The following is a 56,984-nucleotide window of genomic DNA, read 5'->3' as shown; positions in this document are numbered from 1 at the left end:
GAATAGCCGAGTGCGTAGGCAATGTCGCCGAGCGAAAGCCGGGTATCGCGCAACAACTGCCGCGCGAGGTCATAGCGCGCCAGGGCGAGCAGCTCGGCGAAGGTGACACCCTCTTCGCGCAGTCGGCGATTGAGCGTTCGCGGGTGGATCGCAAACAGTTGCGCGACCTCCGCGCGGCCTGGACCTGGCCGACCGCTGCACGGCCCGGAGACCAAAATCCGCAGGATCACGCGACGGACTTTATCCAAAAAACCGAGGCCACAGAGGCTGCCAAGCGACTCGAGATCGGACTTGGCCTTGGCGTATAGAACCCCATCGGCGCTGGGGCAAGGACGCTTCAGATCGGAGGTAGCAAAGAGGATTGCCGCCTGCTGCTCCGCAAACCGCAGCGGCGCCTTAAAATGCTCCTGGAATGCAGCGATTTCCGTGGGTTCTTTGCGAAAAAAACGCACCTTGGTGGCGCGCCAGTCAGGACCGCAAAGCTCCGAGATCATGTTGCTGGCGATCGCCAGTGCTCCGTCATAGATGTGGTCCGTCCCAACCACGTCAGAGCACCACAGGGTATAGCCAAACATGGCCTGATGCCCATCGACGCAGAGGTAAGGAACAGCGCCCCGATCATGCAGGTGCAAGTAAAGCATCAGCAGTCGCAGCGCCGCCCCGACCGTCGGCGCCAACCGAGTGGCGCGGCCAACAGGGCCGGCGACATCCAGCCCCGCGTGCCGGCCCAGCGCAAGACCGGGGTAAGCGCACCCGGTCGTGGCCGCGACATGCTCCAGCAAGCGCCCTATGGAGCGAAACTCAATGGTGTTGTCTGCATCGTCGAACAGTTCCGGATTGCAACCAAGCGCGCGGATGACAGCGTCGGGGTCCAGCCCTTCACTGGCCATCAGGCGGGGCAAGTCCCGCACCACGGCCATGCGCACCATGCCCTCGGCCGGCAGACCGAGCGCCGCCAACCGACAGGGTGGGGAAAGCTCTCGTCTCGACATCTTGTTCATTCAAATCTTGCGCGGTTATGTTCGGTCATGCCTTACCAGGTCTCGCTTCAACTTGATGAGGAGTATCAAATCCCGCCATCAAGCGAGGTAATCGGTTAGAGTGGCGTGCAACCTGCTGCTGTCCAATTCGTCGAGCCTGCTTTCTCACCTTCCCGAACGACCCACCTGTGAGCCCAGGTAAGCCCGGGTTGCTCGCCAGATGAGCGCTCGGTGTAGCCAGCCGCCGCCACTCGATCCAGCATGTCCATCGTTACCGCCAAGGCCTTCCGCCAGCAGATCATGAAACCGGCCGAGGGCCTGTTTCTGTTTCATGCACGTGCCATCGAGCGCCTGATCGAGGGCCAACTCGGCGAGCGATTGGCGGGCGGCTCGATCCCCGACCTACCGTATTATCTGATGCCGCGCGCGGATTTTCTGCTCGGCCTCGAGACCGAAAACGCCGAGGCGCTGTCGGTGATCGAGGGGCTGCGGTTGCCCGAGCATGTCATCTTGCTCCCGAGTCCTCCGAATCAACGCTTGGAGCAACGCAGCTTCACGCGCCTGAGCTACGACTATTGGGCGCGCTCGTTCGAGGCGGAGGTCGCGCGCGCCTGGCAGACCGCGCGCGATGGCGACGCCCCGGGCGCAGCGCTCGATGCGGATTCGCTGCGCGCGTTGATCGGGCAGTACGCCTTCGCCGAGGTGCGCGAGGTGCTGACCCACGATGGCTTGATCCTTCCGGTGTGGGATGATGAACTCATCTGTCGCGGGTTCGTCGCCTTCGTCGTCAGGCTGCGCTACTTCGCGCCGGGCGCGCGTGGGTTCTACTTTCCCGCCATCCAGGTCTGGCCCCAGGTCGATCGCTGGCTGGCGGCCGCAGGGCTCGATCTGCCGCAGCCGTTGGTCGAGGAGCGCCTGCCGCGCTTGCTGGTCAAGAGTCGGCCAGGCAGTGGCGCACGCTTGCGCGACGAGGTGCCCTTGCTGCCGACCGCGCTGCCCTATGGGCACAGCGATCCGGACCTCGTGGAAGTGATCGCGCGCATGGAGCGCGCGAGTGCGTTGACGCACCTGGCGCCGGTCGTTCAGCTGAGCCAGGACCATGCGCGCGCGCAGGATTGCCTCGAGCAACGGCTGCTGGAGGCCTTCGCCCACGGCTCCCGGCTGGACCTGCAGCCGGACTGGATCGAGCGCATCGGCGATCAACTCGGCATCTGGTGGACCCGGCTGCTGGGAGTCTTGCGCTGGGTGCCGCCAGTGCTGCCCTGGCGGCTGTTCGGGCGCCGAAGTCGGGGGGCGAGCGGCGGCGGGCGTTTGCAGCAGGAGGCCGAACGGCGGGCCGATATCGCCTTGTTCGAGCAGACCGTGTCGGCGGCCATCCGCGCGCAGCGTGGTGGCTATCTGGCGTTGGCATTGCGTCGCTTGGCGGCGGCGCGGCGCTTGGCGCGACGCTTGATGTCCGAGGCGCGCGCCTTGCCGCTCGCGCTCGAGCAGGTGGTCGCGAGACGCGAGGCGTTGGTCGAGCGTCATTTCACCGATGGCTTGGCCGATCGGTGGTCGGTGGATGCGCACAGCCGCGCCGAGCTGCGGGTGTTGATCCATCGCCTAGCCACGGATGACCGGGCGCGCGACGGCTCGCCTGCGGCTCAGGGGCTGCTGGGCTGCCTTGAGCAGTTGATGCGCGAAGGCCCGACCGATTATTACCGGCTTCGCGTCGGGCGCTGGCTGCTGCACATGGGCCGCACCCGGATCCGCGAGCTGTTGCCGTTCCAACCCATGCTCAAGGCTCTGCGCGCCCTCGAGATCAGTCGTGTTCGGCTCGAAGAGCAGCCCTGGCCGATCGCTGATCTGGAGCGCTTCTCGACCCTGTTGCGCACCCTGAACCGCTCCATCACCGACCGGCTCGATACCGAGCTGACCCCCCGCCTCAAGCAGGCGATGCGGGAAGCCGATTTCATCCCGCGCAATCACCGCGAGATCGTCGCCGCGCACAAGATGAAGCTCGAGCTGCTCGATGTGATCAAACATCGGCGCCATCTCAAATTCACTGATGTCCGCGATATCGTCGCGCGCAACATCCTGCGCCTGCCGGACCCCACTTGGGGCGAATTCTTTCGCGGCGACCGGCTGCGGCGCTTCGATCGCACCGCCGAGCGCGCCCTCCCCGGCGTCTATCGTCCCGGTGAGATCTACATCAAGGGTTTGCAGCAGTTGGGGGCGCCGCTGTTCGGGACTCCGCTCGGGCGCGACCTCCTGCGCTATCTGCTGCTGCCCTTTGGCGGCGCCTATCTGATGCTGAAGAGCCTGGATTTGTTGATCGCGATGATGCCGTTCGTCGAGACGGGGTTTCATCTCACCGAGCCGACCTCCGTCATCCTCAGTGGCAGCCTGATCACCCTCATCGCCTATACCGGCATCGGCCGCCATCTGGCCGAGGCGGTCATCTTCGGGGGCTGGCGTATTCTGCGCTTCCTGGCTTGGGATGGACCGCGCGCGCTGATTCGCTGGTGGCCCATCGCGGGTTTATTGAGCACCGGCCTGATGCGCGGGCTCGGACGTAACCTGATCCAGCCGCTGCTGATCGGCATCCTGCCGCTGGTGCCGATCATCGCCCTGGCGGTGCTGGTGGAAGAGGTGCCCATCGAACCGGGATTCTGGTTATTCGGGCTGGCCTTCGCGCTCGGCACCCTGGCGCGCAATACGCCGGCTGGGCGCCGCTTCCTGGATAATCTGAGCACGCACATCGCGACCTACCTGCAGCGCATTAATCAGACGCTGTTCATCGGACTGATCCAGCAACTGTTGTTCTTCTTCAAGGAGGTGACGCGCCGTTTCTCGCAGGTGTTGCACCGCGTCGACGAGGGGCTCACGCATCATCTCAGCGAGCGCTGGAGCAGTCTCGCCCTCAAGGCCCTGCTGGCGCCGCTCTGGCGCCTCTCCGAGGCCCTGATCCAGTTCTATGTCACGGTGCTGGTGGAGCCGCAGGTCAATCCGGTCAAGCACTTCCCGATCGTGACCATCGGCCACAAGCTGCTGCTGCCGTTCCTGCCCGCCATTACCACGACCTTCGTCGAGGTCACCGAGTCGGTCTTGCCCAAGGTGGTCGCCTATCCGCTGGTGACGCTGACCATCGTGTTGCTGCCCGGCTTATTCGGCTTCCTAGTCTGGGAGCTGAAGGAGAACTGGAAGCTCTACGAGGCCAACCATCGCGAGCCGTTGCGTGCCTCACCCGAGGCCGATCAGACGCCCGCGATCGCGGTCGAACCGGCCATTGTTGGTGCGCATGCCGAGACCATGCGCCGGCTCATGTGTCGCGGCTTCCATAGCGGCACCTTGCCGAAGGGATTCGACCGCCTGCGCAAGGTCATCCGCGAGCAATTGCGCGATGATGCGGCCTATCCGAAGCGCCTGCGCCGCTGTCAGCGCCAGCTCGAGGAACTCGAGCACGCGATCGGCGTATTCGTCGATCGCGAGTTCTCGTTTGCGTTGCGCGAACGCTGCCGCAACCCGGATTGCACGCTGACGCGCGTCGAGACCAATACCCCGCGCCTGGCCACCGAGCTGGTTGAGATCAGTGTCGCCATCCATCCGCGCTCAGCCGACGGCGAGGCGGATTCGGATACTCAAGGGGGGGGCGATCCCCATCCGGTCATGCTCGGCATTCGCATCGCCTTTGATGGGCGCCGGATGCGCTTCGAGACCGAACTCAGCGGCGCGCCGGAGCGGATCGGGCCGCGCTGTTGGGCGATGGTGAGCGAAGATCTCCGACTTTTCGCCAGGCGTGCCGGTGCCGACCTGCGCGCATTGGAGATCGAGCTGTCCGTCGGCTTGTAATAATCTCATGCTACTATCCGCGCCCATGTTGACCTATCCCGCCATCGACCCCGTCGCCTTCGCCCTGGGCCCGCTCAAGGTCCACTGGTATGGGCTCATGTATCTGATCGGCTTTGCCGCCGCCTGGCTGCTCGGGCGTTGGCGGGCGTCACGACCGGGTTCGGGCTGGAGCGCCGAACTGGTCGACGATGTGGCCTTCTACTGCGTGATTGGCGTCATCGCCGGTGGTCGCCTCGGCTACATGCTGTTCTATGGCTTCGACCAGATCCTGGCCAATCCGCTCAACCTGCTCAAGGTCTGGGAGGGCGGGATGTCCTTCCACGGCGGGTTGATCGGCGTCATCCTGGCGATCTGGCTGTTCGCGCGCAAGCACGGGATGCGCGTGTTTGCGGTCGGTGACTTTATCGCCCCGCTGGTGCCGATCGGCCTGTTGACCGGGCGCATCGGTAACTTCATCAATGGCGAGCTGTGGGGGCATGCGACCAATCTGCCCTGGGGGATGCGCCTGCCCTGCGAGCGTTTCCCAGCGTACTGCGCCGGGCTGCCGCTCGATGCCGAATGGAGCCTGCCGGTGCATGCCTCGCAACTCTACGAGGCCGGTCTCGAAGGCCTGGTATTGTTCATCGTCCTGTGGTGGTTCTCGCGCCGGCCACGGCCGATGATGGCGGTCGCGGGGCTCTTCCTGCTGCTCTATGGCCTGTTCCGTTTCAGCGTCGAGTTCGTGCGCCTGCCCGATGCCCATATCGGCTATCTGGCGTTCGACTGGTTGACCATGGGTCAGCTGCTGAGCCTGCCCATGCTCCTCGGCGGCGCGTTGCTACTCGCCCTTGCCTACGGGCGGCCGCGTCAAGACGTTCCGTAAACGGACGCAGACGCGCGCGCTGCCGTCCTGCTACCGTGTCCCGCTACCGCTCAATGAGCGATAGGCGTGGCGTCGGTTGCTCGTAGTGCGGTCACGGAACCGAAACCGAGCACTGGCTCCGGGTCGAGCTGCAGCGCGTGCAGGACGCGCCAGGCCAGTTCGTCCGGCGAGCGGCTGATGACCTCGGCCGGGATCTCCTGCTTGCCGTGCAGCCGCTCGAAGTCCTCGAAACCGTAGGAGACCATGAACGGGTGCATGCCGGAGTTGATCGCGGCGCGAAAGTCCTTGGCCTCGTCGCCGCAGGCAAAGGCGCGGGCCGGGTTGATGTTGAACCGCTCGCGGGTCTGGCGGAAGTAGCCGAGCTTGTCCTCGCTCAGGGGCAGATGCACCAAGAAGTCGAGCAGATCCGGCTCGATGCCGTGTCGATCGAAGAGTTTGGTCAGGGTGACCACCGGGTCATTGGTGATGTTGCGGGTGACGATCCCGACGCGCACATCATCGGCCGCCGCAAGCCGATGCACCAGGGCCTCGATGCCATCGAACATGCAGGCCTCCTCGCGGTAGACCTCGGTCAGGGTGTCGATCAGCTTGGTGCGCCGTCCCGGGCCGATCTGGCGCCTGAGGTTTTGCGGCATCTCCTTGAAGCCGCCGATGTATTTGAACAGGTTGCGCCGCTTCTGAAAGCGCTCGAGCGGGCCGATGTCCATGCCGAGATGGGTAAAGGCCTTCTCGATGGCGCGAAAGGCGTCGATGGTGGTGCCATCGGCGTCGAGGATCACAAGGCGTTCGTTGCTAAACATTGCGTACAGTTGGCTCGGCAATGATGGTGTCGAAGGGCCTTGCGGTGCGCCTGTCTCGGTGCGTCTGTCGCGATCATCCCGCGCGGCGGCGTGATTCTCGCACATTGGGAGTGGCGGTGGCGTCGGCCGGATTGCCGTTGATCAAGGGAGGGGACGCTGGGCGGTGTGATGGCTTGCAACCTGTACAATCGGTCGTTGTTAGCGTTCAATCCTTGCCGTTTCCTTTAGCTGCATCGAGGTGATCATGCCGTTGACGATTCGATCGAGCGCGTTCGCGGAGGGCGGGGCGATCCCGGTCAAATACAGCTGCGATGGCGAGGATCGCTCGCCGCCGCTGGAGTGGGACGGCGTGCCCGAGGGCACGCAGAGTCTGGCTCTGATCGTCGATGACCCGGACGCGCCCGACCCGGCGGCGCCGCAGCGCACCTATGTGCATTGGGTGCTCTACAATCTGCCGCCGACGCTCACCCATTTGCCCGAGGCCTTCGAGCCGGCGACGCTCGCGATCGCCATTGGCGAGGGCATCAACGACTGGCGCCGCACTGCCTATGGGGGGCCCTGTCCGCCGGTTGGGCGCCACCGCTATGTCCACAAGCTCTATGCGCTCGATATGATGCTGCAAGGCCTGCTGCGGCCGACCAAGGCTGATCTCGAGCGCGCGATGCGCGGGCATATCATCGAGCAGGCAACCTTGATCGGCACCTATCAGCGATGAATCTAAAGCTGCCAAAGACCTACAAGCTGCTGCTTGCCCTCTGCGTGGTCGCCGGTCCCTTCATCTGGCTGGTGCTGACCGAGGACGGCAAGCGCCGCAGCGATCTCTTCCTGCTGCACCTGTTTGGCCATCAGCCGTTCAATCTGGCCGTCGCTAAGCTCCGTCCCGGGCTCGACGAGGACGTCCTGCTCGGTCAGTTCCCGCGCGTGGCGTTCAACTGCGCCGATGTATCGACCGCGCTCGGTGAGCGCCATTGCGAGGCGCAGATCGGCTCGTTCAACGGCATTCCGGCGCGGCAGGCGCAGCTCGACTGGAAGGATGACGCGCTCGCTGCGGTGCGCATCGATTATCGGGGCCGCTGGCATGAGATCTTGGTTGCGGAGCTGACCACGCGGCTCGGAGCGCCGCGCCGTGACCGCGTCGACGAGCGCACCATCCTCGCCTGGCGGCTCGATCACGGCATGCTCCTCGCGCCCGAGCAGTTGATCGACGCCGAGCCGCCGGTTCTGATTTGGATCGCCCAGCAAGGTTAAGCCAGTAGGAGCGAGCTTCAGCCGCGCGGGTGCGCCTTTGGCGTCTCGATGCGCCGCCATTGGCGCCCATCGCGCTTGATCATGTCGCCGGCAGCGGTCGGACCCCAGGTACCAGCCACATAGTTTGGGAACTCGCGCGGCGGCAGCGCGGCCCAGACGTCGATCACCGACTGTACGATCTCCCAGCCCTTTTCGACCGTGTCCGCATGTTTGAACAGGGTCGCATCGCCCTTCATGCAATCGTAGATCAGGGTCTCGTAACCGGTGGCCGGTTTGTTGCCGAAGTAGTCCTCGTAGCAAAAGTCCATGTTCACGGTGCCGATCTTCATCGTTGGCCCCGGCACCTTGGCGCCGAAACTCATCTGGATGCCTTCGTTGGGCTGGATGCGTAGCACCAGCTTGTCGGCCTCGAGTTCGTCGACATCGGTATCCTGGAACATGATGGTCGGCGCCTTCTTGAAGTGGATCGCCACATCGGTGTATTGCGCGGTGAGCCGCTTGCCGGTGCGCAGATAGAAGGGCACCCCAGCCCAGCGCCAGTTATCCATGGTCAGCTTGAGCGCGGCGAAGGTCTCGGTGTGCGAGTTGGGCTTGACCCCGGGCGATGTACGGTAAGCCTTCACCTGCTCGCCATCGGGCATGGTGCCGGCGCTGTATTGGCCGCGCACCGCATGGGTGAGCACCTGTTCCGGCGTCAGCGGCTGGATCGCATCCAGCACCTTGTTCACCTCGTCGCGGATCGCCTTGGCATCGAACGAGTTCGGCGGTTCCATCGCCAGGAAGCCGAGCAGCACCAGCAGGTGGTTCGGCATCATGTCGCGCAGCGCGCCGGCTTCTTCGTAGTAGGCACCGCGATGCTCGACGCCGACCGACTCGGCCACGGTGATCTGCACATGGTCGATGTGATTGCGGTTCCAGAGCGGCTCGATGAAGCTGTTGGCGAAGCGGAACACCATGATGTTCTGCACCGTTTCCTTGCCCAGATAGTGGTCGATCCGATAGATCTGCTCCTCGTCCAGGTGCCGGTGCAGATCCTCATTGAGGGCAATCGCCGAGTCGAGATCGCGTCCGAACGGCTTTTCGATGATCAACCGTCGCCAGTCGTCCTCGGTCTCGTGCAACAGCCCGACCTCGCCGAGATGATCCGTCACCGCGCCGAACATGCTCGGCGGGATGGCGAGATAGAACAGATAATTGCCCTCGGTGCCGCGTTCGGCATCGATGCGGCTCAGGTTCTCGCACAGACGCTCATACTCCGAGCCCTCGAGCATGTCGATCTTCATGTAGTGGATGCGTTCTTCGACCTGCGCCCAGATCTCGGGTTTGAACGCCTCGCCCGAGGTCTCGTGCAGGTGCTCCGACATCAGGTCGCGGAAGCTCGCGTCGTCGAGGTCGAGACGGTCGAGGCCAAGCATGACGAAGCTCTCTGGCAGCAGCGCAGCGGACCAGAGGTGGTAGAGCGAGGGGATCAGCTTGCGCTTGGTGAGATCGCCGCCGGCGCCGAAGATGATCATCACGTTGGGCGGTGCCGGTGGCGCGGAGTTGAAACCGGTGTGGTTCAACGACATGGTTTGCGGTTCCATCAGGCCTCCGGCTTCTCGTGGTGACCACCGAACTGGAAGCGCAGGGCCGAGAGCAACTGATTGGCGAACTCGGCCTCGCCGCGCGAGGTGAAGCGCTCATAGAGCGCGGCGGTGAGCACCGGCGCCGGGGCGCCGGTCTCGATGGCGGCGATGCTGGTCCAGCGGCCCTCGCCGGAGTCCGAGACGCGACCACCGAAGGTCTCCAGCTGCGGGTCGTCATGGAGGGCGTTGGCGGTGAGATCGAGCAGCCAGGACGAGACCACCGAGCCGCGCCGCCAGACCTCGGCGATGCGCGGCAGGTCCATCTGGTACTGGTAGAACTCCGGATTGGGGAGCGGCGCAGTCTCGGCGTCGACGGCGTGATCGGCGCGGCCGGCGCCGGCATGCTTGAGGATGTTAAAGCCCTCGGCATAGGCGGCCATGAGCCCGTATTCGATGCCGTTGTGGACCATCTTGACGAAATGACCGGCGCCGTTCGGTCCGCAGTGCAGATAGCCGAGTTCGGCGCGATCATAGTCGCCGCTGCGGCCCTCGGTGCGCTCAATCGCCCCGGCGCCGGGGGCCAGCGCGGCGAAGATCGGATCGAGGTGCTCGACCGCCTGGGTGTCGCCGCCGATCATCAGGCAGTAGCCACGCTCGAGTCCAAACACGCCGCCACTGGTGCCGCAGTCGACGAACTGGACGCCCTTGGCCTGCATGCGCTTGGCGTGGCGGATATCGTCCTGGTAATAGGAATTGCCGCCGTCGATGATCATGTCGCCGGCCTCTAAATGCGGTTCGAGCTGGTCGATAATCTTGTCGACCACAGCCGCTGGGACCATGACCCAAGCTGCGCGCGGCTTGCTGAGCTTGGCGCAGAAGTCGGCGATATCGGTGCTGCCGGTCGCGCCTTCTTTCTCAAGTTCCGCAACAGCGTTGGGGTCGGTGTCGTAGACGACGCACTCATGGCCTGCGCGCATCAATCGTTGCACCATGTTGGCGCCCATGCGCCCGAGGCCGATCATTCCGAGTTGCATGCTGGCATCTCCTCTCTCTAGCGTGATTGTCGCAAGGATTTGGGGTGGACCGACGCCCGGTCCCATGGCTTGAGACCGGTTGGCGCACATCTGGCTCAGCGTGCCTCGAGCACCACGAGGCTGCGAGTGCCGACGCGCAGGCTCTCGCGATCCAACGGCGCTTGATCGTGCAGTGACCAGAGATAAGGCGCCCGTGCCGTATCGATGGCGCGGTGCCAGCGGCGGCCAGGCACCGGCGGCAATGCGAATTCCATTGCCTCTTTCCACATGTTCATCATCACATGCAGGTGGGGCTCATCGGGCTCGAGCCCGGCCAAGGTAAAGGCCAGTACTCGGGCATCGGGGTCGCCCCAGCGCGGGTTGTCGAGCTTGACGCCGTGCCAGCGGATATCCGGGATGCCGCCTGCATGCGTTGGCTTGCCGGTGAGGAAATGGTTGCGCCGCAGCGTCGCATGCCGCTGCCGGAAGGCGACCATGGCGCGGGTGAAGTCGAGCATGGCGCGGTTCTCGTCGGCCAAGCGCCAGTCGATCCAGGACAGCTCGTTGTTCTGACAATAGGTGTTGTTGTTGCCCTGTTTGGTGCGCAGCAACTCGTCACCGGCGAGCAGCATGGGCACGCCCTGGCTCAGTAGCAGCAGCGCGATGAAGTTGCGCGCCTGTTGGCTGCGCAGCGCCAGGATGTTGGGGTCGTCGGTGGGCCCCTCGACGCCGCCGTTCCAGCTCAGATTGTGATCATGGCCATCGCGGTTGTCCTCGCCATTGGCCTGGTTGTGCTTCTCGTTGTAGCTGACCAGATCGTGGAGCGAAAAGCCATCGTGACAGGTAATCAGGTTGATCGTGTTCGCCGGCCGTCGACCGCGACTCTCGTAGAGATCGCTGGAGCCGGCGATGCGGGTGGCGACATCGCCGATGAGGCCGCCATCGCCGCGCACGAAGGCGCGTATCACATCGCGATAATGGCCATTCCATTCCGCCCAGCGAAAGCCGGGGAAGTCGCCGACCTGATAGAGCCCGGCCGCATCCCAGGCCTCGGCGATGATGTGCGCGCGCCCGAGTTCGGGCGAGAGTTCGACCGACCAGAGCACCGGCGCGTGGTATTCCGGGGTGCCGTCCTCGCCGCGCGCCATGGCGCTGGCGAGGTCGAAGCGGAAGCCATCGACGTGCATATCGCGCGCCCAATAGTGCAGCGAGTCGATCAGGAAGCGTGTGACCAGCGGATGGTTGCAGTTCACCGTGTTGCCGCAGCCAGTGTAATCGCGATACTGGCTCAGGTCATCGAAATCGAGGTGGTAGAAGACCTCGTTGCCCATGCCCTTGAAATGGATGATCGGGCCGTCGGCGCCGCCCTCGGCGGTGTGGTTGTAGACCACGTCGAGAATGACGCCGATGCCGGCGCGATGCAACGCCTTGACCATATCTCGGAACTCATCGCGCGCGTGGCGTGGGTCGCAGGCATAGTGCGGATGCGGCGCGAAGAAGCTGTGCGTGCTGTAGCCCCAGACGTTCTCCAGGCCCAGTTGCGCGGTCTTCGGTGGCACGTCCTGTAGATCGAAGGCCATCACCGGCAGCAGCTCGACATGGGTGATGCCCAGCTCGGTGAGATAGGGGATCTTCTCGATGATGGCGCGGAAGGTGCCTGGGTATTGGGTATCCGCCGAGGGATGGCGACTGAAGCCGCCAACATGCAGCTCATAGATCACCGCCTCGGTGAGCGGCACATGCAGATGCTGATCGCCTTCCCAGTCGTACTCATCGCGCATCAGCACCGAGCGCATCGCGGTGGCGAGATTGCTGCCCGGGCGACAGGCGGCCGCGCGATCCCAGAGCCGATCGCTCACCGTCGTACACCAGGGGTCGAGCAGGAGCTTGTCCGGATCATGCCGGCAACCGCTCTCGCGCGTATCGCTCGGGCCATCGATGCGCCAGCCGTAGCAGATCCCATCCGGCAGATCCTCGACCAGCACATGCCAGAAGAAGAAGGTGTGGTTCTCGCGCGGATCGAGTTCGATGATCTGGATCGGCTCGCGGCTGTCCTCGTGCTCGAACAGCAGCAGCTCGACCTTGGTGGCATGCCGCGAGAAGCAACAGAAGTTGACGCCGTTGTCGGCGAAGGTGGCGCCGGAGAGGCCCCAGTCGCCGGCTTGAGTACGATAATGCGGTGCTGCCATGGAGCGAAGGTTCCTAATCGGTCGAAGACGTCGTCGGATGTGGTGCGCGCGGGCTGGTGCCGATGCCAATGCCAATGCCGGTGCGCCGACACTCCCATGGTAATGGCTCGCGGGCGCGGCGGATATGTCAGCCTCATCACGCGCGCGGAGTCTTGGCGCGCAAGGGCGTAGAATCGCCGTCTGATCCGTTTGTTTGAGTGTCACTGATGCGATATTGCAGTCAATGTGGGGCGGGCGTCACCCTGCGGGTGCCCGAGGGCGACAACATGCCGCGGCACGTCTGTGTCGAGTGCGGCATCATCCATTACCAAAATCCGAAGGTCGTGGTCGGCTGTCTTCCAGAATGGGAGGACCAACTGCTGCTGTGCAAGCGTGCCATCGAGCCGCGTTATGGGCTCTGGACCCTGCCGGCGGGGTTCATGGAGAACGGCGAGACGGTGCAGCAGGGCGCGGCGCGCGAGACGCTGGAAGAGGCCGAGGCGCGGGTCGAGGTCGGCGCCCTCTATGCGCTGTTCAACCTGCCGCACATCAATCAGGTCTACATGCTGTTTCGCGCGCGCCTGCTCGCGCCCGAGTTCGGGCCGGGCAGCGAAAGTCTGGAGACCGAACTGATGCGCGAGTCCGAGATCCCCTGGGACGAGATCGCCTTCCCGGTGATCTATGAGTCCCTGCGGCTCTACTTCCGCGATCGCGCCGCCGGGCACTTCCCGCTGCGTGCCGGAACCATTCGCCGCATCGAGGGTCCCGAGCGTCGCTATACGTTCAACCTGGAAGGCGAACCTCAGCCGGAATTGCGCGATGGGTAGCCCTCGTGTAACGAAGGATTCGCGCATCGATCGAACGGGCGATCAAGTTTTCCCTCTGACGACCGATATGCTCAGAAGTCAATAGGCTCCCTTCCATCGCCTTGCAGCGTTCGAGGTCACCATCATGAGCATCGTCAGCAGCGAATTGTCTCTGGCATCCAGTCACAGCTATAGCCGAGTTGAAACCAGCAGCGAACGCTTGCGGATCAGTATCCGCGAGCGCGTCGCACCGATCGAGTCAGCGCCAGACCGGGGCCGGGAGGCAACCGGTCGCGTACTGATCTCGCTCCAGGGACAGGCGCGCGCGGCGGCGGAGAGGGCGGCGCTCAGCGCCGAGGACCGAGCCGCCGGTGATGCGGCCAATGGTGAGACCAGCGGTGAGACCTGCGCCGACTGCCTGGAAACCGCGATGGATGAGGCGCGCAAAGACCCGGCCAACCAGTTGCTGATCGCCTTGGTCGAGTATCTGAGCGGCCGCTCGCTCAGCCTGTTCCGGCTCGAAACGGCGGCGCCCGAAACGCCGCCGCAGGAGCTGGCCAAGGAGCCGGTCGCCATTGACGGTCAGCGCGTCCGGCTGTCGATTCGCGAGCCGGAGCCGGCATTTTCGCTGGACTACACCCGGACCCATTCGCTCGAAGAGCACGAAGCCACCACCTTCTCCGCGCGCGGCGTGATTCGCACGGCGGACGGCGCCACAGTCCGCTTCGACCTGCAACTCGAGATGCAGCGCTCCTATCGCGAGGTCAGCCATACGCAGATCCGCATGGGCGCCGCCCAGCGCGAAGACCCCTTGGTGATCAATTTTTCCGGGACCGCCGCCCAACTGCGCGATCAACGCTTCCAATTCGACCTCAATGCCGATGGCGAGCTGAATACGCTACCGCTGCTTACCGGCGGCAGCGGCTATCTGGCGTTTGATCGCAACGGCGACGGGCGCGTGAATGACGGCTCGGAGCTGTTCGGCGCCCTCAGCGGTGACGGCTACGCCGACCTGAAGGCGCTCGATGAGGATGGCAACGGCTGGATCGACGCCGCCGACAAGGCCAGTGAGCAACTCTACCTGTGGCTGCCCGAGGCCGGCGGCGACGGCAAGCTGCTGACGCTTGAGGAAGCCGGCATCGCGGCAATCTCCACCGCCCACATTGCGACCCCGTTCGAGCTGCGTGGGCAGCAAAACGCCGACCTTGGCGCCGTGCGTGCGACGGGTCTGTATCTGAGCACGGACCATACCGTGGGCACCACGCAGCAGATCGATCTGAGTGTGTGAGCCCCGCAACTCAAGCGCGGCGCACACGGCTTTGGCACGGCCTTGGCGTTCGGCACTGAATCTGGGCGAAATCGCTTTGGCCCGTCTTCCTTGGCGCGCTTAGACTACGTATGTTCCCTCATGGGAACGCAGGGAGGCCTTGGCGATCGGGCATCAGTGACCCTGCGCATTCGCTTAGATGATGTTTGGTTAATTTTTTTGGAGCAGAGACGACCATGTCCAACGTATCACAGATTTACGCGAACGCCGTCATGCAGGAGCTTGCTGGCGAAGGGGGTCGAGCTTAACACCAGCTTGCGGGACATCTTTGGGCGCATTCTCAGCCGCCAAGTCACCGTGAAAGACGATGGCACGCTAGACGTCACCAACGCCTTCAATACGCTTGTGCAAGTGTTCACCTTTGTCGCGACGCCGCCCGAGAATCGGGGCGGTATCGCCAGCCCCTTTGACTATCAAGCGCTCCTGGAGGCCGCGAAAACCCCTGTGCTGCGCGGCGAGGATGGCGCCCACCTCGAGCTGGACATGAAGGTCTTAGTCGAGACCTTTCGATCTGTGCGCGGAGACGGCGACCTGACCCTTAACGTACCCGAAGGCATGGCCCTGAGCGCCGCGAGAAAGCTCGATCTGGACCTAGGTGGCGATCTGACGGTCAACTTCCAGGGCGAGGATCAGGTGCTGACGCTCTCTGCGGACAGTTCGCTCCAGCTCAACGGCGGCACGCTGGGCGTGCGCAACGGCACGCTCAACCTCTCGCAGGTCGCCGATAGTGCCTTTGCTGGCGTCGGCGCCATCGACATTGCCTCCAAGGTGATTCTCACCGTACCGCAGTTGCGGGCCCCCGGCAGCAGCCCGAGTAACCCTGGACAGACGTCGGACCTAAACTTTAGTGATTGACTTTGGAACAGTGAGCATGACTCAACCGACCATCTACGAGCAATTCATGCTCGAGCTGATCAATCGTGCCCGGACCCAACCGCTCGCTGAAGCGGCCCGGTATGGGATTGATCTGAGCCAGGGACTGGACCCCGGCACCCTGTCTGGCATGTCCATGCAGCCTGTATTCAGCAATCCGCTGCTGATCGACGCCGCGCGTGATCACAGCGACTGGATGCTGGAAACCAATACCTTCAGTCACACGGGCAAGGACGACTCCGATCCAGGAGACCGGATGGGGGATGCCGGCTATGAGTTCACCCCACCCTGGAGTTGGGGAGAGAATGTTTCCTGGATGGGCACGACGGGAACCTTACCGGACGATCTCACCGAGTATACTCTTGATCAGCATGAGGGTCTGTTTCTCAGTTCGGGGCATCGGAAAAACCTCCTGAACGAAGAATTTCGAGAGATCGGCATCGGTCAGTCATTAGGTGAGTTCTCATATAACCAAACGACTTACCAAGCCTCCATGATCACCCAGAGCTTTGCGACCTCGGGCGATGAGGTCTTCTTAGGCGGTGTGGCTTATGACGATTTGAATCAGGATCGCTTCTACACGCCCGGCGAGGGTTTAGGAGGTATCACCGTCAGCCTGCCGGAGTTGGATCTGGAGACTCAAACCTCGGCGGCGGGCGGCTATCAGCTCGCCGTTCCAGCGGGGACGCATGAGGTCGTGTTCTCGGGCGATGCCTTGGAGGAACCCGTGACCGAGATGGTCACCATCGGCACCATGAACGAGAAGCTCGATCTGGTGCTAGGGGATGAGTTGCTACCGACCCTCGACCCCGTCGACTATGCGACCCGCTTCATGCAGACGCTTGCCGATGCGCACGCCGACGAGACCGTGACCTTGAATGCGGCGCTCACGCCCATTTTTGCACGGATACTGAGTCGGCAATTGGAGCCGGATAACGAGGAGGGAGGTCTCACCCCGAGCGGCGCTTTTGATACCCTGGCGCCGGTGTTTACTTTCGTCGCAACCGAAGACGCCTCGAAGAAACCGAACGGCCCGATGGGCTATTCGAGTGCGGAGAAGGACGCGGCACACGCCGCAGCCCGATTTGAAGCGGCCGAGGCTGGGATGCAAGGCGTCCTTGCCGCCGAGCCACTGGAGGATTGGGAGACCGATGGTGTCCTCTTGTCCGGAGCCTTTGAGCCAGCATCCGAGTCTTCCCTGGATGAGGCGCCGGGGCCGGACCTTCCCGCTGACGACTCGGGACCCGCAGCCAGCCTCGCGGCCTATGCCGATTGGGCCTTGATCTAATCTATAAGTGCAGACGCTAGCAGACCGTTACTCAAGGTCAGTAACAGAGAGCACTTCGACGACTGCCGCCGTCAACCGCCGCAGCTCGTCATCGCTGATCACGAACGGCGGCATCAGATACACCAACCGCCCGAACGGGCGCACCCAGACGCCGCGCTCGACGAAACGGCGCTGGATGTCACGCATCGCCACCGGCTGTTCCAGCTCGACGACCCCAATCGCACCGAGCACCCGCACCTCGGCGACACCGGGCAGCTCGCGGCAGGGGGCCAAACCCGCCGCGAGGGCGCGATCGATGCGCGCGATATTGGCTTGCCAGCCTTGGCCGTCGGAATTTGCGTCCGAGCCCGAGCCCGAGCCCGAGCCCGAGCCCGAGCCCGAACCGGAACCAAGCAACAGATCGATGCTCGCATTGGCGATAGCGCACGCGAGCGGATTGCCCATGAAGGTCGGGCCGTGCATGAAGACGCCGGGCGCGGCGCTGGAGATGGCCTGCGCGACCGGGTCGGTCGCCAAGGTCGCCGCCGAGGTCAGATAGCCGCCGGTGAGCGCCTTGCCGAGCGTCATGATGTCCGGGCTGATGCCGGCGTGCTCGCAGGCGAACAGCCGGCCGGTACGGCCGAAGCCGGTGGCGATCTCGTCGGCGATCAACAGCACGCCATGGGCGTCGCAGAGCGCGCGGACGCGCTGCAGGTAGTCGGCCGAGTAGAAGCGCATGCCGCCGGCGCCCTGGACGATGGGTTCGAGGATCACCGCCGCAATCTCGTCGCGATGCGTCTCGATCAGGCGCTGAAAGTCGGCGATGTCGGCATCGCTGCAAGGTTCGCCGAAGCGCGGCGCCGGCGCCGGGGCGAAGAACTGCTGCGGCAGCACCTGATTGAACAGTTGGTGCATGCCGGTGACCGGGTCGCACACCGACATCGCGTGGAAGGTGTCGCCATGGTAGCCGGAGCGCAGGGTCAGGAAGCGCACGCGCCTGTGCTCGCCGATGGCCTGCTGGTATTGCAGCGCCATCTTCATCGCGACCTCGACCGCAACCGAGCCGGAATCGCAGAGAAACACCTGCTGCAACGGCGCGGGCGTGATCCGCACCAGCCGCTCGACCAGCCCGGCCGCCGGCGCATGGGTGAGACCGCCGAACATCACATGCGCCATCCGATCGAGTTGCTCGCGCGCGGCCTGGTTCAGCAGCGGATGGTTGTAGCCGTGGATCACGCACCACCAGGAGGCCATGCCGTCGATCAGCCGGCGGCCATCCATCAGCTCCAGCTCGCAGCCCTGCGCGGCGCGCACCGGATAGACCGGATCGCGGTCGATGGTGGAGGTGTACGGATGCCAGGCGTGGGCGCGATCGAGCGCGAGCAGGTGCTCGACGGCGGTCGAGTGACCTTCAGCGTTCATCGCGGTTCAGCGCCCGTCGCGACCACCACCGATGCCCTGCTCTCGGGCGAAGTCGAGCATGCGCTGGATCGGCTGCACCGCGCGTTGGCGGATCACTGCGTCGATGTGGATCTCCTGGTCGCCGCGCTCGAGGACGACGGCGAGGTTCTGCAAGGCATTCATCGCCATCCAGGGGCAGTGCGCGCAGCTCTCGCAGGTGGCGCCTTCGCCGGCGGTGGGCGCGGCGATGAGCTGCTTGTCGGGCGCGAGCTGGTGCATCTTCCAGAAGATGCCCTCGTCGGTGGCGACGATGAAGGCGCGATTCGGCAGATCGCGCACGGCCTTGATGAGCTGAGTGGTCGAGCCGACCACATCGGCCTGGTCGATGACCTCGGTCGGCGACTCCGGATGCACCAGTACGGCGGCATCGGGGTGCAGCCGGCGCACGCGCTCGAGCGCGAAGCCCTTGAACTCCTCGTGCACCACGCAGGCGCTGTCCCAGAGTCGCATCTCAGCGCCGGTCATGCGCTGCACATAGCGCCCGAGGTGTTTGTCCGGTGCCCAGAGGATCTTCTCGCCGCGCGCGTGCAGATGCTGGACGATCGGTAGCGCGATGCTGGAGGTGACGACCCAGTCCGAGCGCGCCTTGACCTCGGCGCTGGTGTTGGCATAGACGACCACGGTGTGGTCCGGATGGGCATCGCAAAAGGCGCTGAAGGCCTCGGCCGGGCAGCCCTCGTCGAGCGAGCAGGTGGCCGCGAGCGTCGGCATCAGCACGCGCTTCTCGGGATTGAGGATCTTGGCCGTCTCGCCCATGAAACGCACGCCGCAGACGACCAGGGTCTTGGCATCGCTCTCGGCACCGAAGCGGGCCATCTCGAGCGAGTCGGCGACCAGGCCGCCGGTCTCCTCGGCCAGCGCCTGGAGGTCGCCGTCGACATAGTAATGCGCGACCAGCACCGCCTCCTGCTCGGCGAGCAGACGCTTGATGCGGTCTTTGAGCGCGCGCTTGGCGTCATTGTCGAGCGCCGGCCAGGTCGGCTGGGGCGGAACTTCGATGCGGTCGCGGATGAGGGGGTCGGCGTTGGCGGTGTTCATACGCTCATGTCAAAGGCAGTGATCCGATCGTCTATGGACGTTGCGTTTGTCGATCTCGGCATCAAGCAGGCTCTCGTAGACGCGTTGCAGCTCGCCGAGGGTGAAGGTCTCGGGCAGGAGTTGAAAGGCGAGAATGGAGTCATCCAGTTTTTCGAGCAGGCGCCGTCGGGCGGCATCGATGATCTCGGCATGATCGAAGGCCAGTGCCGGCAGCGCCTCGAGCGGGAACCAGGCTGCGGCGGCGGCGTCATCGCCGGCCCGCACCGACGACAGCCGCTCTTGCGGCGCCAGCGCCAGGTAGGCGACGCTGAGGATGCGCTCGCGCGGGTCGCGCCCCGGTGTGCCGAAGAGGCCGAACTGTGCGAGAGGGAGATCGGTGACACCGGTCTCCTCGGCCAGCTCGCGGGCGGCGCCGGCGTCGAGATCCTCGTCGATGTCGAGGAAGCCGCCCGGCAGTGCCCAGTGGCCCTTGAACGGTGCCTGGCCGCGCTCGATCAGCAGCAACTGCAGGCGCTCTTCACGCAGCGTGAAGAGCACGACATCGGTGGTGACCGCTGGATGCGGGTACTCATAGCAGTAGGGCTTGGCGCTGTTTGCGGAGGGGTTTGCGGACGAATCGGCCATCGCGGGCTCAGGTGTTCTGGTAATGAGGTCGGGCGCGGATGAAAGCCCGAATGGCTGCGGATACTATACGCTTTGCTTCAAGTTGAGGTAGTGTGCGCGCGACCGTCGGGGTGGCCTTGGCCTCTGCTGACAAAGCTGGCGGCGTCAACGGCTTAGGCGTGCTCAGGGGGCGTTCGTAGGCGCTTGCAAGAGCGTCCCTTACAACTTACCTAAGGGGCTGATTTTTTTGGCCTAAATAGCCGCTTGGCTTGATATCGCGTGGCATTTTCAGGATACTTCGCGGTTTGGCTCATGATGCCGTCGACGATCACCATCAAGGCTGTTATGGGAATTCTCATTATGCGCATGCTCTCGATAGGCCTCATCGTGGTGATGAGCGCCGTGACGCCAGTGTCGGCCCAGACGATCGAAGATATCTATGTGGTCAAGCAGGCGGAAGGGCTGCCGACCGTCTCGGTGGGCGGCACCGTCGTGCCCTATAAAGAAGTGACACTGGCCGCGCAGTTGCCGGGGCGGGTCAAGTATCTGGCCGGTATCGAAGGCGATGCGTTCGAGAGCGAGGAGCTGCTGGTCTCGCTCGATGCGAGCGAACTCGAAGCCAAGCGCCATGCGCTGCTTGCGCGGTTGGCGAACGCCGATGCGCAGATCCGCAATGCCAGCGTGCAATACGGGCGCGAGCTGCGCTCGCCGCGCGCGCGCAACGCGCCCGGTGGCATGGGCATGCCGAACCTGTTCGATCAATTCTTCACGCGCCCGATGGAAGATTTCGTCGGCGATCGGGATCAGGATGCCGAACTGTCCGCTGACTTGTTCGCCTCGGGCACGCAGATCCAAGAGGCGCGCCACTCGATGATGCAGTTGCAGGCCGAGCTGCGCGCGCTCGATGCCAAGCTGCGCGATGCGCGCTCCATCGCGCCGTTCGATGGGATGATCGTGGGCAAATTCATCGAGGTCGGCGATACGGTGCAGCCAGGGCAACCCATGCTGGCCTTTGCCGATGTCGAATACCTGCAGGTCGAGGTCGATGTGCCGGCGCGTCTGCGCCCTGGGTTGCGCGAGGGGGCCATGCTGCGCGCCGAGCTGGATGTGCCGGTGCGCGCGGGTAGCGATCATGGGAACGAGTCTGGGGATGTGCCGGTGCGTATCGCGCAGGTCTATCCGATGGCCGACCCGCAGCGACATACGGTGAAGGTCAAGTTCGATCTGCCCAAGGGGGTTGCCGAGCCCGGCATGTACGCCAAGGTGCTGGTGCCGGACTTCAACGCGCCGGCGCGCGTCAATCCGGTGGTGCCGAGAACGGCGATCCGCTACAACGGCAGTCTGCCCGGGGTTTATGTGCTCGACGAGGACGGCAATCCGCATCTGCGCCTGATCCGCGTCGGCGAGCCGACGCCGCGCGGCGGGGTCACGGTGCTCAGTGGCTTGCGCGCCGGTGAGCGCATCCTCAGCAATCCCGGCCCTGGCATTGCCACGGGCTGGTCCCAGGGCGATCGCCCAAGCCGCTGAGCCCCTCTCGCCGAGATGCTCTCCGATCCGCTCCTGACGTAAGAAACCCATGCTATGAGCCAGGACGACAGCCCTCGCACGCCCGCGCCGGAAGACGCTCGCACCCTCGCTTCGATGGATGGCGACAGTCTCGGACTCGCCGGTCGCACCGCCCGCTTCTTCATCCGCTCACCGCTCTCGCCGCTGCTCTATGTGGCCATGCTGATGATGGGGCTCCTTGGCCTTATCGCGACGCCGCGCCAGGAAGACCCGCAGATCTCGGTGCCCATGATCGACATCATGGTCCAGTACCCGGGCGCTGCCGCAGAACAGGTGTCGAGTCTCGCCATGCAGCCGCTCGAGCGCATCATGAGCGAGATCGCAGGCGTCAAGCATGTCTACTCCGCCGCACAGCGCGGGCAGGGCCTGGTCACGGTCGAGTTCGAGGTGGGCGAGCAAGTCGGACCGTCCTTGGTCAAGGTGAACGACAAGCTCGCGTCCAACATGGACAAGATCCCGCCCGGGGTGATGCCGCCGCTGGTCAAGACCAAGGGCATCGATGACGTGCCCATCGTGACTCTGACGCTCTGGTCGAAGGACGTCGACGGTAATGGCCGCCCGGACGTCGATGACGGACAGTTGCGGTTGTTGGCGCAGGATGTGCTGCAGTCGCTCAAGGAAGTGCAGGACACCGGCAATAGCTTCATCGTCGGCGGGCGGCGCGAGCAGATCACCGTCGATGCCTATCCAGAGCGCCTGTCGGGCTATCGCATCGGTCTCGACGAGGTCGCGAGTACGATTCGCGCGGCCAACGCCGAGACCAGTGCCGGCGGTGTCGAGTCCAGCGGTTCACACTTCTCGGTGGTCTCCGGCTCGTTCCTCGAAGGCGCCGAGGATATCGAGCGCTTGGTGGTCGGCACCCACAACGAGGTCCCGGTCTATGTGCGCGACATCGCCAGCGTGCGCCAGGGGCCCCAGGATGCCGAGCAGTTGGTGGCCTATTACAGCGGGCCAGCGGCCGAGGGTGACGCGCGGGCCGATGGCGCGCCGGCGGTGACCATCGCGGTGGCGAAGAAGGAACTCACCAATGGCGTCACGGTGGCCAATGCGATCCTCGCCAAGGTCGAGGAGATCAAGGGCGATCGGATCCCGAACAATGTCGAGGTCAGCGTCACCCGCAACTACGGCGAGTCGGCGGACGAGAAGGTCTCGGAGCTGATCTTCAAGCTGTTCATCGCGACCTTCTTCGTGTTCCTGTTGGTGCTCGCCGCCTTTCGCGCGCTCAAGCCGGCGATCGTGGTCATGCTGGTGATCCCGGTGGTCCTGCTGATGACCATCTTCATGGCCTGGATCACCGACTACACCATCGACCGCGTGAGCCTGTTCGCACTGATCTTCTCGATCGGCATCCTGGTCGATGACGCCATCGTGGTGATCGAGAATATCTATCGGCGCTGGCTCGAGGAGGGCCGCACTGATGAGTACACCGCCGTCGATGCGGTGCGCGAGGTCGGCAATCCGACCATCCTCGCGACCTTCACGGTCATCGCCGCGCTGCTGCCGATGGGCTTTGTCAGCGGTATGATGGGCCCGTACATGGAGCCGATCCCGGCCCTAGGCTCGGTGGCGATGCTGATCTCGTTGTTCGCGGCCTTCGTGTTCACGCCCTATCTGGCGATCTCGAAGTGGCTGCGGCCCTCGATGCGCTACTTGGAGGTGGCCGAGAAGCGCGAGCACCGGGAGGCGAAGAGCCTCGAGCGGCTTTATGTCCGCATTCTGACCCCGCTGATCGAGTACAAGCGCAAGCGCCTGATCTTCAAGCTGGTGCTCTGGGGCACCTTCCTCTTCACGCTGAGCTTCTTCTACTTCAAGTGGGTGCCGGTGAAGATGCTGCCGCTGGACAACAAGCCGGAGTTCTCGGTGGTGTTGGACATGCCGGAGGGCACGGCGCTCCCCGTGACCGCGAATCTGGCCCATCAGATGGCCGGCAAGCTTCGCGACATGCCCGAGGTGACCGCGATCCAGCTCTACGCGGGCACCGCGCGGCCCTTCGACTTCAACGGCATGGTGCGTCACTACTATCTGCGCTCCGATCCCTGGCAGGGCGAGCTGCAGGTGCAGCTGACCAATAAGCACGACCGCAGCCGCAGCAGTCACGAGATCGCGGTCGAGGCGCGCGAGATGTTGCAGCCACTGGCGGATGCCAGCGGCGCGCGCATCGCCGTGGTCGAGATGCCGCCGGGGCCGCCGGTGCTGCAGTCGGTGGTGGCCGAGGTGCATGGGCCGAGCGCCGAGGTGCGCCGCGCCTTTGCCCAGGAGCTGACCGACATCTTCGCCCAAGCCGAGAGCGCGCGCGATGTCGACAACTATCTGCGCGAGTCCTTCGACTATTGGCGCTTCGATGTCGATACCGAGAAGGCGGTGCGCCGGGGTGTCTCGGTGGACGCGATCAATCGCAATCTGACCATGGCGCTTGGGGGCGCCGAGATCGGCGATGTGAAGATGCGCGCCGGGCATGAGCCGGTGAATATCGTGGTGCAGGTGCCGCTGGCCGAGCGCTCGCAGATCCAGAGCCTAGGCGATTTGCCGATCCGCACCAACTCCGGCTCGACCATTCCGCTGCGCGAGTTGGGCAGCTTCGAGCGCGTGCCCGAGGAGGCGATCGTGTACCGCAAGGATCTGCGCGCGGTCGAGTATGTGGTCGCCGATGTCGGCGGCACGCTCGCAGCCCCGGTCTACGCGATGCTACAGATCCAGAACCGGATTGACGAGATGGGCTATGTGGCACCGGATGGCGCCACCCCAACGGCCTATTGGCTGGGACCGCCTCCCTCCGACCAGGTCTCGGGCTTCGAATGGGCCGGCGAGTGGACCGTCACCTACGAGACCTTCCGCGATATGGGCGCGGCCTTTGGGGTGGCGTTGGTGCTGATCTACATCCTGGTAGTCTGGGAGTTCGGTAACTTCCGCATCCCCTTGGTGATCATGGCGCCGATCCCGTTGACGCTGCTGGGCATCATTCCCGCGCACTGGGCGGCGTTCGAACTCGGCTTGGGGGGCGAGTTCACTGCTACCTCGATGATCGGCTGGATCGCGCTCGCCGGTATCATCGTGCGCAACTCGATCTTGCTGGTCGATTTCTCGATCCATGAGGTGCAGAAGGGCGTGCCGGTGGCCGAGGCCGTGATCCGCGCTTGCACCACGCGCACGCGACCGATCGTGATCACCGCGCTGGCGCTGGTCGCCGGCTCTAGCGTGATCTTCACCGATCCGATCTTTCAGGGCATGGCGATCTCGTTGTCGTCTGGCGTGCTCGTCTCCACGCTCTTGACCTTGATCGTGATTCCGCTGGGCTGCGTTGCCGCGAGCAAGGATCTCTGCGAGGTCGCGGTGGCCAGCGCGCCGCCTGGGACAGTGGTGCCTTGTGGCGAGGAATGGCACCGCGAGGAACCATATCGCGCTGTCAGTTCAAGCGCGACTCGGCGCCAGAGCAAGCGCGGTAGTGTCCTGGCCAAGATCGGCAGTGTGTTGATGCTGATCCTCTATGCCATCCGCGGGCTGTTCCTGCTGCTGTTCGATTGGATCAAGGGAATGATCAAAAAACGCCGCAAACCCGGCTCTGGTCCCGGAGCCGGTCCGGGGAAGCCTGGACCAGCCGGGGGAACCGGGTCATCGGGGCCACTGCCTAATGCATTAAGACGTTCTGAAATAGACGCTGATGCTGAAGACAGCGCGCCAGCATCATCGGCTGCGACAGATGCGCCCGAACAGACGACAGCAAAGGGCGAGGCGTCCGCTGAGGTGCCAGCACCGACCCGGCGCAAGAAGACGCCGGCCAAGAAAGCGGCGACGAAAAAAGCCACCACGAAGAAGACCGCGACAAAGAAAGCGACGCCGAAACCGACGTCGAAGAAAACCGCAGCCAAGCCGCAGCAGAAGACAGCGCGGCGCGGCATTCGGTTGAAGACCGACGATAGCGACAGTTCTGAAAACGGTTAACGCAAACAGCGACAACACTCATGATGGGATGGCAATCAAGACCCTTGGCTCAAGTGCGCTCACAAGTAAGACGCGGGCCTCGGGGTGCCCGGGCTCGAGTGCCTCTGATGGTGCTGGTGTTTGGGATGCTTGCCAGTCCGGCGGGGTGGGCCTGGAATCCCTACGATACCGACAGCGGTTGGTCGGCCCCCGCGCCTGCTGACTGGTCGGCGCCCGATCGCTGGCGCGATGACTCGCGCGATAGCGCGGAGGGCGTTGATCGAACATGGCGCCAACCAGACCGGGGGCGTGCGCGCTTCGCGGGATCGGAGTCATTGGAAACCAGGGGCTATGAGTTCCGGCATGATCCAAAACTCGATGCCCAACCCGCCGACCAGCGCAACGGATGGCAGTTTCGACCCCGCTCCGAGCGCGAACAGGCGCGCTCGGTTGCCGAGAATCATCGCTATCCACGCCTTGATGAGCGTGAGTATCGTCCGCGCGGACCCTGGCACAGCTACCAGGACGAAGGCACCGCATTCGGTTACCATGCCGAGGATCCATGGTCGGACGGTTCGACACAGTCATGGCCGCGTTAGCCGTCCCGCGCAGTATGCAGTCACTCAGAACGAGCGTTTCATAAGTGGATGATCACAGTCATCGGTTCTTTGAAGGGCGGCTCCGGTAAAAGCACCCTCACGTTCAATCTCGGGGTTTGGCTCTCGATGGCCGAGGTCGATGTCCAATTGCTCGATGCCGACCCTCAGGGCACCTTGACCGATGTCGCCGAGGTGCGGCAAGAAGAGGGGTTCGAGCCGGTGCTCGAGATCAAGGGTCGGGGGGCGCTCGATGCCGAGACGCTCGGCGAGCACGCCGAGGTGGTCATTGATGTCGGCACCGCCGATATGGAGGCGCTGCGGCAGGCAATCAGCCTCTGCGACCGCGTGGTCGTCCCGGTGCCGCCGTCGCAGGCCGATATCTGGTCGATGCAGCGCTTCATCCAATTGGTCAAATCCGTCGAGCGCGAACGCCCGCCGCAGATCCTCGGCTTCATCAACCGTGGCGATACCCATCATGCCGTGCGCGAGACCAACGAGACGGCTGCGGCCTTGGTGTCGCTGCCGGATATCCGGTTTCTGAAGTCGCGCCTATCGCAACGCACCGTTTTTCGTCGCTCGTTCAGCGAGGGGCTCGCCGTGTTTGAACTCGAGCCTCGTGGTAAAGGCGCGAAAGAGTTCTATGCGTTGGCGGCGGGCCTATTCCCTCAGCTCTTGAGTTAGAGGCATACGGCTGAAGTCCCCCCGGCTGCGGACCGAAAGACGCCACGCTGATGGTTGCAGTGGTACGAGAGAGGTCGTGATTTCTTATGACAGTCAAGAGTCCGCGCGAGCAAGATCCTCCCCGAGAGACCAAGACACCGGCTGCGGAGACGGGTGGGGGTGATCCTGCGGCCAGCCAGTTCGCGATGGATCGGCTGTCTCAGGCCTTCGAGACCAGCGCGCGGCGGTGGGAGTTGATCGTCTATCCGAGCCTGTTCGCCTTTATCATCCTCGCCGCCTATGGGTTCTATCTGGTGTTCAGTCTGGCCAAGGATGTGCATTACTTGGCGATCAGCGTCGACTCGAACATGACGGTGCTCGCGAGCAACATGCAGTCGATGTCGGACAACATGGGCCAAATCAGCGCCAATGTCCGCGCCATGACCGTTGGCGTCGAGTCGATGGCGCGGGATGTGAAGACCCTGGAGCCGATGCTATCCTCGATCGAGGCGATGAATCATTCGATGCAGTCGATGACCTTCACCACCGCGAACATGCGTGATGATCTCGGGGCGATGAACCGCAACATCGGTCGTCCGATGCACTTCATGAATTCGTTCATCCCTTGGTAGGTCGGGGCGCAGGCTGTTCTATCGGCGACAGAGCCACACCATGAAGGACGCGGGAGAGGGCATAGAGACTGGCTCTGAGACCAGCTTGGGAGCTGGCTCAGACGCCAGTCTGGAAACGGGTCTGGAAACCGAGCCGAGGACGCGAGCGGGCGCCGACGAACAGGCAGACGCCCCCAGGATTCGGCTGATCGTTGCCATCTCCTCGCGCGCGCTGTTCGATCTCTCCGAGTCGCATCGGGTCTTCGAGGAGCAAGGCGTCGAGGCCTATCACGCCTATCAGGTCGCGCATGAAACCGAGATCCTGGCCCCTGGCGTGGCCTTTTCGCTGGCGCGCAAGCTGCTGGCGCTGAACGAACGGCTCGGCGATCGCGGACGGGTCGAGGTGATCCTGCTCTCGCGCAATAGCAGCGATACCGGGTTGCGCGTCTTCAACTCGATCCGTCACCACGGGCTCGCGATTCGTTGTGCCGCCTTCACCAGTGGCGCCAGTCCTTACCGCTATGTCTCCGCGTTTGGCGCCCATCTGTTCTTGTCCGCCGACCGCGACGATGTGCGCCAGGCACTGGACGCAGGCTGCGCGGCCGCGACCATCCTGCCGGCGCCAGCACGCGCGGCGGCGGAGGATGACGAGGAATTGCGCATCGCCTTCGACGGGGATGCGGTGCTGTTCTCCGACGAGTCCGAACGCATCTTTCGCGCCGAGGGCTTGGCCGCCTTCACCGCGAACGAGGTCGCGGCCGCCCAACAACCGCTCTCCGATGGGCCGTTCAAAGGCTTCCTGGTCGCTCTGCGGCGCATTCAGGCGCTGTTCCCGATCGATCAGGCGCCGCTGCGCACCGCGCTGATCACCGCGCGCGGCGCCCCGACCCATGAACGGGTGGTGCGAACGCTGCGCGCCTGGAATATCCGTATCGATGAATCGCTGTTCCTCGATGGGCTGGGCAAGGGGCCCTTCCTGGCCGCGTTCGATGCCGATATCTTCTTCGATGATCAGGAACACCACTGCCGCGACACCCAAGGGCATGTGACCACCGGGCATGTGCCGCATGGCATTGCGAATCTGGATGAGCCCTGAGACAGGGCGCTAGCCTCGGACGAGGGTCTCGGAAGCTGTCTGGAAATGCGGCATTGGGCACCCCAGAAGCCGTTCAAGCACGGAACTCTGCTTCCGCGATTGGGATTTCAGACAGCTGCTCAGAGCAACACCGTCTTCGCGGCCTCGCCCGGGCGTTCACGGACTAAGCGCGGCACCAGATAGCCGGGGAGGCGCTGGCGCAGCTCGGTCACCAGCGCGCGCGCCTCGGCCTCTGGGACATCGAAATGCGCGGCGCCACTGACCGGGTCGAGCAGGTGCAGATAGTAGGGCAGTACGCAGCTGGCGAACAGGGCCTCGGAGAGTTCGGCGAGTGACGTCACGGCGTCGTTGACGCCACGCAAGAGGACACTCTGATTCAGGAGGGGCGCGCCGATCTCGCTCAGCTCGAGCAGGGCGCGCTGGGCCTCGGGGCCGAGTTCGGTCGTGTGATTGATATGGGCGACGATCACCAGCCGCAGGCGACTGCCGGCGAGGAGGGCACAGAGCCGCTCGGTGATCCGACTCGGTAGGATCGTCGGCAGCCGGGTGTGCAAGCGCAACCGCTTCAGGTGGGGGAGGCGGTCCAGTACCTCGATCAGCCAGGCCAGGGTTGCGTCATCGAGCATCAGCGGATCACCGCCACTCAGGATGACCTCCTCGATATCCTCGGCGTGCTGGAGCGCCACGAGGGCTGCGGCGAAGCGATCCCGCCGCGCGCCATCCTCGCCATAGGGGAAGTGGCGGCGAAAGCAGTAGCGGCAATGCACCGCGCAGGCGCCGGTGGCGATCAGCAGTGCGCGTCCCCGGTACTTCTGCAACAGCCCCGGCGCGCGGCGCGCGGCGCTGTCTCCAACCGGATCGGCGACGAAGCCAGCGCGCGCCTGAGCCTCGTCGGCGAGCGGTAAGACCTGTCGCAGCAGCGGGTCATGCGGATCGCCACGGCGCATCAAGGCCGCGAAGCCGCGCGGTACCAGCAGCGGAAACCGCTCGGGCCGCAGCAGCGGCACGGGCAACTGCGCCGGGGTCAGCTCGAGCGCGGTCAGCAGCGCGATGGGATCGGTGAAGGCGGCGGCCAGCTCCTGTTTCCAAGTTGGTTTGCGGCCAGTCTCAGCGCTGGTTTCGACGACCATTTCCCCACCAAGGTCTGCCATCGCTGTTGGGTTCGCGCTACTATATCAGGTTAATTTTCTATCCGGCTGCGGCGCCCAGCGGCTCGACGTTGCCGGATTTCCATCGTCTTGATGGCAAGATGCACTGCAAGGGGACCTGATGGCAAATTACAAGACCAATGAATTCAAGGGCGGGCTGAAGATCATGCTCGACGGCGATCCATATACGATCGTCGAAAACGAGTTCGTCAAGCCGGGCAAGGGCCAGGCATTCAGCCGCGTGAAGGTGCGCAACCTCAAGACCGGTCGGGTGGTGGAGCGCACCTTCAAGTCCGGCGACTCGGTCGAGGCCGCTGATGTGCATGAAACCGACCTCCAGTTCCTCTACTACGACGGCGAACTCTGGCACTTCATGGACCCGAGCAGTTTCGAGCAGTTGACCGCCGATGAGGCGGTCCTTGGCGAGGCGTCGAAATGGATCAAGGAGCAGGATCTCTGCAGCGTGACGCTCTACAACGGCCAACCGATCAGTGTCGAGGCGCCGAGCTTCGTGGTGCTCGAGATCACCGAGACCGATCCCGGCCTCAAGGGCGATACCTCGGGCGGTGGCGGTAAGCCCGCAACGCTCGAGACCGGCGCGGTGGTCAACGTGCCCCTGTTCGTGCAGACCGGCGAGATGATCAAGGTCGACACGCGCTCCGGCTCCTACGTCTCGCGCGCCAAGGACGAGTGAGTCCGCACTGGCGCCCGACGGCGTCGCTCGACACCTTACGCGCCCGCGCCCGCCTGCTCGAACAGGTGCGCGGGTTTTTTGCCGCACGCGGCGTGCTGGAGGTTGAAACCCCGCTGCTCTCGGCGGCGGCAGCGAGCGATCCGGCGCTGGCGTCGTTCAGCACCCATTGGGCTGGCTCGGATCAGCCGGCGGCACAACGGCTCTATCTGCACACCTCGCCCGAATTGCCAATGAAGCGCCTGCTCGCGGCAGGTAGCGGGCCGATCTATCAGGTCTGCAAGGTCTTTCGCGATGGCGAGCGCGGGCGCCGACATCATCCCGAGTTCAGCCTGCTGGAATGGTATCGGCCCGGCTGGACTCTGCGCGCGCTGATCGATGAGGTCGCCGAGCTGGTGCGGCTGTTGCTCGATCGGCCCGAGCTTGCGATCGAGGTCATTCGTTACCGAGACCTGTTTCAGGAGCGCCTTGGCGTCGATCCTTGGTCGGCGGATGACGCGACGCTGCAAGCGGCCGCCACGGCGGCTGGGCTCAGCGGTTGCGATGGCCTCGCGTTGGATCGCGATGGCTGGCTGGACCTGCTGATGAGCCAGTGTCTGGAGCCCATGCTGGGGCGCGGCGGTCTGACCTTCGTGCGTGATTATCCACCGAGCCAGGCCGCGCTTGCCCGACTGCGTCTGGGCAGCCCGACCGTTGCCGAACGTTTCGAACTCTATCTCGACGGCATGGAGCTGGCGAATGGCTTCGATGAGCTGACCGACGCCGCTGAGCAGCGTGCGCGCTTCAACGCCAACCTGAGCGCGCGCCGAGCCGCAGGTCAACCCGAGCCACCGCTCGACGCGGCCTTCCTGGCCGCGCTCGAGGGCGGGATGCCGGCGAGCGCCGGCGTTGCATTGGGATTGGATCGGCTCTTAATGTGCGCGCTCGGAGCGGATCATATCGATGCCGTGCTGGCGTTTCCGGTTGAGCGCGCTTGAGACGTCGGTGGGCGGCTATAACCGTCCGACCTGATCGCCGGACACTCGACCGATGTGTTCGCCGCAACGCACCACCGTGCCGGATATCAGCGACGGCTCCCAGCGCGCCGCGCCGGCTGGAAACAGCAGGATCACCGTCGAGCCCATGTTGAAGCGGCCAAGCTCGTCGCCTCGGGCTAAGCGGGGGCCGTTCGCACCGGCATCCCTGACGCTGACCGCGCGCGCGCGTGGTGGCGTGAGGCGCCCGGCCCAGACCGTTTCGATGCTGCCGACGAAGATCGCCCCGACCAGGATCACAGCCATGTCTCCAACGCTGGTCTCGAACAGGCAAATAACACGCTCATTGCGCGCGAACAGCCCCGGCACCCTGGCAACCGTGGTCGGGTTGACGCTGAACAGGCGGCCCGGCACCTGGATGGTTGCGCTCAGCCGGCCCGCGAGCGGCAGATGGATGCGGTGATAGTCGCGCGGCGAGAGATAGAGGGTGGCGAACAGACCGCCCCGGAACCTGGTCGCAAGGTCGTGGTTGCCGCCGAGCAGGGCGGCGAGCGGGTAGTCAACGCCCTTGGCTTGGATCAGCCGGTCGTCGTCGATCAGCCCGACCTGGCTGACGCGCCCATCGACGGGACAGCCGATGGCATCGGTCGCAGCCGGCCAGGGGCGAGTGCCTGGCTTCAGGGCGCGTGTAAAGAAGGCATTGAAGCTCGCATAGGTGCGCGGGTCAGGCTCGGCGGCCTCGCTCAGGTCGACGTGGAAGATCCGCGCATAGAGTCGGATGATCCAATGGACCACCACCGGCCAGCGCCGCTGGGTCAGCCAGAACATCGCGTTCGACAGCGCATGCTGCGGCAGCAGGTATTGCAGGCCGACAAACAGGCGCGCGCCGAGACCTTGGGCATTAGGTTGGCGCATCGCTGGCTTCCGATTCGTTCGTGACTGATTCGCGTGGATTAGGCTCGCCTAGGGCTGGTTCGTTCGGGGCTGATTCACCGGGAGCTGGCTCGCTCGGTAGGGCCTCGGGTCTTGTGGCAAGGGTCTTCAGGTCTTCGGCGATGCTGGCAGCGGGCTGCGCACCAGTAAAGAGGGCGACCAAATGCGCTTGGGGGCCGACCAGGAACAGCGGTGGCGGCGTGGTGGCACTCTCTTCGGCGGGCGCAGCGCGACCAGCGCCGAGTGCGTCCCGTAAGTCGCTCAGCGCCTGGCTGCTAGCACTGAGCACACGTAGATTGGGCGTGAGCTGTTCGAAATCGCGCGCGAGCCCGGGCATGTCATCGGCACTGATCAGGAGTAGGCGAAGATCCTTGCGCAGATCGGGCTGATCGGCGACTCGGTTCGCGACCTCGATCAGGCGAGCGACCCTGCGGTGTCCGGTCGCACTGCCGGGCGAGCCGAAGGCGATCAGCGACCAGTGGCCGCGTAGATCGGCGTTGGTGACCGGCCCCTGGGGACCACGCAGGTTGAGTTCCGGTAGCGCAGTCGGCGCGCGCAAGAGGACGCCGTCGATGCGTAACGCTGCCTCATGGTCACGCTGGAACTGATTGCCCCATTGATAACCGACTAGGAACAGGCCGACTGCGGCGAGGGCCATGATCAAGCGGGCGGCCAGCGGGCGTGAGGAACGACGCATCATCGAGTACGCCGCGCACGGGCGATAGCACTGGCGATACGGCCTCGAAAGGTGCGACGTAACAAAGCCGAGCGCACGTGCGGGTAGACATCGGTGGGGTCGGACCCCATCAAGGTGCGTATTGGGGGCTGGAAGGACCTGATGGGCATAGCGGTATCCAGGCGAGTGGCGAGCGCCCAGCGGCGCCCTGTCCGGCCAGCGAGTATAACGACGCAGGGATGGCCGTCTCAACCAGAGGCGGCCACAAGGTCAGCAGCCCAGCAGCCCTTTGTCATCAACTGTTCAGCGAGGCGAAGCCATGACCGACAAGATCGAAAAGACGGATGCCGAATGGCGCGAACAGCTCAGCGCCGAGCAATACCGGGTGTTGCGCGAGCACGGCACCGAGCCGGCCTTCACCGGTGCCTATTTCGACACCAAGACCCCTGGGCGTTATCACTGCGCGGCCTGCGCGGCCGAGCTGTTCGGCTCCGAGGAGAAGTTTGACTCCGGCACCGGCTGGCCGAGTTTCTACGCACCACTCGCCGAGTTCGCAGTCGAGACCCAGACCGATGGCAGCCACGGCATGCGCCGCACCGAGGCCCACTGCGCTCGCTGCGGCTCGCACCTCGGGCATGTGTTTCCGGATGGCCCGAAACCGACCGGCTTGCGCTATTGCATCAACTCGGTGTCATTGGCGTTCGAGCCGGAGGCCTAGGTGTTAGTCAGGGTCTTACTGGTCGGCGCACTGCTCTGGTTCTCCGGTCTCGCGACCAGCCTGGCTGGACCGGTCGAGGAGGTGCTAGCCTTGCCGGAGGCGAGCCTGGTGCTCAGCGATGGGCAGCGCCTGCTGATCGCCGAGCAGCCCGATCGGCCGCTGGTGCCGGCTTCCACCATGAAGCTGGTCATTGCCCTAGCCGCGATCGAGCGCTGGGGACTGGATCATCGTTTCGAGACGCGCTTCTACATGGGGCCTGATGACCGGCTCTGGGTGCGCGGGGGCGGTGATCCCTATCTGGTCTCGGAGGAATTGGATCGCGTCGTTGCTGCCCTGAAGGCGGCCGGCGTGCGTTCCGTGAAGGGGATCGGGCTGGATGCCGAACTGTTCGGAACGCAAGTGCTGATCCCCGGGCGCTCGTCGAGCAACAATCCCTATGACGCGCCAGTGACCGCGCTCGCAGTCAATTTCAATACCGTCAGCCTGCTGGTCGCGGGTGGGCGTATCCAGAGCGCCGAGTCGCAGACACCGCTCACCCCGACCGCGCAACGGCTTGGACGCGGGCTCGGGGACGGCAAGCATCGGGTCAATCTGGTCGATGGCGAGACCGCGCTTGCACACTTCGGCGAGGTCCTGAAGGCGAAGCTGCAACAGGGTGGTATCCGCGTCGAGGGACTGCCCGCGCCTGGAGTGGTGCCAACCTCGGCGAGGCTGATCCATACCCATCGCAACCAGCTGACGCTTGAGCAAGTGATCAGGAACATGCTCAAGTACTCGACGAATTTCGTCGCCAATGACCTGTTCCTGCTGCTCGGCGAGCGCGAGGGGCGGGCGCGCATGGCCGACGCTCAGCGGACAGTGGAGCAGTGGGCGCGGCAGACCTTCGGTTGGCGTGCGTTTCGCATCGAAGACGGCGCGGGCCTCTCGCGCGGCAACCGGCTCAGTGGACGACAGATGCTCGATGTGCTAGAGCGCCTGCGACCCTATCGCGCGCTGCTGCCACAGCAGGATAACGACCCCGATGTGCGCGCGAAGACCGGCACGCTGCGGGGTGTCAGCACCTATGCTGGCTTCGTTCGTCGTGGGCGCGATTGGCTGCCCTTCAGCCTGATGATCAGTCAGCCAGTGGCCTATGGCTTGCGCCTCCAGGTCGCGAGTGCATTGGCGCGGGGCCAGGGGCTGGCTAGAGACTGATCTGGGGGTGGGCTCAGGGCTGCCGATGTCCTGCTTCGGTTTGCGCTCGGGGCTAGGCTCGTCTAAGGTGACTGGAACATCCTCGCTCGTGCCTGTTCTGGCGCGGGCCGCCATGCACCTCAATCCGAACCCATCTTGGAGATATCCTATGTCTGAAGCAAAAAGCGGCGATACCGTCAAAGTCCATTACACCGGCACCTTGTCCGATGGCACCGAATTCGATTCCTCGCGTGGCCAAGAGCCGCTCGAGTTCACCCTCGGGCAGGGGCAGATGATCAGCGGCTTCGAGGAGGCGGTGGTCGGCATGGCCCTCGGCGAGAATAAGACCGTCACGCTCGCCTCCGAAGAGGCCTATGGTGAGCGCAACGAGGCCATGGTGCAGGAGGTGCCGCGCAGTGCCATCCCGCCGGAGATCGAACTCACCGAGGGCCTGCTACTGCAGGCACAGGGACCGGACGGCGAGACGCTGCGCTTCACCGTGGCCGATTTCAACGAGGAGGCGGTCACGGTTGACGGCAATCATCCCCTCGCTGGCCGTGATCTGACCTTCCAGCTCGAACTGGTGCAGATCGCCTAAGTCGGTCGACACCAAGGCGCTCAACGGCGCGGGGCAGGGCCGAGCGATCGCTGCGGCCCGCCCCCGGGCGATGCGCGCCGTCCCTGGCCGCGCCTGCGGGCAGGGACTTACTGGTGCGGGTTCTCCGCACCCTGCTGCTGCATCTTTTGCATCTGCTCTTGCATTTGGCGCTGCATCTCGTCGAAGAACGCGGTCGCCTCTTCCTTGGTCGCAAAGCCGTCGCCATCGGCGTCCATGCGTTGGAAGGAGTCAATGGTCGGCTGCTCGAATTCTTCCAGGCTCACTTGGCCGTCGTCGTCCTGATCGAGGTTCTTGACGAAGGTCTCGCCAGGGTCCGGCATACCGCGCTCTTTCATCGCCTCGAGCATTTCGGCCGGAACCTGCTCGTTGAACGCGGTACCGGCTTCCTCGACGCTGATGAAGCCGTCGCCATCGGTATCGGTCTCGGTGAAGCGCGGCTTCTGCGGTGCGAGCGCCTCCTCGAGGCTGACCTTGCCGTCGCCGTCGCTGTCGAGCTGCTGAATGAAGGCGTCGGCGGGCTTGGCCTCGGTCCCGGCAGGCGCGGCCTCTTGGGCGAGGGCGCTGCCAGTAACGAAGGTTCCGGCAATCGCGAGGGCAAGGATCGACGTAGCTCTCTGCATGATCTGGCTCCGTGGGTGATGAATTGAGCGTGCGGACTCTCGGCCAGCGATGATCAAGCGATAGGCAAGCCACCGTTGTGCCGAGCTGGCGACAGGGTAGTGGTCCTGAGGCGTACTGGCAAATGTAGGGTTCAATGACGGGCGGCAAGCCAGTATGCTGGGGGTTTTTCGCTCGCGGCTGGTGATCCCCGCCGATCGGGCCTTGGGTGCTTCTTGCTATGGCTGATTCTGTCTCGACGCCGACCCGGACCAATTTCATCCGTCAGATCGTCCAGGATGATCTGGCGAGCGGTCAACAAGCCCGCGTGATCACACGCTTTCCGCCCGAGCCGAACGGCTATCTGCACATCGGCCACGCCAAGTCGATCGTGCTCAACTTCGGCTTGGCCGAGGACTTGGGCGGGGTCTGCAACCTGCGCTTCGACGATACCAATCCGGGCAAGGAAAGCCCGGAGTTCGTCGCGGCGATCAAGGCCGATGTGCACTGGCTCGGCTTCGATTGGGGCGGGCAGGCACGCTTTGCCTCGGACTATTTCGAGCAGCTCTATGATTTTGCGCTCGAGCTGATCGAGAAAGGTCTGGCCTATGTCTGCGACCTCTCCGGCGAGGAGACGCGCGCCTATCGCGGCACCCTGACCGAGCCGGGGCGCGACAGCCCGTACCGCAACCGCAGTGTCGACGAGAATCTGGATCTGTTCCGCCGCATGCGCGCCGGCGAGTTTCCGGACGGCGCCCGCACTCTGCGCGCGAAGATCGACATGGCGGCGCCGAACATCAATCTGCGCGATCCGGTGCTCTATCGCATCCGCCACGGCGTGATCCATCATCAGACCGGCAGCGAGTGGTGCCTGTACCCGACCTACGACTACACGCATCCGATCTCGGATGCGCTGGAAGGCATCACCCATTCGCTGTGCACGCTGGAGTTCGAGGACCACCGCCCGCTCTACGACTGGTGCGTGGCCAATGTCTCTGTGCCCTGCCAGCCGCGCCAGATCGAGTTCAGCCGGCTCAATCTCGAGTACACGGTGATGAGCAAACGGCTGCTGACGCAACTGGTCTCGGAACGGATCGTTGCCGGCTGGGATGATCCGCGTATGCCGACCATCGCCGGGCTGCGGCGGCGCGGCTTCACGGCCGGCGCGGTGCGCGGCTTCTGCGAGCGCATTGGCGTGACCAAGGCCGATAACCTGGTCGAGATGGGCGTGCTCGAGAGTGCGATTCGCGACGAGCTTGATGCCAGCGCGCCGCGCGCGATGGCGGTGCTCGATCCGCTGCGAGTCGTGCTGACCAACCTGCCGGCTGACGCGCCGGCGGCGGTAGAGGCACGCAATCACCCGAAGGACGAGGCGGTGGGATCGCGCGCGGTGCCGCTGGGTTCGGTGCTCTTCATCGACCGCAGCGATTTCGAGGAAACGCCGCCGAAGGGTTTCAAACGCTTGATCCCCGAGGGTGAGGTGCGATTGCGTAACGCCTATGTGATCCGTTGTGACGAAGTGGTCAAGGATGCCGATGGGGCGGTAACCGAACTGCGTTGCTCGGTGGACCCCGATACCCTCGGCAAGAATCCGGAGGGGCGCAAGGTCAAGGGGGTGATCCATTGGGTCGCGGCTGAGACGGCGGTCCGCGCCGAGGTGCGGCTCTATGACCGTTTGTTCACCGTTCCCCAGCCTGGCGCTGGCGATCGCGACTTTCGCGAGGATTTGAATCCCGACTCATTGCGCACCCTCAGTGGCGCGATGCTCGAGCCAAGCCTCGCCAAGGCGGAGCCGGGCACGCGCTTCCAGTTCGAGCGCGAGGGGTATTTCGTCGTCGATCCAGACTCGACGCCCGAGCGTCCAGTCTTTAATCGCACGGTGACCCTGCGTGATACCTGGGCAAAGGTGCAGGGGAGCAGCAAGGGCAAGGCGCAAGCGGTTTTAACACGGGGCAGGGGCGCCTCCGGAGGTGGCGCATGAATCCGGTGCCGCAGCCACCACTGGAACTGCCGGGCGCCGGCATTGGCTGGTTCGAGCGCACGCTGCTCGGAGCGGGCATCCGCGCGGCGGATGGCTTCATCGGCAAGGACCGGCTGACGCAGATGTTTCGCCAGGAGGCCGAGCGCACGATCGCGGTAGCGCGCGGCCTGAGCGAGGCGCAGGGGCGTGAGCGGGTGCGGATCGAGCGCTTCATCGGCATCGAGGACAGTAGCCGCGACTGGTCGGTGTACATGACGCTCGAGCATCTGGTGATCGTCAACACCGCCATCGCCGCGATCTTGCCCCAGCTCTACTCCGGCCGCGTGGTCGGCACCCAGGTCAAGATCGAAGAGGTCAAGCCGGTGCCGGAGGCCGGTCCAGAGCAGATCGACGACCTGGCCACCCTGGTCGAGCGCTACACCGACATCGTTGACAAACTGGGCAATCTGCGCGCTGGAGCCAGGCTGCCGCATCCCTGGTTCGGCTCGCTCTCGGCGGCGCAGTGGCACGCGCTCGCGACCATTCACAACAGCACCCATCGGCGTCAGATCGAGCGTATCAAGCAGGCGTTGAGCTGAGCGGCTAGCGAGTGGAGTCGTGACGATGCACAACCACAAGGCGAAACCAACCGCGCCGGAGTCGGAGCGTGAGCTTGAGCTACTGCGCGGTGCCGATGATCTGCTCACCGATTTCGATCGTGGCGTCACGGTGTTCAATGAGTTCGTCCAGGGTTGCCGCAGCCTGCGCGATCTGGGGCGCAGCGTGACGGTCTTTGGCTCGGCGCGTTTCCCTGAAGGCCATCGCTGGTATCGGTTGGCGCAGGCGATTGGCGCCGAGCTGGCGCGAGCCGGCTGCACGGTGATCACCGGCGGCGGCCCAGGCCTCATGGAGGCCGCCAATCGCGGTGCTCAAGAGGCAGGCGGCATGAGCGTTGGCTGCAATATCTGCTTGCCGCATGAGCAACATTCGAATCCCTACCTTGATCGGGTGCTGACCTTCGACTACTTCTTCGTGCGCAAGGTCATGCTGCTTAAATATTCTTCGGGCTTCATCTTCCTGCCTGGCGGTTTTGGCACCCTGGACGAGCTGTTCGAGACCCTGACGCTAATGCAGACCGGTAAGGTCGAGGCCTTCCCGTGCGTGGCCGCTGGCAGGGCGTTCTGGCAACCGATGGTCGATGCGGTGATGACGCAGCTCTACGACGCCGGCACGGTAGCGCCGGGCGAGGTCGAGGTCAGCCTGCTCGATGATCCGGCCGAGATCGTCGCCCATCTGCTCGTGAACCAGGCGGTGACACAGCCTAGACCTTGGTCTGAGGAGGAGCCTTCTCAGAGGCCTTATCCTGGCAACGGCAGTTGATCGACGCGCACCAGAAGCTGAGCTTGCGACCTGCTCAGTGTTTTCATGCATTTCAGCCGTTGTGTCTATGACGAAGCGGTCAACTGCCGTTTCTAGCTTGATCAGAATGACTGGGCAGCGCGTTTAAGAGACTGACTTGGATCGGGTCGAGTGCACTCGGTTAGGGCCTCTTAGGGGCGAATCTCAATGGGCGTGCCGTCGGCGACGGCGCGCCAGACGATCTCCATCGGCCCGTTGCGCAGCGCGATGCAGCCGTGGCTGTGGTCGCGGTATTGATTGAACCAGCCGAGCCAGCCTTGGCCGTTGACCTGGCCGTGAATCATGATCAGCCCGCCCGGATTATCGCCACGGGCGGCGGCTGCGGCGCGGTCGGACTCGTCGGGATAAGAGACATGCAGTGACTTAAAGCAGCAGCTATCCGGGTTGCGCCAGTCCAATCGGTAGCGGCCCTCGGGTGTGCGGCCATCGCCCTCGCGCTGCTTGTGGCCGATGGGATTGAAGCCGAGGCTGATGCGCCACTGGCGATAGACCGCACCATCCCGGACCAAGGACAGCCTGCGGGCGCCTTTCTCGACCAGAACCAGATCGGCCTTGGGTGGATCGGCGCCGAACAGATCGACGAGCAAGGATGGTAGCTGATATTCGAAGCGATGCACGGCGAGGATGATGAGCGAAAGCAGGATTAGGAGCCAGCCGGTCCAACGCAGGCCGGTGCCCGGTTGGGGGTTGCTCGGTTGGGTGTTACCTGGCTCAGCCATGCGGTCTCTTGAGGTGGCATTCTTGTGCATCGAAGTTGTGGCTCAGAGCGATCGTCTTGCAACATCGGGTGGACGGCTCATAACCATGGGCTCCTCAGGTTCGAGTGAGAGCGAACAGCGGTGGTGCTTGGCGTGCTGGCTTGCCATTGAGGTCGGCGAAGCGCTCGTCGCGCGCGGATCGGCGCTGGAGCCAGCCAGCGCGGGGATCAGCCTAAGACCTACCACTGCCCTTAACCTGTTCATAAGCAGCCAGTGCCTCGGCGCGGCTTTCCTTCAGGTCGACGATCGGAGTCGGATAATTGCGGCCAAGGCGGAGGCCGCATTGGGCCAATAGACTCGCTGGGGTCTGCCAAGGCTGGTGGAGTAGCTTGTCAGGCAGCTTGGCCAGCTCCGGGCACCAGCGCCGCACATAGCGCCCGTTTGCGTCAAAGCGTTCGCCTTGGCGCACTGGGTTGAAGATGCGGAAATAGGGCGCGGCATCGGCGCCGCAGCCGGCGCTCCATTGCCAACCCTGGGTATTATTGGCGAGATCGGCGTCGACTAGCGTATCCCAGAACCAGCGCGCGCCCTCTTGCCAGGGCAGGCGTAGGTTCTTGGTCAGCAGTGAGGCGACGATCATCCGCACCCGGTTGTGCATCCAGCCGGTGTGCCAGAGTTCTCGCATACCGGCATCGACGATAGGGATGCCGGTGCGCCCGCGCTGCCAGGCCTTGAGCAGGGGCTCGGTGTCGCCGCTGCGCCAGGGGAAGTCGGCGAAGCGTGGATTGAGTGGCTCGCTTGGGGTCTGCGGGAAATGATAGAGCAGTTGGTGACTGAACTCGCGCCAGCCCAGTTCGCGCAGATAAGGCTCGGCGATGGCCTGGTCGGCGAACACTGAATCAGAGCCGGAGCTGGGGCCGGAACCAGAGCCAAGGTGGGCCTCGCGAATCCGGGCCAGGATCTGGCGCGGGCCGATCTCGCCGAAGTGCAGATGCGGCGAGAGCCTGGAGGTACCAGGCTCCGCCGGCCAGTCGCGGGCCTCGTGATAGGAGCAAATCGCGTCGATGAAGAAGCGCTCGAGCGCCTGCCACGCGCCGGCCTCGCCCGGCTGCCAAGCCTCGCGCAGACCCTGATCCCAGGGGGTGCTCGGCTGCAGCGCGAGTGCCTCGACAGCGAGCCCGTCGATCTCATTTGGAACCGGCGGCAAGGTCTCCGGTGGCGCGGTTGGTGGCGCGTCTAGTGCTGCGGCTGGTGCTGGCGCGGACATTTCCGCGATCTCCGCGCGCTCCGCGAGCTGCGGTCCGAGTCGGCGCCAATAGGGAGTAAACACGCGGTAGGGATCACCACCGCCGGTCTTCAGTGCCCAAGGCTCGCTGAGCAGTGCCGCGTTGTGGCTCGCGCAGTCAATCCCGCCGGCGCGCAAGGCCTGTTTGATCCGACTGTCGCGAGCGATGAGCGCCGGCTCGTAGCAGCGGTTCCAATGCACTTGGGAGGCGCCGGTCTCTGCGATCAAGGCGCGCAGGGTCGCCAGGCTTTCGCCCCGGCGGATGATCAGCCGGCTACCGAGGCGCTGCAGATGCTTGCTGAGCGCGCACAGGCTCTGGTGCAGCCACCAGCAGGAAGCCACACCCGGTTGCCACGGTGCCTCTTCGTCGGGCGCATGGAAATAGACCGGAATCACGCGTTCGCAGCGAGCGAGCGCCGCCGCGAGGGCAGGATTGTCGCCAAGCCGCAGATCGCGACGCAGCCAGACGAGGGCTGTGGTGGGCATGGTGTCTGTGGTGTGCTTCGGGCTGCTTGCTCAAGATGACCGATTATCTCAGACTCAGCGCAAGAGGATTGACCCACAGCAAGTGATTCAACCTGATGAACGAACTCCGCGATCATAACGGCATCGATGCCGCCACCAGAGAAGCGGTTCAGCGCTTCATGGGCCGTGCTAAGGCCTCGCAGACGCTACCAGGCGTCGTGGTGGGCGCGGTGCTGTTCGGCAGCCGCGCACGCGGGGAGCAACGGCCCGACAGCGACGCTGATGTCGCGGTGTTGCTGGCAGGCGAGCACGCTTGCCGGGTCGATGTTGCGCTGCATCTGGCCGATATCGCCTTCGACGTGATGCTGGAAACGGGCCTCCTGGTCGAGGCCATCCCTTTCTGGCAGGACGAGTGGGCGCATCCGGAACGCTTTTCGAACCCGGCGCTGCTTGAGCACATCCACCATGAAGGGCTTCCCCTGTGACGCCGGAGCGTTACCTCGCCAAAGCGGATCGGGCGCTCGATTCTGCTTGGCTGTTGCTGGCGGATGGCGACATCGAAGGTGCCTGCAACCGCGCTTACTACGCCATGTTCGATGCCGCGCAGGGTGCGCGCTCCTCCTCTCCAGTGCCGCTGCGCACCCCGCAGAGACCCGCACGCACAGTGGGCTGATCGGCGCCTTCGGCAAGCATCTGGTGAAGACCGGACGCATCCCGGCCGATCTTGGCCGCGCGCTGAACCAGGTGGAGCGCATGCGTCTGCTTGCCGACTATACTGGCGAGGAGATCGATCCGGATCGAGCGCGCTGGGTCGTCGAGCGGGCCGCCGCATTCCTCTGCGCCATCAAGGACGCCTTCGGCCCTGACTAGCACTGTTCACCCTGGTGGACACAACAGCGGGCTTGCGTGCGGTCAGCCATGCCCAATCAACTCATCAATATGCACCGCGACGCTGCGCCCGAGCGCCGACATGCTATAGCCGCCTTCGAGACAAGAGACGATGCGCTCATGCGCATGGCGAACCGCGATCTCGCGCAGCTGGGCGGTGATCCAGGCATAGTCCGGCTCACGCAGCATGAAATGCGCCATATCATCCTCGGCATGACCATCGAAGCCAGCGGAGATCATGATCAACTCCGGTGCAAAGGCCTCCAGTCGCGGCAGACAGTGCTCCTCCATCGCGGCGCGGAAGGCCTCGCCGTTGGTGCGGGAGGGCAGGGGCAGGTTGATCACGTTCGGCGCTGTGGGACCAGCGCCGGAGCCGGGGTAGAACGGATGCTGGAAGCTGGAGCAGAACAACACCCGCTCATCGCCGGCGAAGATGTCCTCGGTGCCGTTGCCGTGGTGGACGTCGAAGTCGACGATGGCGATGCGTGAGAGTCCATGCTCGTTCATCGCGTGCGCGGCGCCGACGGCGACATTGTTGAAGAAACAAAAGCCCATCGAACGCGCACGTTCGGCATGATGACCGGGCGGGCGCACCGCGCAGAAGGCGGCGTGATGACGGTCGCTCATCACCAGATCGACCGCCAGGATCGCGCTCCCGGCCGCGTGCAGTGCCGCGCTCAGCGAGCCGCTGCACATGGCGGTATCGCCATCCACCCAGACCAGCACATCATCGACGCTCGGCGCGGCCTCGAACAGGGCGTCGACGTAAGCCGGCTCATGCACCGCCAAGAGTTGCTCACGACTGGCCTTGGGCGCGTCATAATGGGTCACCAGCATCTCCATGCCGGAGGCGATCATGCGATCCGAGATCGCGTGCAGGCGTTCCGGCACCTCGACATGGTGCGCGCCCATCTTGTGCTCGAGGCAGTCTTGGTGAGAGATAAAGGCCAGATTCATGGGGCGCTTACTCAGGTGCTCGGGACGGTAGTCCGAAAGCTTAATCGCTTTGTCATCTTTTTGCTTTGTTACCCGATTCGCCCCAGGAGGGGCCAGCCGATGCGACTCTCCGATGTCGACCAGCTTTTCGTTCCCGATGCGGTCGCGGTCTTTGGTGCCAGTGATCGCGAGGGCTCGGTCGGCGCCATGGTCTATCGCAATGTCCTCGCCGGCGGCTTCAAGGGCCCCTGCTATCCGATCAATCCGAAGTATGAAACGGTCGATGGTCAGCCCTGCTGGAAGGATCTGGCCGCGCTCAACAAGCACGTCGATCTCGCGCTGATCGCAACCCCGGCCGAGGCGGTGCCGGGGGTCTTGGATCAATGCGGCGAGTTTGGGGTGCGTGCCGCAGTGGTGCATTCGGCTGGTTTCTCCGAACAGGGTGATCGCGGTAGCGCGCTGCAGGATCGGCTGGTCGAAGCGGCGCGGCGTAATCGGATTCGGGTGCTGGGGCCGAATTGTCTGGGCGTGATGCGGCCCTCGCACGGACTCAATGCGACCTTTGGCAATGACCTGCCGCGCTCGGGCAACGTGGCCCTCGTCTCGCAATCCGGGGCGGTCTGCGCGGCGATGCTGGATCGCTCCGGGCCGCGTCGGCTGGGTTTTTCGGCGGTGGTCTCGCTTGGCGCGGCGGCCGATGTCGATTTCGGCGATGTGCTCGATTATTTGGCGCTCGATCCGCAGACCCAGAGCATCCTGCTCTATGTCGAGGGGGTACGCGATGCCCGTCGCTTCATGAGCGGTCTGCGCGCGGCGGCGCGGCTGAAGCCGGTGGTCGTGGTCAAGACCGGTCGGCATCCGGCCGGCTCGCGCGCGGCGCGTTCGCACACCGGGGCTTGGGTCGGCTCGTCCGAGGTGTTTCGCGCGGTGCTCCAGCGTGGTGGCGCGGTGCAGGTCGAGCGGCTGGCGCAGTTGTTCGCGGCGGCGCAGGTGTTCGGTGCGGGCCGGCGTCTGGCCGGCAATCGCATCGCTGTGGTCACCAATGGTGGCGGCCCCGGCGTGTTGGCGGCGGATCGGGCCGTCGACCACGGGTTGATCTTGTCCGAGCTGAGTGAGGCCACGCGCGCGAAGCTTGAGGAGACGCTGCCGGACCACTGGTCGCACGGCAACCCCGTCGATGTGATGGGTGATGGCTCGGCGCAGCGTTATCGTGATGCGCTCGAGGCTTGCCTGGCTGACGAGGGTGTTGATGGTGTGATCGCCTTGATGGCCCCCTTGGCGACCAGTGATCCGACCACTGTGGCGACTCAGGTGATCGAGGTCGCGAAGAAAACGCGTAAGCCTGTGCTGACCTGCTGGATGGGCGAGAGCCGCGTGGCCGAGGCGCAGGCGCTCTTCGCCGAACACGGTGTACCGCATTTCGAGTCGCCCGAGGTGGCGGTGGATGCGATGTCGTTCCTCGCCGAGCAGCGCCGCAATCGGATGCTGCTGATGCAGTCACCGGGGCCGCTGTCGCAGCAGCTCGGGCCGGATATCGAGGGCGCGCGGCTGATCATCGAAGGCGTGATGGCCGAGGGCCGCAAGGTGCTCGGCACCATCGAGGCCAAGGCGGTGCTCTCGGCATTCCGCATCAACAGCACCCAGGCGGTGCTGGCGCGCTCGCCGAACGAGGCGCTGATCGCCGCCGAGTCGCTCGGTTTTCCGGTGGTGATGAAGATCAACTCGCCGGATATCCGCTATAAGTCCGATGTCGACGGCGTGCGACTAGGATTGAATGACGCGCAGAGCATTCGCCGCGCCTATACCGAGCTGACAGAACGCGCGCAAAAGCTGCGGCCACAGGCGCAGATCCAGGGCGTGACGGTCGAGCACATGGTGCCGACCCGCGCCGCGCGCGAGCTGATGGTCAAGGTGGTGCGCGATCCGATCTTCGGCCCGGTGATCAGCTTCGGTGCCGGTGGCACCGACATGCAGGTGCTCGAGGATAAAGCGCTCGGCCTGCCGCCGCTGAATGCCTTCATCATCCAGACCATGATCGAGCACACGCGGGTGGCACGGCTGATGGGTGCCTACAGCAACATGCCGCCGATGAACCGGCAGGCGCTCTCACGCATCCTGCAGCGGGTCTCGGAGATGGTCTGCGAGCTGCCGGAGATCATCGAGTTGGAGATCAACCCCTTGATCGGCAATGATCTGGACGTGATAGCCGTCGATGCCCGCGTCCAGGTCGATTACCGCCCGCCGCAGATGCCGGTCTATGGGCACATGGCCATCCATCCCTACCCGCAGCATCTGATCGAGCAGGTGCCGCTGCCGGATGGCACCGATCTGACCATCCGCCCGATCCGCCCCGAGGACGCGCAAATGGAGCAGGACTTCGTACGCAATCTCTCGGACCAGACCAAGTATTTTCGCTTTATGCAGACCATCAAGGAACTGTCGCCGGAGATGCTGGTGCGTTTTACCCAGATCGACTATGACCGCGAGATGGCGCTGATTGGGGTGATTCGAGCGCCTGACACCGGGGGCGGGGGACAAGAACAAGAGGTTGGTGTCGCGCGCTATATGGCGCATCCGGGCGGCGATACCTGCGAGTTCGCGATCGTGGTCGCGGATGCCTGCCGGCGGCGCGGGATTGGCGCCCGGTTGATGCGCTCGTTGATGCAAAACGCGCGCAACAAGGGGCTGCGGATCATGGAGGGGGAGGTCTTGAGTGCGAATGCGCGGATGCTGGCGCTGGTCAAATCGCTCGGCTTTCGAGTCGAAACCGATCGCAATGATCCGACCGTGAAGCTGGTCTCGAAGGTATTGTGAGGCGTCCTTGCCTCTCGGTCCATTGGGTGCGATTCAAGCTTGGGAGAGAGCCGGCGCTCGGCCGGCCTAGGCGCGGATCTGTCCGGCCCGCTCGGAAATGGCGCGCTTGAGCGCATCGGAGCGCGCGTCGATCCAGTTATCGAGGGGGATGACCTTGGCCAGGCCGAGGTTATTGAGGCGTTTGCGCGGCTGCTCATGGAGCCCGGAGAGATAGACCCGGCAGCCATGAGCGAGCGCCCCGCGCAGCACCTCTTCGACCGCGAGCGAGGTGGTCACGCCGAGATGCGGAACATCCGTCATATCGATCACCAATGAGCGCGCCTCGATCAGCTCGTGCTGTTGACGGGTCACGGCCTTGGCGGCGCCAAAGATCAGCGGTCCGCTGAGGCAGAGCATGACGACACCGTTGCTTGGATCGCGCAGGATGCGTTCTTCCTCGGGATTGGCATTGGGGCAGCTCAAACCGTCCTCGGTATGCGGTAACCCGAGCACGCGCACGCCTTCCGATTGCAGATCGGCCAGCCGGCGGATGGTCAGCACGTTAGCCACGAACAGGCCGATGCCGACGGCGGTGATCAGGTCGACGAAGACCGTCATGGCGATGACGCCGTACATGATCAGCGCGCCGCGAATCGAGACCCTATGCGCGCGTCGCAGAAAGCTCCAGTCGATGATGTCGAGGCCGACCTTGATCGCGATACCGGCCAGCACGGCCTTTGGGATCGGTTCCACCAAGCCGCTGGCCCCGAACACCACGACCGCGAGGATCACCGCTCTGGTCAAACCGGAGAGTGCGGTATGCGCGCCGGCCTGAATGTTGACCACGGTGCCCATGGTGGCGCCAGCGCCTGGCAAGCCGCCGAACAGGCCGGACGCCATGTTGCCGAGGCCTTGTCCCATCAGCTCCTTGTCTGAGTTGTGCTGGGTGCGGGTCAAGCTGTCGGCGATCACCGAGGTGAGCAAGGCGTCGATGGAGCCCAGCAAGGCCAGCACCAAGGCATTGATGATGATGGTCTGCCATTGACCCGTACTGAAGGTGGGCATCTGGATCGAGGGCAGTCCGCCGGGCACGGCACCGATGGCGCGATAGGGATCGCCCTCGAACAGGGTTGGCAGCAGATAGACCGCCACCAGGGTGCCGGCGATCAGCGCCAGGAGCTGCGGCGGGATGATCCGCCCGAAGCGCTTCGGCATCAGCAACAGGATCGCGAGCGACAGCAGGCCGAGCGCCGCCTCGGCGGGGTTGACCTCGGCGATGAGTGAGGGCAGTGCCGTCAACGCTCCAAGGACACCGCCGGCCGGGGGCTGGTGGCCGAGCAGCGCTGGCAGTTGAATGATGATCAGGATAAAGCCGATGCCCGACATGAAGCCGGAGATCACCGTGTAGGGCATCATGGTGACGTAACGCCCGAGCTTGAGCAGGCCGAACGTCAACTGGAACAGGCCGGTGAGCATGACGGTCGTGAACGCCATCGCCATGCCTTGTTCCGGGTTGGCCGCCATCATGGTGGCGATGACGGCGGTGAAGACTACAGTCATCGGCCCGGTCGGCTCCGAGATCAGCGTGGGCGTGCCGCCGAACAGCGCTGCGAACAGGCCGATGAGCACGGCACCATAGAGGCCGGCCTCGGCGCCGGCGCCGGAGGCGACGCCGAAGGCAAGCGCCATCGGCAGCGCGATCACGGCCGCAGTCACGCCACCGAAGAGGTCGCCCTTGAGGTTTCCGAGATTGATTTGATTGAAGATGCGCATGGGTCTCCGCTTTCCCTCACGGCATAGGTGTTATTTGGGCTCCTAGGGTAAGGGCTCGCAGGCGGGAACCGAAATCGAAAACCTGGATCGATACCATAGAGAGTTCGGCGTTATACTCTCCGCCGCTTGCAATCTCGTCTTATTGCCGTTCGTTGTCATTTGGATGTCTCCTGTATGCGCTGGTCCGAGTCTTTGTTCGCCTTGCCGATGTTGGCTTCGCTGCTGACCATGGGGCCCGCGAGCGCGCAGCCTAGCGCCGATGCTTGGCGCTTGCGCCTCGAGTCCGGCGCCCTGCACCGTTGGCAGACCGACATCGACGCCGGCGGCGAGGTCGATGTGGATGCCTGGTCGGTGCGGTTTGGGGCGGATCGCGCGGTGGCGCCCGACCTGCGCTTGGGGCTGTCGCTGGGCTATGACGAGCGCGATTATCGTTTTCACGGCTCGACGGGCTTTGGTGGCTTGGATCCTTGGTCCGATGTGCGCGACCTGCGCCTGAGCGGCAGCCTGAACTGGAAGGCCAGTGAGCGCTGGAACCTCTTTGCGGTGCCAACGATCCGCTGGTTCGCCGAGGAGGGCGCTGATCTGGACGATGGCCAGACTGCCGGCCTGCTCGCCGCAGCGAGCTATCGGGTCAATGAGCGCCTCAGCATCGGCCCCGGCTTTGGGGTCTTTTCCGCGCTTGAGGATGAGACCGATTGGTTCCCGATCCTCGCCATCGACTGGAAGCTCACCGAGACCTTGGCGCTGCGCACTGGGGGTGGCTTCGCCGCGACCCAGGGGCCGGGGCTGGTGCTGGACTGGCACCCCTCGGATCGCTGGGCGCTGAAGCTCGGTGCGCGTTACGAGAAGGCGCGCTTTCGGCTCGACGACAGGGGCATTGCTGTGGGCGGCATCGGGCAGGAGACCTCGGTGCCGGTCTATCTCGGCGCGACTCGCCGCTTTGGCGGACAACTGAGCCTGAGCGTGATTGCTGGTGTGGAGTTTGCCGGCGAGCTGCGGCTTGAGGACGCCGACGGTGGCCTCATCGATAAAACCAACTACGATCCGGCGCCTTTTGGGGGCGCGACGCTCGATCTTCGTTTTTAATCGCACGAGCCATGACGGAACGTTTCTAATGACGAACGAACATGACTGTGAGCGCTGCGGTCTTCCGCAGTCACCACGTCAGGAGTCCGGGCGACTTTTCATCTGGCCGCCGCTCGGGCACACCAAGCAGAAGCTGCGCGCCGCGTTGAAGGCCAACGCCCTCGCGAGCACCGAGACCCCGGATCAAACGGGCCTGATCATCCCCGTCGGCGGCGAGCGCCATGCCGCCTTGGCGACCCTGCTCGCTGAGCAGACGACCCGGGCCGAGGCGCGTGACAGCCGAGCCCTGTTCATGGCCGGAGAGGGGGAGCCTGGCTTCGCGCAGTTGGGGCAGGTCGAGAGCCTCGAGACCTACATCGCGCGTGGACGCGGCGCTTGGCTGCAAGACATGCTGCACGCGCGGCGCGTCACGACCCACTTCCAGCCGATCTTCCATGTCGCCGAGCCCGATCGGGTCTTCGCCCATGAATGTCTGCTGCGCGGGATCGACGATCAAGGGGCCCCAGTGCCCCCTGGCCTGATGTTCGAACTCGCCGCGCAAGCCGATCTGGTCTTTCCGTTGGATCGCCTGGCACGCATCACCGCCGTACAGAATGCCGCAGCGCATGGAATCAGCAGCCAGATCTTCATCAATTTCACCCCGGCTGCGGTCTATGACCCGATGAACTGTCTGCGCACCACCGTTGCCGCCGTTGAGAAGGCCGGGCTGGAGCGTGAGCGCATCGTCTTCGAGGTCATCGAGACCGAGCGGATCAGCGATCCCGATCATCTGGCGAACGTGCTTCGCTATTACCGCGATGCCGGTTTCAGGGTCGCGCTCGATGACCTTGGGGGCGGCTACGCCGGGCTCGGTCTGCTGCCCAGCCTGCGCCCCGACTTCGTCAAGCTCGATCGCTCCTTGGTCGACGGAGTGGGTCAAAATCGCGTGCAGGCGATCATCATCGAGCGCGTGACCCAGATGGCGCATGATCTCGGCATCGAGGTGGTGGCCGAGGGTGTGGAGCAGGCCGAGGATCTGGCTTGGCTGCAGGGGCACGCGGTCGACTATGTCCAAGGTTTTCTATTGGCTCGGCCAGCACCGGAGCCGTATGCCGCGCCTTGAGCCGAGCGCGTTTGTTTGCGCCACCTTCGATGATTGTCCTCAGCGACTGCTGTCGCGCATCTCGGCCAAGGGGCCGATGAGGCGTGCTGGCAGCTGCGGCAGGGCGCTGATGAGCGAGACCAGCACGGCGGCCGCATAGGGGATCGCCTGCACCAGCAGCACCGCAGCCCAGACCCGCACATCGATCATAAAGGCGTCCGGGCGCTGCAGCACCGCGAAGGCGCCGAGTAGAAAGGCGCTCATGAGCAACGCCTCCTCACGCGCATCAACCAGCGCGCGGAGCACTGCCGCCGAGGACGCGAGTTTTGGCGTGCGGAAAAACCCGAGCTTGCCAGAGATCACGCCGGCCCAGGACGCGCGCGCAATGGTATGCGAGAGCGCGAGTCCGGCCAGGCCGGCGGCGAGGGCTTGGCGCCAGGTGGCATCCACGCGGCGCCGATAGAGCACCAGGCTCTTGATCATCTTGAAGCCAAACAGCACCAGCGGCACCAGCGCAATGCTCATATAGGGCGGGGTTATCTGCTCCGGAACCGCGACCATGGCGACGGTCCAGGCGAGCGCGGCGAAGTTGAACAGCAGATTGAAGCCATCGGCGAACCAGGGCAGCCAGCCAGAGAGGAAGTGCCAGCGCTGGCCGCTACTGAGTCGGGTGCGGCGCAGGCCGAGCAATTCGCGGCGATGCGCGATCAAGACCCGCACCGCCCCATAGGCCCAGCGGAAGCGTTGTTTCTTGAAGTCGGCGAAGGTGTCCGGGATCAGCCCACGGCCGTAGGTCGCCGGGATGTAGAGGGCCTTGTGGCCTTGCTCGAACAGCCTGAGCCCAAGCTCGGCATCCTCGGTGATGCACCATTCGGACCAGCCGCCGACAGCCACCAGCGAGTCGCGCCGGATCATGGTCATGGTGCCGTGCTGAATGATCGCGTTGCGCTCGTTGCGGGTGACCATGCCGATGTGGAAAAAGCCACGGTATTCGGCCAGGCACATGGCCTTAAATGCGTTTTCATCGCCGTCGCGATAATCCTGCGGGGCTTGAACGATGGCGACCTCCTCGTCGAAGAAAGCCGGGATGAGATCGCGTAGCCAGTTTCGGCTCACCAGATAATCGGCGTCGATCACAGCGACGATGCCGGCCTTGGGATCGGTCTCGCGCAGCGCGAAATTCAGTGCGCCGGCCTTGAAGCCGGCGAGCGGGCTGACATGGAAAAAACGAAAACGCTGGCCATTGGAGTACCCCCTCAACAACAGACGCCGATTGAGCTGCGCGCAGTGCGCGCGGACCGGCTCCCAGACTGCTGGATCCTTGGTGTTGTTGTCGATGACCAAGACCTCGAAGCGCGGGTAATCCAAGGCCGCGAGTGCATTGAGGGTCTCGATCAGCAAGGCCGGTGGCTCGTTGTAGGCGGGGACGTGCAGCGAGACCATCGGTAGCCACGCGTCTGGAACCTCAAGGCGCGGAAAGGCGCGGCGCCAGCGCTTGAGCCAGAGCGATTCCGCCCATTCATGTGCCTCGGCGGAAAGCAGCACCAAGACCCCGAGGCCGCCAATCAGCAAGAGCACGCCGACTGCGGTCGTCAGTGGCGTCATGTACTGCCGCGTGTACTCATAGACCAGCAGCACAGCTGCGGTCGAGACGGCATAGGTGATCAGCGCCAGGAAGCCCTTGCCCGAGGATGAGAGGGTCGCGCTATCGCGATAGAGCAGCAGCAGTAAGAGCACGGCCATGCCGACCGAGAGGGCGGCGAGTTCATGCCAATTCGGGATTCGGACCACTGGCTGGGCGAGGGTGAGCTTGGGCTCGCGCTCGATATCGTAGACGCCCCAATAGGCGCCGATGGCGCCCTCAATCTTGACCTTCCAGGGTTGATCGAAGGCCTCCATCACGTAATAGACGGTACCTTCTTTCTCTGCGCGGGCCAGCATGCGGCGCAGGAATCGGGTCTGATTGGCCTGTGAAGGCTCGGCACCGCGGTTGCGTCGCCCATGACTCGGCCAGCCGATCTCGCCGATGATCACCTCCTTGTCCGGAAATGCCTGCTGTACCTCGTGAAGCCTTCTGAAGGCGTAGTCGACGGCCTTGTCGATTGGTAGCCCCTCCCAGTACGGCAGCAAATGGATAGCGATGAAATCGACATGCTCAGCCAGCTCTGGATGTTTGAGCCAGATGTGCCAGGGCTCGGCGGTGCTGACCGGGATCTCGGTGAGACGGCGAATGCGATCGAGATCCTGGGTCAGCTCGGCGACCTCGACGTCTTCGCGCAGGATCGCCTCATTGCCGACGAAGACGCGCACGATATTGCGATGCGGCTCGCGCAGAATGTCAATCAGGCGCTCGAGTTCGACCCCATTAGCTTCGGCGTCGGGCCCGATCCAGGCACCGAGCGAGACATTGAGCCCCCGCAGGGCGGCGAGCTGCGGTACTTGGCCGAGCGGGCCATCAACGGAGTAGGTCCGGATGGCGTGGGCCTCGTCTTGTAGCAAGGCGAGGTCTTCATCGATCTCGGCGAGTGATGGATAGATGCGGCGTCCAGGATCTTGGTCGGCGCGCATCGGTTGGAACGAATAGCCTTGGATGCGGGTCGGCCAGGGCGGCTCAACCGAGGGGCGGTTCATCATCGCCCAGAGCGCGATGGTGAGGCCGGCGATGAGGATGGGAATGACGATGGACAGTGAGCGATGCATCGCCTGGGTCTCGCGCAGTGGCTGATCGGACACCAACGGTCTCAGCAGCCCGCTACTGCCCGTGATGCCTGCGGATCGGTGGATTGATGCACCTGCTGACCGGTCGCAGTCAAAGCGGCCAGGGCATAGAGCCGTGCCTCGCTGGGGGAGAGTTGCCAACCATCGACCGATCGCAGCGGCGCCGTGGCGTATTCATCCTGGATCAACGCGATCAGGGCCTGCCGGAGCGCAAGGCTGTCAGTGGGCACTTGGCCCTGGCGTGCGTTGAGCGCGGCCGATAGCTGATCGACGAGCCGGTTCGTATCCTGCTCCTGCGGATGCTCGGCGAGATAGCGCTGGCCGAGCCAGCCGGCTGCGTTCGGGTCGCTCAATGCTTTCAACAGGGCGCCTGGGTTGAGGCGCTGAGGCGTGCCAGCGCTGACGCCAAGGCGGGCGCTGCTGCCAGCGCTCGCCGGGGCTGCCGAGGGAGACAACGCAGCGGCGTCTGCCCTCGGCGAGGCGGCGACGAGCCCGAGCGCGACGCCGATGAAGGTCCGGCGGTCGAGTGTCGCGAGCGAACCGACCGTGCCTCTGGGTGCTGGCTTGGGCTGTATACTCATGCCGATTGTTGCTCGAGATGGTCGGCGAGCCGATAGGCGAGCGCCAGGATGTTCAACGTCGGGTTCGCCGAGCCGCTGGTCGGGAACAGCGAGGAGCCGGCGATGTAGAGGTTGTCGATGGCGTGAACCCGGCAATGGCGATCGACGACCCCGTGCTTGGGATCATCGCTCATTCGCGTCGTGCCCATGTGATGGCTGCCACCCGAGACCCGGGGTTCCCAGCGGCCATCGTCCGGCAGCCGTGGGCGCATGCGACCGATGCCGGTGGCGCCAAGCTCGCGGCCAAGCGCATGGATGTTGGCGAGCAGGCTGCGCCGATCCTGCTCGGTGAGGCGCCAGTCGAGCCGGGTTCGCCGCAGTCCCAAGGCATCGGTCTCGTCGCTGAGCGTCACGCGGCTGTCCGGGTTCGGCGCTTGCTCGCAGGCGCAGCCAATGCCCATGCGCACGCCGAGGCCGTTGCTTGGGGGCCGGTGGACGTTGAGATCGGTGCTGCGGTGGATACCGGCGCTGGTTGCCTCGGTCAGGAACGGCCGAGCCGCCGCGAGCATGTTGCGTGGCCCAGCGGCGCTCGAATCGGTAGTTGCCGCAGACTCGGGGCCGAGGGTCTCGATCACCGACATGGTGAAGGAGGCCGATAGCAGCCGTTCGCGGCGCAGAAAGTCGCCGCGCGGGATGTAGCAGACCCGCGCCCTGCGCCCATCGACGAGAACCTGTTCGCGGTAGATACGCGGCAGCCGCCCGAGATCGGCGATGACGATCTCGGCGAAGCCGCCGAGGTGCGGATGCTCCATGAAGCAGCGCCCGACCATGTCATTCTGGTTGCCGAGCCCGGTCGCCATGACATCATTTGAAAGCAGCAGCAACCGCGCGTTTTCGATGCCGCCGGCGGCGAGTACATAGCGCTTGGCATGCACCTGATGGCGGCGGCCGCTCAGGGTCTGAAGCTGGAGATAGTCGATCGCCCGTGCCGAGGGTAGGGCGCTGATCCTAGTCAGGTTGCTGTGCAGCAGGACGCGGATATTGTCCGCGCGCTCGAGTTCGCCGCGATAGCGCTCGCCAAATCGAGTCGGCGGGCTGAACTGGAAGAATCGCGTCATGAACCGGCCGGCGCGCCAGTCGACCATGGGCTCGCCAGTGGCCCGCGCCCAATAGTCACCGTTCTCATACTGCGCTGGTGCCGTCTCGACCGCCGTGCTGGCGGCCTCCCAATAGGGTGCCAGTGCCTCGCGCCCGAATGGCCAGCCGCTCAGCGGAATCCAGTCGCGCTGCTCGAAGTCGATTGGATCGAGCGGTCGACAATAGCCGCCCCAATGGCCCGAGGTGCCGCCAAAGTAGCGCAGTCGCGAACTGCTAAGCGGATACTCGATGCCGGGCGTCTCGCCTTGATACAAGTCTTGAGTGTCGGCGTCGAGGTTGAGACCGCCGGACTCGATCAGGCAGATGCTGGTTCTGGCATTGGCCAGCCGGCGGGCGAGGCTGATGCCGGCGGGGCCGGCGCCGATGATCGCGAGATCGGCGTCGATGCGGCTGTTGTCGTCAAGGCGGCGGGCGTCGATGAGCACGCGAGGATCAACTCCGGGGTTGGGCTCGTTGAGACTGTCGACCGGTCAGCTCGCGAGCGTCATTGGGGATTTTACTTCGGGACTTGGCCGAGAAGCGACGCCAAGGGCTTGGACGCATCAGCGGCGCAATCGGCGACGGGGCATCGCTCGACCGTGACCGAGCGACCGCAGGCGGCGGCGCGAGCGCTGCTAAGAGTAGCGCATAAGCCCTGCCAGTCGCGCGGAATTCTGCTGCTCAGTTGGCCTCAATCAGCATCAGGCACGAAGCTCAGCACATTACCGTTGATGCAGTAGCGTTTGCCCGTGGGTGGCGGGCCATCGTCGAAGACATGCCCGAGGTGGATGCCGGAGCTGGCGCTACGCACCTCGGTGCGGCGCATGCCGTGAGAGTCATCCTCGTGATAGGTCAAGGCGCCTTCAACGGGATTGAAGAAGCTTGGCCAGCCGCTCTTGCTCTCGAACTTGGTATCGCTGCGAAACAGCGGTGCGCCGGTGATCGGGTCGACGAAGACACCGGGGCGCTTTTCATCCAGATGCGAGCCGCTGAAGGCGCGCTCGGTGCCTTGCTCGAAGGCGATGCGCTGCTGCTCGGGCGTCAGCACTTGGAAGCCGAGCCAGGTCCAGAAACGCTCCTTATCGCTCTTGTAGCCGGTGTAGCGCGAGACCTCCTTGCCGTTCTCGAACAGGACCATGGTTGGGGTCGCGAACAGCTCCTTCTCAAGCGACCAGCCTTCCGGCGGTCGCGGATTCAGCGTGGTGACGACAGGCACCTCTGAGGACCAGCCATCCAGCACCTCGGCGCGGAACTGCTGGCAGAAGGGGCAGTCCTCGGCCTCGAAGACGATCAGCTGGCGCTCGGCGTTAAGCGCCTTGGCGTCGAGCCGTGGCGATGGCTGAGGCCGCGCAGCCTGATCAGCTGGACCTGTAGCAGCACCTGGATAGGCGACCTGAGTGCCGCCGAGACCGCAGTAGCCATCCGGGTTCTTCACCAGATAGTCCTGATGATAGGTCTCGGCGCGATTGTAGTGGCGCAGCGGTGCGATCTCGGTAGTGATCGGGCCAAAACCGGCAGCGCTTAGCGCCTGCTGATAGGCGTCGCGGGTCTCAAGCGCGATGGCACGTTGCGCCTCGCTATTGAAATATATCGCGCTGCGGTAGTTGCTGCCGACATCATTGCCCTGGCGGTCGCCTTGGGTTGGGTTATGGTTCTCCCAGAAGCCGATCAACACCCGCTCGAGGCTGACCTGCTCGGGGTCGAAGGTCACCTTGATGACCTCGGCATGATTGCGCGCATCGCTTTTGCCGCGCTGGATGCGCTTCTCGAGGTTGAGCACCTCGCGATAGCTCGCGCGCTCGGCATCGCCGCCGGCGTAGCCGGATTCGACATCGAGCACGCCCGGGATCTCGGACATACGCTTCTCGGCGCCCCAGAAACAGCCCATGCCGAGGATGATGGACTCGGTTGCGGCCAGGGCCTGGAGAGGCAGGATGGCGAAGAGGACGGGGATCAGAAGACGGGAAAGTGAGCGCATGGGAGTGTGGCCTGATGGGGATTAAGCTGATGCTTAGGACCATCGTGAAGGTCAAGTTGTTTCATCGGTGGGCCAAAGCAGTGGCTCGACCTTGCGAGCGAGCCCGTCTCATCGGCGGCCCAACGCACCGCGCTTTCGTAGGCGTCGGGCAGGATCTCAAGCAGCTTGGGCTTGAGACTGGGGCTGTAGCGCAGGAGCCGTTCGATGCGCTTGCGCTGGTCGATCAAGGTGCGCTCCCAGCTCTTTGTCCGCTGACTCGGCTGATGCTCCCACTTGAGCAGATGAGCCAGGAGCACGGCGAGGTGGGTCGCCTTGAGCCAGCCCTTTTAAGGCATCTCGTTGCACACAAATCAGCTAAGTGTCCTGTAAGCTTTGGGCAAATTGTA

General features: G+C 64.4%; 49 protein-coding genes (1 of these 49 running past the window's edge). 28 read left to right on the top strand and 21 right to left on the bottom strand.

Translation table 11 applies throughout. The features are described from left to right. Window positions 1-959, bottom strand: the 5' portion of a protein-coding gene (locus tag AC54T3_RS03485; protein ID WP_496622367.1) for an AraC family transcriptional regulator. It extends 127 nt beyond the left edge of the window; 959 of the gene's 1,086 nt are visible here — the first part of the coding sequence; its start codon is at window positions 957-959; the stop codon falls past the left edge of the window. Between the two features lie 282 nt (window positions 960-1,241). Here AC54T3_RS03485 and AC54T3_RS03480 point away from each other — a divergent pair, with 282 nt between their 5' ends. Both AC54T3_RS03480 and lgt read left to right on the top strand, forming a co-directional pair. Further along, complete coding sequence (locus AC54T3_RS03480; protein WP_496622366.1) at window positions 1,242-4,811, top strand: sulfite exporter TauE/SafE family protein; 3,570 nt, start codon at window positions 1,242-1,244, stop codon at window positions 4,809-4,811. Window positions 4,812-4,836: 25 nt separating this feature from the next. After that, window positions 4,837-5,673: a prolipoprotein diacylglyceryl transferase gene (gene lgt, locus AC54T3_RS03475; RefSeq protein WP_496622364.1), complete on the top strand. Its 837-nt coding sequence runs from the start codon at window positions 4,837-4,839 to the stop codon at window positions 5,671-5,673. 50 nt (window positions 5,674-5,723) lie between these two features. On the opposite strand, the gene AC54T3_RS03470 is transcribed toward lgt, so the two are convergent. Continuing rightward, window positions 5,724-6,473, bottom strand: a complete 750-nt coding sequence (locus tag AC54T3_RS03470) for an HAD family hydrolase (protein WP_496622362.1) — start codon at window positions 6,471-6,473, stop codon at window positions 5,724-5,726. A 244-nt stretch (window positions 6,474-6,717) separates the two neighbouring features. Between AC54T3_RS03470 and AC54T3_RS03465 the strand changes: the two genes are divergently transcribed. Further along, window positions 6,718-7,188, top strand: coding sequence for a YbhB/YbcL family Raf kinase inhibitor-like protein (locus AC54T3_RS03465; protein ID WP_496622358.1), 471 nt, complete (start codon window positions 6,718-6,720; stop codon window positions 7,186-7,188). Then, entirely contained in the window at window positions 7,185-7,721 is a 537-nt protein-coding gene (locus tag AC54T3_RS03460) for a hypothetical protein (protein ID WP_496622355.1), read from the top strand. Before AC54T3_RS03465 ends, AC54T3_RS03460 begins: the two co-directional genes overlap by 4 nt. A gap of 17 nt (window positions 7,722-7,738) precedes the next feature. Here the strand turns inward: AC54T3_RS03460 and zwf are convergent, their stop codons facing one another. From zwf to glgX, 3 genes are all read right to left on the bottom strand, one after another. Further along, window positions 7,739-9,304 carry a glucose-6-phosphate dehydrogenase gene (gene zwf / locus AC54T3_RS03455; protein WP_496622353.1) on the bottom strand — a complete coding sequence of 522 codons (1,566 nt, stop codon included), beginning with the start codon at window positions 9,302-9,304 and terminating at the stop codon, window positions 7,739-7,741. Further along, the gene (gene gnd / locus AC54T3_RS03450) at window positions 9,304-10,320 is read right to left on the bottom strand and encodes a phosphogluconate dehydrogenase (NAD(+)-dependent, decarboxylating) (RefSeq protein ID WP_496622351.1); all 1,017 of its coding nucleotides are present in this window, start codon (window positions 10,318-10,320) and stop codon (window positions 9,304-9,306) included. The genes zwf and gnd overlap by 1 nt, the downstream gene beginning before the upstream one ends. A 95-nt stretch (window positions 10,321-10,415) precedes the next feature. Then, window positions 10,416-12,488: a glycogen debranching protein GlgX gene (gene glgX / locus AC54T3_RS03445; RefSeq protein ID WP_496622350.1), complete on the bottom strand. Its 2,073-nt coding sequence runs from the start codon at window positions 12,486-12,488 to the stop codon at window positions 10,416-10,418. Window positions 12,489-12,694: 206 nt separating this feature from the next. Here glgX and AC54T3_RS03440 point away from each other — a divergent pair, with 206 nt between their 5' ends. The 4 genes from AC54T3_RS03440 (at window position 12,695) to AC54T3_RS03425 (ending at window position 16,761) form a co-directional block, all read left to right on the top strand. After that, window positions 12,695-13,294: an NUDIX hydrolase gene (locus AC54T3_RS03440; protein ID WP_496622349.1), complete on the top strand. Its 600-nt coding sequence runs from the start codon at window positions 12,695-12,697 to the stop codon at window positions 13,292-13,294. A 124-nt stretch (window positions 13,295-13,418) separates the two neighbouring features. Then, window positions 13,419-14,561 (top strand): SPM autocatalytic domain-containing protein, encoded by a 1,143-nt coding sequence (locus AC54T3_RS03435; RefSeq protein ID WP_496622347.1) that lies wholly within the window; start codon window positions 13,419-13,421, stop codon window positions 14,559-14,561. 294 nt (window positions 14,562-14,855) lie between these two features. Further along, window positions 14,856-15,455, top strand: coding sequence for a hypothetical protein (locus AC54T3_RS03430; RefSeq protein WP_496622345.1), 600 nt, complete (start codon window positions 14,856-14,858; stop codon window positions 15,453-15,455). A gap of 16 nt (window positions 15,456-15,471) precedes the next feature. Further along, window positions 15,472-16,761, top strand: coding sequence for a CAP domain-containing protein (locus tag AC54T3_RS03425; protein ID WP_496622343.1), 1,290 nt, complete (start codon window positions 15,472-15,474; stop codon window positions 16,759-16,761). A 27-nt stretch (window positions 16,762-16,788) separates the two neighbouring features. Here AC54T3_RS03425 and bioA read toward each other — a convergent pair whose 3' ends face one another. The 3 genes from bioA to AC54T3_RS03410 are packed head-to-tail and all read right to left on the bottom strand — an operon-like array spanning window position 16,789 to window position 19,863. Then, on the bottom strand, window positions 16,789-18,162 hold the full coding sequence (gene bioA / locus AC54T3_RS03420) for an adenosylmethionine--8-amino-7-oxononanoate transaminase (RefSeq protein WP_496622341.1): 1,374 nt from the start codon (window positions 18,160-18,162) through the stop codon (window positions 16,789-16,791). Between the two features lie 6 nt (window positions 18,163-18,168). Then, window positions 18,169-19,239, bottom strand: coding sequence for a quinolinate synthase NadA (gene nadA, locus AC54T3_RS03415; RefSeq protein ID WP_496622340.1), 1,071 nt, complete (start codon window positions 19,237-19,239; stop codon window positions 18,169-18,171). A 9-nt stretch (window positions 19,240-19,248) separates the two neighbouring features. Then, a complete protein-coding gene (locus AC54T3_RS03410) occupies window positions 19,249-19,863 on the bottom strand; it encodes an NUDIX hydrolase (RefSeq protein WP_496622338.1) in 615 nt (204 codons plus the stop codon). A 324-nt stretch (window positions 19,864-20,187) separates the two neighbouring features. On the opposite strand from AC54T3_RS03410, the gene AC54T3_RS03405 reads away from it, so the two are divergent. From AC54T3_RS03405 to AC54T3_RS03380, 6 genes are all read left to right on the top strand, one after another. After that, a complete protein-coding gene (locus tag AC54T3_RS03405; protein ID WP_496622337.1) occupies window positions 20,188-21,369 on the top strand; it encodes an efflux RND transporter periplasmic adaptor subunit in 1,182 nt (393 codons plus the stop codon). 54 nt (window positions 21,370-21,423) lie between these two features. Beyond that, window positions 21,424-25,347, top strand: a complete 3,924-nt coding sequence (locus AC54T3_RS03400) for an efflux RND transporter permease subunit (RefSeq protein WP_496622335.1) — start codon at window positions 21,424-21,426, stop codon at window positions 25,345-25,347. A gap of 107 nt (window positions 25,348-25,454) precedes the next feature. Then, window positions 25,455-25,925 (top strand): hypothetical protein, encoded by a 471-nt coding sequence (locus tag AC54T3_RS03395; RefSeq protein WP_496622333.1) that lies wholly within the window; start codon window positions 25,455-25,457, stop codon window positions 25,923-25,925. A gap of 48 nt (window positions 25,926-25,973) precedes the next feature. Next, window positions 25,974-26,606 (top strand): nucleotide-binding protein, encoded by a 633-nt coding sequence (locus AC54T3_RS03390; protein WP_496622332.1) that lies wholly within the window; start codon window positions 25,974-25,976, stop codon window positions 26,604-26,606. 86 nt (window positions 26,607-26,692) lie between these two features. Next, window positions 26,693-27,217: a hypothetical protein gene (locus tag AC54T3_RS03385; protein ID WP_496622330.1), complete on the top strand. Its 525-nt coding sequence runs from the start codon at window positions 26,693-26,695 to the stop codon at window positions 27,215-27,217. Window positions 27,218-27,395: 178 nt separating this feature from the next. Next, a complete protein-coding gene (locus AC54T3_RS03380; protein ID WP_496622509.1) occupies window positions 27,396-28,292 on the top strand; it encodes a 5'-nucleotidase in 897 nt (298 codons plus the stop codon). 119 nt (window positions 28,293-28,411) lie between these two features. On the opposite strand, the gene epmB is transcribed toward AC54T3_RS03380, so the two are convergent. Next, on the bottom strand, window positions 28,412-29,443 hold the full coding sequence (gene epmB, locus AC54T3_RS03375; protein ID WP_496622329.1) for an EF-P beta-lysylation protein EpmB: 1,032 nt from the start codon (window positions 29,441-29,443) through the stop codon (window positions 28,412-28,414). A gap of 118 nt (window positions 29,444-29,561) precedes the next feature. Here epmB and efp point away from each other — a divergent pair, with 118 nt between their 5' ends. Together efp and epmA are read left to right on the top strand one after the other, a co-directional pair. Further along, window positions 29,562-30,134, top strand: a complete 573-nt coding sequence (efp, locus tag AC54T3_RS03370) for an elongation factor P (RefSeq protein ID WP_496622327.1) — start codon at window positions 29,562-29,564, stop codon at window positions 30,132-30,134. Then, window positions 30,131-31,108, top strand: coding sequence for an EF-P lysine aminoacylase EpmA (gene epmA, locus AC54T3_RS03365; protein WP_496622325.1), 978 nt, complete (start codon window positions 30,131-30,133; stop codon window positions 31,106-31,108). The genes efp and epmA overlap by 4 nt, the downstream gene beginning before the upstream one ends. Window positions 31,109-31,123: 15 nt before the next feature. Here the strand turns inward: epmA and asd are convergent, their stop codons facing one another. Then, window positions 31,124-32,020, bottom strand: a complete 897-nt coding sequence (gene asd / locus AC54T3_RS03360) for an archaetidylserine decarboxylase (protein WP_496622324.1) — start codon at window positions 32,018-32,020, stop codon at window positions 31,124-31,126. Beyond that, window positions 32,007-32,738, bottom strand: a complete 732-nt coding sequence (locus AC54T3_RS03355; protein ID WP_496622323.1) for a hypothetical protein — start codon at window positions 32,736-32,738, stop codon at window positions 32,007-32,009. Before AC54T3_RS03355 ends, asd begins: the two co-directional genes overlap by 14 nt. Window positions 32,739-33,033: 295 nt before the next feature. Between AC54T3_RS03355 and msrB the strand changes: the two genes are divergently transcribed. The 3 genes from msrB to AC54T3_RS03340 all read left to right on the top strand — a co-directional run bounded on the left by msrB (window position 33,034) and on the right by AC54T3_RS03340 (window position 35,203). Continuing rightward, window positions 33,034-33,432, top strand: a complete 399-nt coding sequence (gene msrB / locus AC54T3_RS03350; protein ID WP_496622321.1) for a peptide-methionine (R)-S-oxide reductase MsrB — start codon at window positions 33,034-33,036, stop codon at window positions 33,430-33,432. Further along, on the top strand, window positions 33,433-34,626 hold the full coding sequence (locus tag AC54T3_RS03345) for a D-alanyl-D-alanine carboxypeptidase/D-alanyl-D-alanine-endopeptidase (protein ID WP_496622320.1): 1,194 nt from the start codon (window positions 33,433-33,435) through the stop codon (window positions 34,624-34,626). It abuts the gene before it with no gap. A 148-nt stretch (window positions 34,627-34,774) separates the two neighbouring features. After that, window positions 34,775-35,203, top strand: a complete 429-nt coding sequence (locus tag AC54T3_RS03340) for an FKBP-type peptidyl-prolyl cis-trans isomerase (RefSeq protein WP_496622318.1) — start codon at window positions 34,775-34,777, stop codon at window positions 35,201-35,203. A gap of 107 nt (window positions 35,204-35,310) precedes the next feature. Here AC54T3_RS03340 and AC54T3_RS03335 read toward each other — a convergent pair whose 3' ends face one another. Beyond that, window positions 35,311-35,844 (bottom strand): EF-hand domain-containing protein, encoded by a 534-nt coding sequence (locus AC54T3_RS03335; RefSeq protein ID WP_496622316.1) that lies wholly within the window; start codon window positions 35,842-35,844, stop codon window positions 35,311-35,313. A 218-nt stretch (window positions 35,845-36,062) separates the two neighbouring features. On the opposite strand from AC54T3_RS03335, the gene AC54T3_RS03330 reads away from it, so the two are divergent. The 3 genes from AC54T3_RS03330 to AC54T3_RS03320 are packed head-to-tail and all read left to right on the top strand — an operon-like array spanning window position 36,063 to window position 39,161. Continuing rightward, the gene (locus tag AC54T3_RS03330; protein ID WP_496622314.1) at window positions 36,063-37,802 is read left to right on the top strand and encodes a glutamine--tRNA ligase/YqeY domain fusion protein; all 1,740 of its coding nucleotides are present in this window, start codon (window positions 36,063-36,065) and stop codon (window positions 37,800-37,802) included. Then, window positions 37,799-38,380 carry a DinB family protein gene (locus AC54T3_RS03325; RefSeq protein ID WP_496622312.1) on the top strand — a complete coding sequence of 194 codons (582 nt, stop codon included), beginning with the start codon at window positions 37,799-37,801 and terminating at the stop codon, window positions 38,378-38,380. Before AC54T3_RS03330 ends, AC54T3_RS03325 begins: the two co-directional genes overlap by 4 nt. Before the next feature lie 25 nt (window positions 38,381-38,405). Further along, the gene (locus tag AC54T3_RS03320) at window positions 38,406-39,161 is read left to right on the top strand and encodes an LOG family protein (RefSeq protein ID WP_496622311.1); all 756 of its coding nucleotides are present in this window, start codon (window positions 38,406-38,408) and stop codon (window positions 39,159-39,161) included. Between the two features lie 170 nt (window positions 39,162-39,331). On the opposite strand, the gene AC54T3_RS03315 is transcribed toward AC54T3_RS03320, so the two are convergent. Together AC54T3_RS03315 and AC54T3_RS03310 are read right to left on the bottom strand one after the other, a co-directional pair. Beyond that, the gene (locus AC54T3_RS03315; protein WP_496622309.1) at window positions 39,332-39,919 is read right to left on the bottom strand and encodes a L,D-transpeptidase family protein; all 588 of its coding nucleotides are present in this window, start codon (window positions 39,917-39,919) and stop codon (window positions 39,332-39,334) included. A 211-nt stretch (window positions 39,920-40,130) separates the two neighbouring features. After that, window positions 40,131-41,669, bottom strand: a complete 1,539-nt coding sequence (locus AC54T3_RS03310) for a cryptochrome/photolyase family protein (protein ID WP_496622308.1) — start codon at window positions 41,667-41,669, stop codon at window positions 40,131-40,133. A 95-nt stretch (window positions 41,670-41,764) separates the two neighbouring features. On the opposite strand from AC54T3_RS03310, the gene AC54T3_RS03305 reads away from it, so the two are divergent. The 3 genes from AC54T3_RS03305 to AC54T3_RS03295 are packed head-to-tail and all read left to right on the top strand — an operon-like array spanning window position 41,765 to window position 42,518. Beyond that, entirely contained in the window at window positions 41,765-42,133 is a 369-nt protein-coding gene (locus AC54T3_RS03305; RefSeq protein ID WP_496622306.1) for a nucleotidyltransferase domain-containing protein, read from the top strand. Beyond that, window positions 42,130-42,321, top strand: coding sequence for a HEPN domain-containing protein (locus AC54T3_RS03300; RefSeq protein ID WP_496622305.1), 192 nt, complete (start codon window positions 42,130-42,132; stop codon window positions 42,319-42,321). The genes AC54T3_RS03305 and AC54T3_RS03300 overlap by 4 nt, the downstream gene beginning before the upstream one ends. Before the next feature lie 23 nt (window positions 42,322-42,344). Continuing rightward, window positions 42,345-42,518 (top strand): hypothetical protein, encoded by a 174-nt coding sequence (locus AC54T3_RS03295; RefSeq protein ID WP_496622304.1) that lies wholly within the window; start codon window positions 42,345-42,347, stop codon window positions 42,516-42,518. A gap of 42 nt (window positions 42,519-42,560) precedes the next feature. On the opposite strand, the gene AC54T3_RS03290 is transcribed toward AC54T3_RS03295, so the two are convergent. Continuing rightward, window positions 42,561-43,493 (bottom strand): histone deacetylase family protein, encoded by a 933-nt coding sequence (locus AC54T3_RS03290; RefSeq protein ID WP_496622303.1) that lies wholly within the window; start codon window positions 43,491-43,493, stop codon window positions 42,561-42,563. Between the two features lie 99 nt (window positions 43,494-43,592). Between AC54T3_RS03290 and AC54T3_RS03285 the strand changes: the two genes are divergently transcribed. Beyond that, window positions 43,593-46,286, top strand: coding sequence for a bifunctional acetate--CoA ligase family protein/GNAT family N-acetyltransferase (locus tag AC54T3_RS03285; RefSeq protein ID WP_496622302.1), 2,694 nt, complete (start codon window positions 43,593-43,595; stop codon window positions 46,284-46,286). Window positions 46,287-46,352: 66 nt separating this feature from the next. On the opposite strand, the gene AC54T3_RS03280 is transcribed toward AC54T3_RS03285, so the two are convergent. Beyond that, window positions 46,353-48,038 carry a SulP family inorganic anion transporter gene (locus AC54T3_RS03280; RefSeq protein WP_496622301.1) on the bottom strand — a complete coding sequence of 562 codons (1,686 nt, stop codon included), beginning with the start codon at window positions 48,036-48,038 and terminating at the stop codon, window positions 46,353-46,355. A gap of 174 nt (window positions 48,039-48,212) precedes the next feature. Here AC54T3_RS03280 and AC54T3_RS03275 point away from each other — a divergent pair, with 174 nt between their 5' ends. Both AC54T3_RS03275 and AC54T3_RS03270 read left to right on the top strand, forming a co-directional pair. Next, window positions 48,213-49,124, top strand: coding sequence for a hypothetical protein (locus AC54T3_RS03275; protein ID WP_496622299.1), 912 nt, complete (start codon window positions 48,213-48,215; stop codon window positions 49,122-49,124). Window positions 49,125-49,152: 28 nt separating this feature from the next. Beyond that, window positions 49,153-50,226 carry an EAL domain-containing protein gene (locus tag AC54T3_RS03270; RefSeq protein ID WP_496622297.1) on the top strand — a complete coding sequence of 358 codons (1,074 nt, stop codon included), beginning with the start codon at window positions 49,153-49,155 and terminating at the stop codon, window positions 50,224-50,226. A gap of 39 nt (window positions 50,227-50,265) precedes the next feature. Here the strand turns inward: AC54T3_RS03270 and AC54T3_RS03265 are convergent, their stop codons facing one another. From AC54T3_RS03265 to AC54T3_RS03245, 5 genes are all read right to left on the bottom strand, one after another. Continuing rightward, window positions 50,266-52,938, bottom strand: coding sequence for a glycosyltransferase family 2 protein (locus AC54T3_RS03265; protein WP_496622295.1), 2,673 nt, complete (start codon window positions 52,936-52,938; stop codon window positions 50,266-50,268). A gap of 8 nt (window positions 52,939-52,946) precedes the next feature. Continuing rightward, the gene (locus AC54T3_RS03260) at window positions 52,947-53,504 is read right to left on the bottom strand and encodes a hypothetical protein (RefSeq protein ID WP_496622293.1); all 558 of its coding nucleotides are present in this window, start codon (window positions 53,502-53,504) and stop codon (window positions 52,947-52,949) included. Continuing rightward, a complete protein-coding gene (locus AC54T3_RS03255; protein ID WP_496622292.1) occupies window positions 53,501-55,066 on the bottom strand; it encodes an FAD-dependent oxidoreductase in 1,566 nt (521 codons plus the stop codon). Before AC54T3_RS03255 ends, AC54T3_RS03260 begins: the two co-directional genes overlap by 4 nt. A gap of 245 nt (window positions 55,067-55,311) precedes the next feature. Next, a complete protein-coding gene (gene msrA / locus AC54T3_RS03250; RefSeq protein ID WP_496622290.1) occupies window positions 55,312-56,598 on the bottom strand; it encodes a peptide-methionine (S)-S-oxide reductase MsrA in 1,287 nt (428 codons plus the stop codon). Next, window positions 56,574-56,894 carry a DUF29 domain-containing protein gene (locus AC54T3_RS03245; protein ID WP_496622288.1) on the bottom strand — a complete coding sequence of 107 codons (321 nt, stop codon included), beginning with the start codon at window positions 56,892-56,894 and terminating at the stop codon, window positions 56,574-56,576. Before AC54T3_RS03245 ends, msrA begins: the two co-directional genes overlap by 25 nt. Window positions 56,895-56,984 lie beyond the last annotated feature (90 nt).

This window comes from Halochromatium sp. NSM3 (assembly GCF_059621085.1).
The sequence above is the reverse complement of the archived record's forward strand: the minus strand, read 5'-3'. Positions and strand labels throughout refer to the sequence as shown.

What these genes read in the sequence shown, in the direction of transcription:
- AC54T3_RS03480 (WP_496622366.1), top strand. Translation starts at nt 1,242, where the DNA reads ATGTCCATCGTTACCGCCAAGGCCTTCCGCCAGCAGATCATGAAACCG.
- lgt (WP_496622364.1), top strand. Translation starts at nt 4,837, where the DNA reads ATGTTGACCTATCCCGCCATCGACCCCGTCGCCTTCGCCCTGGGCCCG.
- AC54T3_RS03470 (WP_496622362.1), bottom strand. Translation starts at nt 6,473, where the DNA reads ATGTTTAGCAACGAACGCCTTGTGATCCTCGACGCCGATGGCACCACC.
- AC54T3_RS03465 (WP_496622358.1), top strand. Translation starts at nt 6,718, where the DNA reads ATGCCGTTGACGATTCGATCGAGCGCGTTCGCGGAGGGCGGGGCGATC.
- AC54T3_RS03460 (WP_496622355.1), top strand. Translation starts at nt 7,185, where the DNA reads ATGAATCTAAAGCTGCCAAAGACCTACAAGCTGCTGCTTGCCCTCTGC.
- zwf (WP_496622353.1), bottom strand. Translation starts at nt 9,304, where the DNA reads ATGGAACCGCAAACCATGTCGTTGAACCACACCGGTTTCAACTCCGCG.
- gnd (WP_496622351.1), bottom strand. Translation starts at nt 10,320, where the DNA reads ATGCAACTCGGAATGATCGGCCTCGGGCGCATGGGCGCCAACATGGTG.
- glgX (WP_496622350.1), bottom strand. Translation starts at nt 12,488, where the DNA reads ATGGCAGCACCGCATTATCGTACTCAAGCCGGCGACTGGGGCCTCTCC.
- AC54T3_RS03440 (WP_496622349.1), top strand. Translation starts at nt 12,695, where the DNA reads ATGCGATATTGCAGTCAATGTGGGGCGGGCGTCACCCTGCGGGTGCCC.
- AC54T3_RS03435 (WP_496622347.1), top strand. Translation starts at nt 13,419, where the DNA reads ATGAGCATCGTCAGCAGCGAATTGTCTCTGGCATCCAGTCACAGCTAT.
- AC54T3_RS03425 (WP_496622343.1), top strand. Translation starts at nt 15,472, where the DNA reads ATGACTCAACCGACCATCTACGAGCAATTCATGCTCGAGCTGATCAAT.
- bioA (WP_496622341.1), bottom strand. Translation starts at nt 18,162, where the DNA reads ATGAACGCTGAAGGTCACTCGACCGCCGTCGAGCACCTGCTCGCGCTC.
- nadA (WP_496622340.1), bottom strand. Translation starts at nt 19,239, where the DNA reads ATGAACACCGCCAACGCCGACCCCCTCATCCGCGACCGCATCGAAGTT.
- AC54T3_RS03410 (WP_496622338.1), bottom strand. Translation starts at nt 19,863, where the DNA reads ATGGCCGATTCGTCCGCAAACCCCTCCGCAAACAGCGCCAAGCCCTAC.
- AC54T3_RS03405 (WP_496622337.1), top strand. Translation starts at nt 20,188, where the DNA reads ATGGGAATTCTCATTATGCGCATGCTCTCGATAGGCCTCATCGTGGTG.
- AC54T3_RS03400 (WP_496622335.1), top strand. Translation starts at nt 21,424, where the DNA reads ATGAGCCAGGACGACAGCCCTCGCACGCCCGCGCCGGAAGACGCTCGC.
- AC54T3_RS03395 (WP_496622333.1), top strand. Translation starts at nt 25,455, where the DNA reads ATGGTGCTGGTGTTTGGGATGCTTGCCAGTCCGGCGGGGTGGGCCTGG.
- AC54T3_RS03390 (WP_496622332.1), top strand. Translation starts at nt 25,974, where the DNA reads ATGATCACAGTCATCGGTTCTTTGAAGGGCGGCTCCGGTAAAAGCACC.
- AC54T3_RS03385 (WP_496622330.1), top strand. Translation starts at nt 26,693, where the DNA reads ATGACAGTCAAGAGTCCGCGCGAGCAAGATCCTCCCCGAGAGACCAAG.
- epmB (WP_496622329.1), bottom strand. Translation starts at nt 29,443, where the DNA reads ATGGCAGACCTTGGTGGGGAAATGGTCGTCGAAACCAGCGCTGAGACT.
- efp (WP_496622327.1), top strand. Translation starts at nt 29,562, where the DNA reads ATGGCAAATTACAAGACCAATGAATTCAAGGGCGGGCTGAAGATCATG.
- asd (WP_496622324.1), bottom strand. Translation starts at nt 32,020, where the DNA reads ATGCGCCAACCTAATGCCCAAGGTCTCGGCGCGCGCCTGTTTGTCGGC.
- AC54T3_RS03355 (WP_496622323.1), bottom strand. Translation starts at nt 32,738, where the DNA reads ATGATGCGTCGTTCCTCACGCCCGCTGGCCGCCCGCTTGATCATGGCC.
- msrB (WP_496622321.1), top strand. Translation starts at nt 33,034, where the DNA reads ATGACCGACAAGATCGAAAAGACGGATGCCGAATGGCGCGAACAGCTC.
- AC54T3_RS03340 (WP_496622318.1), top strand. Translation starts at nt 34,775, where the DNA reads ATGTCTGAAGCAAAAAGCGGCGATACCGTCAAAGTCCATTACACCGGC.
- AC54T3_RS03335 (WP_496622316.1), bottom strand. Translation starts at nt 35,844, where the DNA reads ATGCAGAGAGCTACGTCGATCCTTGCCCTCGCGATTGCCGGAACCTTC.
- AC54T3_RS03330 (WP_496622314.1), top strand. Translation starts at nt 36,063, where the DNA reads ATGGCTGATTCTGTCTCGACGCCGACCCGGACCAATTTCATCCGTCAG.
- AC54T3_RS03325 (WP_496622312.1), top strand. Translation starts at nt 37,799, where the DNA reads ATGAATCCGGTGCCGCAGCCACCACTGGAACTGCCGGGCGCCGGCATT.
- AC54T3_RS03320 (WP_496622311.1), top strand. Translation starts at nt 38,406, where the DNA reads ATGCACAACCACAAGGCGAAACCAACCGCGCCGGAGTCGGAGCGTGAG.
- AC54T3_RS03315 (WP_496622309.1), bottom strand. Translation starts at nt 39,919, where the DNA reads ATGGCTGAGCCAGGTAACACCCAACCGAGCAACCCCCAACCGGGCACC.
- AC54T3_RS03310 (WP_496622308.1), bottom strand. Translation starts at nt 41,669, where the DNA reads ATGCCCACCACAGCCCTCGTCTGGCTGCGTCGCGATCTGCGGCTTGGC.
- AC54T3_RS03305 (WP_496622306.1), top strand. Translation starts at nt 41,765, where the DNA reads ATGAACGAACTCCGCGATCATAACGGCATCGATGCCGCCACCAGAGAA.
- AC54T3_RS03290 (WP_496622303.1), bottom strand. Translation starts at nt 43,493, where the DNA reads ATGAATCTGGCCTTTATCTCTCACCAAGACTGCCTCGAGCACAAGATG.
- AC54T3_RS03285 (WP_496622302.1), top strand. Translation starts at nt 43,593, where the DNA reads ATGCGACTCTCCGATGTCGACCAGCTTTTCGTTCCCGATGCGGTCGCG.
- AC54T3_RS03280 (WP_496622301.1), bottom strand. Translation starts at nt 48,038, where the DNA reads ATGCGCATCTTCAATCAAATCAATCTCGGAAACCTCAAGGGCGACCTC.
- AC54T3_RS03275 (WP_496622299.1), top strand. Translation starts at nt 48,213, where the DNA reads ATGCGCTGGTCCGAGTCTTTGTTCGCCTTGCCGATGTTGGCTTCGCTG.
- AC54T3_RS03270 (WP_496622297.1), top strand. Translation starts at nt 49,153, where the DNA reads ATGACGAACGAACATGACTGTGAGCGCTGCGGTCTTCCGCAGTCACCA.
- AC54T3_RS03260 (WP_496622293.1), bottom strand. Translation starts at nt 53,504, where the DNA reads ATGAGTATACAGCCCAAGCCAGCACCCAGAGGCACGGTCGGTTCGCTC.
- msrA (WP_496622290.1), bottom strand. Translation starts at nt 56,598, where the DNA reads ATGCGCTCACTTTCCCGTCTTCTGATCCCCGTCCTCTTCGCCATCCTG.